Genomic DNA, 57,347 nt, shown 5'->3' on the forward strand with positions numbered 1-57,347 from the left:
AGCCACATATCGTTCATATCGATACCCGATTGCGCGCACAGATATTGCACTGCGCTGATACCGGGAATAATGCGCACCCGCTCAATGCCAAAATGGGCCACCATGCGCGTCCCGATGCCGTAAAACAGCGGATCGCCGGACGCCAGCACCACGATGCGTTTGTCCTGCTGCCCGGCAATCCAGTTGAGCAATTCCGCAATATTGGCGCCCAGAACAAACTGTTCGCCGGTGAACGCAGGAAACTGCAATAAATGGCGCTTTCCCCCCACCAGCACATCGGCATCCGCCACGGCCTCGCGTGCCGCTGGCGTCATCAAATGCAGCCCTGCTGGCCCCATGCCCACTACCGTTAGCATTGCATCTCCTCCACAATCTCTTCGATCGGGCGATTGCTACCGAGGATCTGGTTATCAAAAGAGAACATGATGGCGTCGCAGGTAGGTGGCGTTTTCGTGAAGCGCAGCATCTGCATCACACGCATACAGATGCGTTGCGCAAGATGGTTGTAAATATGTTGAAAACCGTATGCTTCAATGTGCTCCATTGCCGCTTCGGTGGTATCGCAGTCGCTGACCCGGGTCAGTAACTCAAGCGGCGCGCCAAGCAGCGCCAGATGCGCCACCAGGGTTTCCATGCGGGCATCTGCGATGTGGCTGTGAGTGTGGAAAATCCCTGCGGCTATTTTAATCAACTTACCGGGATGGCCGATCAACACGATATGGCGGTATCCCAGACGTACCGCTTCTTCAATCATGTAACCGACAAAATTGCTCATGGTAACGACAACCTGCGTGTCGATACCCATCTGTTCGCGCACAAAACGCTCGCCGTGGTTTCCCGGCACCAGCACAACGCGTTCCAGACCGGCGGCGCGTTTGATTTCCAGCTCCAGCGACAGTGAGCGTTTCCAGCTCTCCTCCGACATCGGAGTGACAATGCCGGTGGTTCCAATGATCGAAATACCGCCCAGAATACCGAGGCGCGCGTTATAAGTTTTCTGCGCCCGTTCTTCCCCCTCCGGGGCAAAAATTTCAATATCCGCTCCCCGCGCCGGGCCTATCGCTTCGCGTACTACAGACTCAATGGTATGGCGCGGAGTACGATTAATCGCCGCGCTGCCCACCGGCAGTCCAATTCCCTTGCGCGTCACGGTTCCCACGCCTTCTCCGCCCTGCAACGTAATCTCGCCGCTATCGTTCAGCGTTACGCGGGCAAAAATCAGCATTCCGTGCGTGGCATCGACATCATCGCCGCCGTCCTTACGGATCGCGGCAATCGCCTGCCGCCCTTCGATGTGTGGCGACTCGACGTTCAGGCACAATGTCACCCCGGACGGCGTAACGATGGAGACCTGATGAATCAGATGCTGGCGTAACACCATCAACGCAGCGACCTTTGCCGCAGCGGTCGCGCACGATCCGGTGGTATACCCTTTTCGCAACGCTTTGCCGTTGTGCCAGACAGGCGCGTCGAAGGATTGATCGCTCATCGCGCCCCCTGCAAGTAATAGAGCATGGCGTTTACGATCGCGGCGGCGACGTTGCTTCCTCCTTTGCGCCCCAGCGCTGCGATAGCTGGCAACGCGCTTTTCGTCAGCGCATCTTTAGACTCCGCCGCCCCGACAAACCCGACCGGTACGCCTACCACGCCGCTCACGGCAACGTCATGCTCAAGCAACCGGAACAGCGCCGTCGGCGCATTGCCGAACACAAACACCTTTTCACTCTCTTCCGTCACGGCGATATCCACCGCCGCCATTGATCGGGTAATTCCCTGCGCTTTTGCTTCCGCCACGACTCGCGGATCGCTGATATAGCAACGGCATTCACCGCCAAACGTCGCCAGCAATGTTTTATTGATGCCGGAAAGCGCCATTGTGGTATCGGTATAGATAATGGATGGGCGACTCAGCGCCGCGCAGAGTCGCTCCAGCGCGTCATCGGAAAACCAGAGAATATCCAGCCAGTCAAAGTCGGCGGTGGTGTGAATCACCCGCTTGATGATCGCTTCGTGAAGCGGGCTGGCAAACTGATACTCCGGGCGTGTCTCGCGAATGATCTCGCCAATGATGTCGAAACTTTTGGCCTCAATCGCCTGGGGCTGCTGAATATATTGCATCGTCTGTTATCCTCAGGCTGCGCCAACCAGCAGGCACCGTACGGCGATAAACAGCGCCAGTGCCAGGGTCGAGGCTACCCACATCAATCGAATCGTTCGGGAAATGTCATCTACTGAAATGCCGCGCTGCGCGTCGCCTATCCAGGGTTTTTCAACACGCTCGCCAAAGTAGTCATTCGGGCCGCCAAGACGAATACCCAGCGCACCGGCAACAGAGGCTTCTGACCACGCGCAGTTAGGACTGCTGTGGTTGTAGCGATCCCGCCAGCCGATATGCAGGGCGCGATAGCCGTCGTAACGACACAACGTCGCGGCAATGCTCAGCAGCAGCCAGCTCAGACGCGCCGGGATAACGTTCGCAATATCATCCAGACGGGCGCTGACCATACCAATGGCGCGATATTTTTCGTGTTTATAGCCAACCATTGAATCGAGGGTATTTACGGCTTTGTACGCCATTGCCAGCGGCGCGCCGCCCAAAAAGAGGAAAAAAAGCGGGGCGATGATGCCGTCTACGGTGTTCTCGGCGACCGTTTCCACCACGGCACGATTAACCTGTTCAGGCTGTAACTGTGAGGTATCCCGTCCGACAATCCATGACAGCTTCTCGCGGCTTTCAGCTAAATCGCCCGCCCGCAGCGGGCGTTCAACATCGCGGGCAGCATTCGCAAGACAGCGGCCAGCCAGCACGGTAAAAATCATCCAGATCTCTACCAGCCAGCCAAACCAGGGATGGATCGCGCTCGCCAGCGCCAGCACGCCCCAGGAAACCGCCCACGTCACGCCGACCACCACCAGCCACATCACCGCTCCGCCAATGCGCAGCGATCTGTCGCTATGGCAGTAACGCCGCACAACACGTTGAGTTGCTGAAATTAAATTGCCAATCCAGCGTACCGGATGCGGCCAGTTCTGCGGATCGCCAATAACGAAATCAAGAAGCCAGGCGATACACCACGCAAGCACGGTCATAGCGCCTCCCTTCCTGCCGCCAGCCAGTGGTTCAGCATTGCAGGACGTTGTGCGAAATGAACGTGAAGGTAGCTTGCAAAGGTATTTCCCATCTGCCAGCCGCCAGACCATTCCTGCAATGTCTTACCATCGCGGACTTTACGGCACGCCATCACCGCCGGGTTTTCCGGGAGAAAATCAGAATAGTGGAACTCATGTCCACGCAGCACTTCGCCTGCCGCCGCCAGCAGCGTTTGCTCTCTGGCCTGCGCTTCGCAGTAGCCAAAGCGGGTCAACCGTTTCCCCATTTTGCTGTGCCCCGGAATCACATCCACCATCCGATGAATCTCTCCACTGGCGTCCTCCAGGGTACTGCCGAGGTACATCAGCCCGCCGCACTCTGCGTAAATCGCCACGCCGCGCTGATGGGCGGCGCGCATTTGCGCCAGCATTGGGGTGTTCGCCGCCAACGCGGCAGCGTGTAGCTCGGGGTATCCGCCTCCCAGCCAGATCATCTGGCATTCCGGCAGCGTGCTGTCATGCAGTGGACTGAAACGCGTCATCGTTACGCCAGTACGTTCCAGCAGTTTGATGTTATCGGGATAGTAAAAGTTAAACGCTTCGTCATCCGCGATGGCAACGGTAAGTCCTTTCCCCGCCTGCGGGTCGGGTAACGCTGGCCACTCGCCAGCAGGCAGCGCGGTTAGCTGACTCAGGGAAAGAAGCGCATCAATGTCCAGCGTTCGTTCAAGCGTATCGGCAAAATCCTGCCACGGCTGTTGATTAACGACGGACTCACGCGCGGTAATCAGCCCCAGATGACGCTCCGGCAACGCCACGCCTTCCACTCCGGGAACATAGCCAAGCACCGGTAGCGAACAATAGCGTTCAATCGCCGTTTTCAGGAGTTGGTAGTGAGTTTCGCTATTAACGCGATTAACAATCACGCCAGCGATATTGAGGTCAGGATCAAAGTGCTGAAATCCCATTACCGTTGCGGCAATGGAGGTAGAAACGGCTTTACCGTCCACCAGTAAAATCACGGGGCAGCCCAGCTGTTTCGCCATCGCCGCCGTACTACAGTAGTTCGGATCGGTGCCATAGCCGTCATAGAGTCCCATCACGCCTTCGATCACCGCGACATCCGCCTGCTGCATGTGTTCACAAAACAGCGCGTTAAGCACGGGCTCCGGGAGCATAAAGCTGTCGAGGTTACGGGACGCACTGCCGCATACTGCCGTATGCCAGCCGGTATCGAGATAATCAGGGCCGACTTTGCATGGCTGAACACGCATTCCACGTCTTTTCAGCAGACTCAGCAGACCAAGCGTGACGGTGGTTTTACCACAGCCGCTTCCGGTCCCTGCGAGAATAAATGCGTGAAGCTTTGCCGCCATACCCTGATCCTGTTCAGGGTGGTAGAGGTATTGTTTAGCTGCGTATTACCCCAGTCTTTCGACTGTACGCTACTGAGCAACCCACTTCCCACCGAAGTTGTTGGTAAATACCGACAGGCAGGTCTTCTGGCTTAGCGTCCTCCTCACCCGTCCTTCCCAATCTTGCGATCAGTGGTCTTACGGGGTCGTCAGCATCACAGCAGCGGGGGCTGCGGGGGATTCTCACCCCCTTCCCTGACACAAATGTGCCAAACCTGTCGGCTGATGTTATGAGCATCACTTTCTCGCTCATAACGACAATTAAATTTTAATTACCTGTTACGCGCCATTATGCCAACGCAATGGTGTAATGACGCCTGTTTTGAATGAAACACTGCGCAAAAGAATAATGAAACCTATTCATAATGACACTGTATCTCATCACAAAAATAAAAACTGGCTCAGTTTATCCTTCAGATAACATTATTTTGTTGCGCTATGACAATTTATTGCTCTGCTATAGTTTTTTTCATTTTATAATGACTGACATACAATACGATATCAAAAATCGGCAATAGCAAAATATTGCTATTTATGCAGACTCGGCGGACGAATTATCATTTATTTGCTGACGGAAAGCCTGCGGCGTGATCTGATAGGTCTGACGGAACACTTTGCAAAAATAACTGGTTTGAGAAAAGCCTAAATTACGTGCAATGCTGGCGATACTCCAGTCACTGTGACAAAGCAGCTCTCTGGCGCTGGCCATGCGCTGTTGGTTTACCCAGGCATTAAAACCGATTCCCTGATATTTCTTGAATAACTTACTAAAGTAGTACGGGCTGAGGTAGACGTGAGAAGCGACATCCTCAAGGCGAAGATCGTCCGATAAATGCGCATCAATGTAGCGTAACGCTTTCTTCATTTTGCTGTCGTGGGGATTGGGCCCACGTTGCGAACGAGCAGGCTCCGCTTGCGGCGGATTGTCTTTGATAACAACAAAATTAAGTTGTTTTTTAAGGCAATTTTCCACAATCAGCTTCAGCAGATCCGCAGAGGCTATCACCCGCGCGTAGTCCATTTCGGGGACGTTTCGGAACTCATTCAACAGTTCAGGATCGGCCTGCCAGCGATCATCGACATTAAGAATATCAACCAGTCCGACATCATCGCTTAAACGTACCTGACCGCATAACACAAACCCCACCAGATGACCGGCAATCACCAAAGGAATGGAGAAATCGGTTAGCCCGGCATGGCAACGATAAATACAGGGCTGATCTGATTTTGACGCTTCCAGTCCCCCGCAGCGATCGCTCATACGGCAACGAATACTGTGTTGAGGATGTTGACGCATTAGCTGACAAAAAGGCGTGAAATTGAATAACTCAGAAATTTCATCACCGTGAATATTGACAACCACGACCGCCAGACTGGTGGCTTGTGCAAAATCCTGTGCGATTTTATTAATGAGTTCTGAGTTCAGGGCACTCGCAGAAATCATGATAAAACCCCTCAGTTAATTTATTGTTGCAAATAGAACATTTATTTCACATTTACCTTTCATCATCACCATACTGTATTAGTGATAAAAAAGTATAAGGGACAATAACAAAAGTCTCCCATCCGTGGGAGACGTTTTGACCAGTTCGTGAAACCAGATCACGAAATGATTTTACGTGTTTCAAAAATACATACGTCCCGTCGTGTTAACGTCCATTTTCCTCCAGCTTACAGGCATTGCACGGTAAATTTTTACCAATCAGGTAGCGATAAACCGCAGCTCCGGCGCAAGCTCCGACAATCGGCGCAATAATCGGCACAATAAAATAAGGAATATCGCGCCCCCCGGTCATGGCAATGTCTCCCCAACCGGCAAACCACGCGAATAATTTTGGACCAAAATCACGCGCCGGATTCATCGCAAACCCCGTAAGCGGCCCGGTAGATGCCCCGATAACGGCAACCAAAATACCGATAAGCAAAGGCGCCAGCGGCCCTTTAGGAACCCCATTGCCATCATCGGTCAGCGCCATGATCATCCCCATCAGAATCGAGGTAATGACCACTTCGACCAGCGCCGCCTGCCATACGCTCAGCGCGGCTGCCGGGTAGGTACTGAAAATACTGGCAAGTTGCAGACTCTCCACGCTGCCGCGCACCATATGGTTCGCCGCTTCAAACTCGGTAAATAAGCTACCATAGAGCAGATAGGCCAACAGCGCGCCGCCGAACGCTCCGGCAACCTGAGCGATGGAATAAGGCAAGACCTTTCGCCCAGGGAAACAAGCAAACAACCACAGCGCAATGGTAATCGCCGGGTTCAGGTGCGCGCCCGATATCCCGGCCGTGAGATAAACGGCAAGCGAGATCCCAAGCCCCCAAATGATGCAGATCTCCCATAATCCCAGACTCGCACCGGCAACTTTTAATGCACTCAGGCAACCGATACCAAAGAACAAAAACAGCCCGGTGCCCAAAAACTCGGCAATACATTGTGCTTTTAGTGAATCGTTCATTGTGACACCTTCTAAGCAGAGTTCGTGTCTTTACCAGCACAACGCCGTACTGGCAGTAGAGTACAACGAGCATCACTATAAAAAGCGGCACCTGTAAATTGTTGGCAATCTGCCGTTAACCTGCCCCGAAAAATCGTGTTGCTATAGCAAAATATTGCTCTCTGTTTATTCTACAGGGCAATAATGGAGCGTACTCTAACGAATAAAATGCCAGATTAGGAATAATAAAAAATTGCGATCACCAGATATTCGTTTTCAAACAAATATCACAATTCCATTTTTCGCGTAGCAAAAGTTATTTATTTTGTCACCCTGTAAAATGTAAAAATGGAATAGCGAAAACGAAATAATCATATCAAAAACAACACGTCAAACCTTTAAATTCAACGAGTTATAAAAAATCACAGCAATTTAGTGCTATTGACCACCCATTATTTTTTCATTCTCTTTTTCAAGTCAGCCATTCTTTTTCCTCGCTTCTTTTTATAGTCATCAACATCGGGACAACCCAGGCGAGGTCTTTATGCAACAAGAAGCATTAGGAATGGTAGAAACCAAAGGCTTAACCGCAGCCATAGAGGCCGCAGACGCAATGGTGAAGTCAGCCAATGTGATGTTAGTCGGCTACGAAAAAATTGGCTCCGGGCTGGTAACGGTCATCGTTCGCGGTGACGTTGGCGCAGTAAAAGCGGCAACCGATGCGGGCGCCGCTGCCGCACGCAACGTGGGAGAAGTGAAAGCCGTACACGTTATTCCACGCCCTCATACCGATGTAGAAAAAATCTTACCGAAGGGAATTAGCCAATGAGCAGCAATGAACTGGTGGAACAGATCATGGCGCAGGTGATTGCCCGTGTGGCAACGCCAGAACAAACGGCCATTCCTGAAGAAACCCACCCAATACGAGAGACGGCTATGGCAGAGAAAAGTTGCAGTTTAACGGAATTTGTCGGCACCGCGATTGGCGACACCGTCGGTCTGGTGATCGCAAATGTGGACAGTGCCTTACTGGAAGCGATGAAGCTGGAAAAGCGCTACCGCTCCATCGGAATCCTTGGCGCGCGAACTGGCGCAGGCCCACACATTATGGCCGCCGATGAAGCAGTAAAAGCGACCAATACCGAAGTGGTCAGCATTGAGCTTCCCCGCGATACCAAAGGCGGCGCAGGCCACGGTTCACTGATTATTTTAGGCGGCAATGATGTTTCGGACGTGAAGCGCGGCATTGAAGTTGCGCTGAAAGAACTCGACCGGACGTTCGGCGACGTATACGCCAATGAAGCCGGACATATCGAGCTGCAATACACCGCCCGCGCCAGCTATGCGCTTGAAAAAGCCTTTGGCGCGCCAATTGGCCGCGCCTGCGGCGTGATTGTCGGCGCCCCCGCCTCTGTTGGCGTGCTGATGGCGGATACCGCGCTGAAATCCGCCAATGTTGAGGTCGTGGCTTACAGCTCTCCGGCACACGGCACCAGCTTCAGTAACGAAGCCATTCTGGTGATTTCCGGGGATTCCGGTGCGGTACGTCAGGCGGTTATTTCAGCCCGTGAAATCGGCAAAACCGTTCTGTCGACCCTCGGCGCGACGCCGAAAAACGATCGTCCGTCCTACATCTGATATCCGTGAGGCTGATTCATGAGATCGAAAAGATTTGAAGCACTGGCGAAACGCCCTGTGAATCAGGACGGCTTCGTTAAGGAGTGGATCGAAGAAGGCTTCATTGCGATGGAAAGCCCGAACGACCCCAAACCGTCGATTAAAATCGTTAACGGCGCTGTCACCGAGCTGGACGGCAAAGCCGCCAGCGAATTTGACCTGATCGACCACTTTATCGCCCGTTACGGTATTAACCTGGCGCGCGCGGAAGAAGTGATGGCGATGGACTCGGTCAAACTCGCTAATATGCTGTGCGATCCAAACGTCAAACGCAGCGACATCGTTCCGCTCACCACGGCGATGACGCCAGCAAAAATCGTTGAAGTCGTCTCACACATGAACGTGGTAGAGATGATGATGGCGATGCAAAAAATGCGCGCCCGCCGTACGCCTTCTCAGCAGGCGCATGTCACCAACGTGAAAGACAACCCGGTTCAGATTGCCGCCGATGCCGCAGAAGGCGCGTGGCGTGGGTTTGATGAGCAAGAGACAACGGTTGCGGTTGCGCGCTACGCCCCGTTCAATGCTATCGCTCTGCTGGTGGGTTCCCAGGTCGGTCGCCCAGGCGTATTAACGCAGTGTTCACTGGAAGAAGCCACCGAACTGAAGCTCGGTATGCTGGGCCACACCTGCTACGCCGAAACCATTTCCGTCTATGGTACTGAACCGGTCTTTACCGATGGCGACGATACCCCCTGGTCAAAAGGCTTCCTCGCCTCTTCCTATGCCTCTCGCGGCCTGAAAATGCGCTTTACCTCGGGGTCGGGTTCCGAGGTACAGATGGGCTATGCTGAAGGCAAATCAATGCTCTATCTGGAAGCCCGCTGTATCTATATCACCAAAGCCGCAGGCGTTCAGGGTCTACAGAACGGTTCTGTCAGCTGCATCGGCGTTCCTTCCGCCGTACCGTCAGGCATTCGCGCCGTACTGGCGGAAAACCTGATCTGCTCCGCGCTGGATCTGGAATGCGCCTCCAGTAACGACCAGACCTTCACCCACTCCGATATGCGTCGTACCGCGCGTCTGCTGATGCAGTTCCTGCCGGGTACTGACTTCATCTCCTCGGGTTATTCCGCCGTACCGAACTACGACAACATGTTTGCCGGTTCAAACGAAGATGCGGAGGACTTCGACGACTACAACGTTATCCAGCGTGACCTGAAAGTGGACGGTGGTCTGCGTCCGGTTCGCGAAGAAGACGTTATCGCCATCCGTAATAAAGCCGCGCGCGCGCTGCAAGCCGTGTTTGCCGGAATGGGGCTGCCGCCGATTACCGATGAAGAGGTTGAAGCCGCAACCTACGCTCACGGCTCGAAAGATATGCCTGAACGTAACATCGTCGAAGACATCAAGTTCGCGCAAGAGATCATCAACAAAAACCGTAACGGTCTGGAAGTGGTGAAAGCCCTTGCAAAAGGCGGTTTCACCGACGTCGCGCAAGACATGCTCAACATCCAGAAAGCCAAGTTAACCGGAGACTATCTGCATACTTCCGCCATTATCGTCGGCGACGGGCAGGTGCTCTCTGCGGTGAATGACGTCAACGATTATGCCGGTCCGGCAACAGGTTATCGCCTGCAAGGCGAACGCTGGGAAGAGATTAAAAACATCCCTGGCGCACTCGATCCCAACGAACTTGGCTAAGGGGTGAAAAATGGAAATTAATGAAAAGCTGCTGCGCCAGATAATCGAAGACGTGCTGTCCGACATGCAAACCAGCGATAAGCCCGTCTCCTTTCGCGCACCGACAGCATCAACTTCGTCGCAAACCGCAGCACCGCAAGGCGACGGTTTTCTGACGGAAATTGGCGAGGCCAGACAAGGTACGCAGCAGGATGAAGTGATCATTGCCGTGGGCCCGGCATTTGGCCTGTCGCAGACCGTGAATATCGTCGGCTTGCCGCACAAAAATATCCTGCGTGAAGTGATCGCCGGTATTGAAGAAGAAGGCATTAAAGCCCGCGTGATCCGCTGCTTTAAATCCTCTGACGTGGCGTTCGTCGCTGTTGAAGGCAACCGCCTCAGCGGCTCCGGCATTTCAATCGGCATTCAGTCAAAAGGCACTACCGTTATTCATCAGCAAGGGCTGCCGCCGCTCTCCAATCTGGAGTTATTCCCTCAGGCGCCGCTGCTGACGCTGGAAACGTATCGTCAGATTGGCAAGAACGCCGCGCGCTATGCGAAGCGTGAGTCACCACAACCGGTTCCGACCTTAAATGACCAAATGGCGCGCCCGAAGTACCAGGCGAAATCCGCCATTCTGCACATTAAAGAGACGAAGTATGTCGTGACGGGCAAAAACCCGCAGGAACTGCGCGTGGCGCTTTAACAAAGGATACCTCCATGAATACCGACGCAATTGAATCGATGGTTCGGGACGTGTTGAGCCGCATGAACAGCTTGCAGGGCAACGCACCTGCTCCGGCCGCAGCAAGCGCATCAACGCATACCGCAAAAGTGACGGATTATCCGCTGGCGAATAAACATCCAGAATGGGTAAAAACCGCCACCAATAAAACGCTGGATGAATTCACGCTGGAAAACGTCCTCAGCGACAAAGTGACCGCACAGGATATGCGCATCACGCCGGATACGCTGCGCATTCAGGCGGCTATCGCCAGAGATGCCGGACGTGACCGCCTGGCGATGAACTTTGAGCGCGCAGCGGAACTGACCGCCGTACCAGACGATCGAATCCTTGAGATCTACAACGCTCTGCGTCCATACCGTTCGACGAAAGAAGAGCTGATGGCTATCGCAGACGATCTGGAAAATCGCTATCAGGCGAAGATTTGCGCAGCTTTCGTGCGTGAAGCGGCAACGTTATACGTCGAGCGTAAAAAACTCAAAGGTGACGATTAATTTTAGGGAAATACGATGCGATACATAGCTGGCATTGATATTGGCAACTCATCAACAGAAGTCGCGCTGGCGCGACTGGATGAGGCTGGCGCGCTGACCATTACCGACAGCGCGCTGGCGGAAACTACCGGAATTAAAGGCACATTACGAAATGTGTTTGGTATTCAGGAAGCGCTTACGCTTGCGGCAAAAAACGCAGGCATCAATGTCAGCGATATTTCGCTTATCCGCATCAACGAAGCCACACCGGTCATTGGCGATGTCGCGATGGAAACCATCACGGAAACCATCATTACCGAGTCCACAATGATCGGCCATAACCCTAAAACCCCAGGCGGGGTCGGTCTGGGTGTGGGAGTGACCATTACGCCACAAGAGTTATTAACCCGCCCGGCGGATATGCCTTATATCCTGGTCGTGTCATCGGCGTTCGATTTCGCCGATGTCGCCACCATGATTAACGCCTCCGTACGCGCCGGATATCAACTCACCGGCGTCATTTTGCAGCAAGATGACGGCGTCCTGGTCAGCAACCGCCTGGAACAGCCTTTACCGATCGTCGATGAAGTGCTCTATATCGACCGGATTCCGCTGGGCATGCTGGCCGCAATTGAGGTTGCCGTACCAGGGAAAGTGATTGAAACGCTCTCTAACCCTTACGGTATTGCCACGGTTTTCGGCCTTAATGCCGAAGAAACCAAAAATATCGTCCCTATGGCGCGCGCGCTGATTGGCAATCGCTCCGCCGTCGTCGTGAAAACGCCATCAGGGGATGTCAAAGCACGCGCCATTCCCGCCGGGAATCTGGAACTGCTTTCTCAGGGACGCACGCTCCGTGTAGATGTTGCCGCCGGTGCTGAAGCCATCATGAAAGCGGTGGGCGAATGCCGCAAGCTGGACAACGTGACCGGCGAAGCAGGCACCAATATTGGCGGCATGCTGGAACATGTACGCCAGACCATGGCGGAACTGACCAATAAGCCCAGCAACGAGATCTTCATTCAGGATTTGCTGGCTGTCGATACTTCCGTTCCAGTGAGCGTTACCGGCGGGCTGGCAGGCGAATTTTCTCTGGAGCAGGCCGTAGGCATCGCCTCAATGGTGAAATCCGACCGTCTGCAAATGGCGATGATCGCCCGCGAAATCAAACAGAAGCTGAGTGTTGACGTTCAGGTTGGCGGTGCTGAGGCTGAAGCGGCGATTTTAGGCGCGTTGACGACTCCCGGCACCACGCGTCCGCTGGCGATTCTCGATTTGGGTGCAGGTTCGACAGATGCCTCCATCATCAATCCCAAAGGGGAGATCATTGCCACCCACCTCGCAGGGGCTGGCGATATGGTCACGATGATTATTGCCCGTGAACTGGGTCTGGATGACCGCTATCTGGCAGAAGAGATTAAAAAGTATCCGCTCGCGAAGGTGGAAAGCCTTTTTCATCTGCGTCACGAAGATGGCAGCGTCCAGTTTTTCCCCACCCCGCTGCCGCCAGCCGTATTTGCCCGCGTATGTGTGGTGAAGCCTGATGAACTGGTTCCATTACCCGGCGATTTAGCGCTGGAAAAAGTACGCGCTATTCGCCGCAGCGCCAAAGAGCGGGTTTTTGTCACTAACGCCCTGCGCGCGCTGCGCCAGGTCAGCCCGACCGGCAACATTCGTGACATTCCTTTTGTCGTGCTGGTTGGCGGATCGTCTCTGGATTTCGAGATCCCGCAACTCGTCACCGATGCGCTGGCGCACTATCGCCTGGTGGCCGGTCGCGGCAACATTCGCGGCACAGAAGGCCCGAGAAATGCGGTCGCGACCGGGCTGATTCTCTCCTGGCATAAGGAGTTCGCGCATGGACAGTAACGCCAGTACCCCGGCTATCGTTATTTCGACCATCGATGACGGTATCGCGGTCTGGAAAGAGGTGCTTCTCGGTATTGAAGAAGAAGGTATCCCCTTTGTTATCCAGACGCAGACTGACGGTGACGTGACCCATTGCGCCTGGCAGGCGGCGCGTCGGTCTCCGCTACTCGTCGGCATAGCCTGCGACAAAGAAAAGCTGGTTGTGCATTACAAGAATTTACCCGCATCAGCGCCGCTTTTTACGCTGATGTATCACCAGGACAGCCATGCCCGGCGAAGTGCTGGTAACAACGCGGCAAGGTTAGTCAAAGGGATCCCCTTTCGGGATCTGAATACCTAAGCAACAGGAGAATCGCAGTATGAACAACGCACTGGGACTGGTTGAAACAAAAGGGTTAGTCGGCGCTATCGAAGCCGCTGACGCCATGGTGAAGTCCGCCAACGTGCAACTGGTGGGCTATGAAAAAATCGGCTCCGGCCTGGTCACCGTTATGGTTCGCGGTGATGTTGGCGCGGTTAAAGCGGCAGTCGATGCGGGAAGCGCCGCAGCAAGCGCCGTGGGCGAGGTGAAATCTTGCCACGTTATTCCACGTCCGCACAGCGACGTTGAGGCCATTTTACCCAAGTCAGCCTAAACGGCCGCAACCAAGGAGCACAGCGTGAAGCAATCACTGGGATTACTTGAAGTTAGTGGTCTGGCATTAGCCATCAGTTGCGCGGATGTCATGGCGAAAGCCGCTTCCATCACGCTGGTGGGGCTTGAGAGAACCAACGGTTCTGGCTGGACGGTGATCAAAATCACCGGTGATGTGGCCTCCGTGCAGTCCGCCATCATCACCGGTGCCAGTTTTGCCGATCAACAGCAAGGGCTGATCGCCCATAAAGTTATCGCCAGGCCTGGGGAGGGGATTCTTTCCCGCGCGACGGTTATTCCGCCCGCGCCCATGCCAGCCCCTGAACCTGAAACAGAACCTGAATCTGAACCTGACGTCGTGGTTGTAGAAGAGTCAGTACCGGAAGCAGAACCCGAAGCCGGAATGGTCAGTTGCAATCTCTGTCTTGACCCTGCCTGTAAGCGGCAAAAAGGCGAGCCCCGGTCACTCTGTCTGCATTCAGGTAAGTGAGGTAAAGCGTAATGGATAAACAGCTTCTGGAAACAACCGTCAGCAAAGTGCTGGATGAAATGCGTGAGCGCCCTATTCCTCTGGGTGTTTCCAACCGTCATATCCATCTTAGCGCTGAAGACTATGCCCGGCTTTTCCCTGGTCAGCCAATCAGCGAGAAAAAAGCGCTGCTCCAGCCTGGGCAATATGCGGCCGACCAGACCGTCACGCTTATTGGCCCTAAAGGTCAGCTAAAGAATGTGCGTCTGCTCGGCCCCCTTCGCCGTACCAGCCAGGTTGAGATTTCCCGCACCGATGCCAGAACATTGGGCATCGCTGCGCCGCTGCGCATGTCGGGAGACCTTAAAGGAACGCCAGGCATTCGTCTTGTCAGCCCCTTCGCCGAGCTGGATCTCGCATCCGGCGTGATTGTCGCCCAACGCCACATTCATATGTCACCGCTTGATGCGTTGATATTTCGCGTTGCGCATGGCGACAAAGTCTCTGTCGCTATTGAAGGCAATGCGCGCAGGCTAATTTTCGACAACGTCGCGATTCGCGTCTCTGCGGATATGCGTCTTGAAATGCATATCGACACCGACGAAGCCAATGCCGCAGGCGCCGACAGCCCGGACGCGTTTGCCACTCTGGTTACACCGCGATGAACGGCGAGATGTTGCAGCGCATTATTGAGGAGGTCATCTCCCGCTTGCAGCGTCGGGCGGAAAGCACGGCCACGCTCAGTATTTCGCAACTGCGGGAGGCCGATTCCCGCGCGCTGTTTTGTCAGTATGCGGCGCTGCATATTGTGCAGGCGGACCTGCCTTCGCTGACGTATATCGCAGAGCAGGATGCTGACGACCCTGTAGCGAAGAAAGTCCATGACGCACTGGCATCAGGTATTCGTCTACAGATATCCCTGCACCATCGCCTGTTGCCGTCGCTGCCGGTGAAAAAGCTGGCGCGTCTGCCCATCAGGCTGGTCGATGAACGAGGGCAAACAATCTGCCTGCATCCGACCACTCTTTTGAGTTACGCCGACGTCGCCCTACTCGCGGGGCAATTACTGGTGCTGCGTCGTCGCTGTGTCGTCACCGCTCTGGCCCGTGAAGCCGCCAGCGCGCGGAATATTCAACTTATTAAGCAGGAGTGAACCATGCATCTGGCACGAGTCACAGGCGCGGTGGTATCCACGCAAAAATCGCCCTCTCTGGTTGGGAAAAAACTTTTGCTGGTACGTCGGGTAAGTGCCGATGGAGAGCTTCCCGACTCGCCTATTACCGGAGATGAGGTTGCCGTCGATTCCGTCGGTGCTGGCGTGGGTGAACTGGTTTTACTCAGCAGCGGCTCCAGCGCCAGACATGTTTTTTCCAGCCCGAACGAGGCCATCGATCTGGCCATTGTCGGCATCGTAGACACGCTTTCTCATTAAGGAGCGGATGATGGCGATTTATACCCGAACAGGAGATTCCGGCACTACGGCCTTATTTACCGGCCAACGGGTCAGTAAAACACATCCACGCGTCGAAACCTACGGCACGCTGGATGAACTCAATGCAGCGCTAAGTTTATGCGTTTGCGCCACAACCAGCGCGCAACACCGCACGTTGCTCGAATCTATTCAGATGCAGATATTCTGGTTTAGCGCCGAACTCGCCAGCGAAAGCGAGCAGCCGTCGCCGGAGCAGCGCTATATCAGCGCGGAAGATATTGCCGCGCTTGAAGCGGCTATTGATACCGCGATGGGACGCGTTACGCCTTTACACAGTTTTATTTTACCTGGCCGTTGCGAAGCCGCGAGTCGCCTGCACTTTGCCCGCACGCTTGCCCGCCGGGCTGAAAGACGTCTGGTCGAGCTGTCGGCAACCGCCAGCGTCAGGCACGTCCTGATGCGCTACATCAACCGCTTATCTGATTGCCTGTATGCGCTGGCGCGCGCCGAAGATCATGACGCTCATCAGAACAACATCATTCGGGAGGTCACTGAGCGCTACCTGGCCTCAACCCCGGCCTCTGTCGTCAAGGAGTCCTCTATGGCCCTCTCTTTTCACGAGCTTCATCAGTTAACTCGTTCAGCGGTGGCGCGGGCGGAGGCGCTTCAGGTCCCTGTGGTCGTCAGCATTGTGGATGCCAACGGCACCGAAACCGTGACCTGGCGTATGCCGGACGCTCTGCTGGTGAGCAGTGAACTGGCGCCGAAAAAAGCCTGGACCGCCGTCGCCATGAAAACAGCCACCCACGAACTGGCCTGCGCCGTTCAGCCGGGCGCTTCGCTCTACGGTCTGGAAAGCCATATGCAGGGGAAAGTCGTCACTTTTGGCGGCGGATTCGCGTTATGGCGTGATGGTCTGCTCATTGGGGGTCTTGGCATCAGCGGCGGGAGCGTTGAACAGGACATGGATATTGCACAAGCCGCCATAGCGGCAATTAACGTGAGAACACATCAATGAATACTTCTGAACTGGAAACCCTCATCCGTAATATTTTAAGCGAACAGTTGGCGCCTGCGCAGGCCGAAACGCAAGGACACGGTATTTTTCAGTCCGTCGGCGAAGCGATAGACGCGGCGCATCAGGCTTTCTTACGTTATCAGCAGTGTCCGCTCAAAACGCGCAGCGCCATTATCAGCGCCCTGCGCCAGGAGCTTACGCCGCATCTTGCCACGCTGGCGGCGGAGAGCGCAGCGGAAACGGGGATGGGAAACAAAGAAGATAAATTCCTTAAAAACAAAGCCGCGCTGGATAACACGCCAGGCATTGAGGATTTGACAACCACGGCCCTCACCGGCGATGGCGGCATGGTGCTGTTTGAATATTCACCGTTCGGCGTCATTGGTTCCGTCGCGCCCAGCACCAACCCTACCGAAACCATTATTAACAACAGCATCAGTATGCTGGCTGCGGGCAACAGCGTTTATTTCAGCCCGCATCCTGGCGCGAAGAACGTCTCACTCAAATTGATCGGCATGATCGAAGATATCGCTTTCCGCTGCTGCGGCATCCGTAATCTGGTCGTCACCGTCGCAGAACCGACTTTTGAGGCAACCCAGCAAATGATGGCGCATCCCAATATTGCGGTGCTGGCTATTACTGGCGGCCCCGGCATTGTTGCGATGGGAATGAAAAGCGGTAAAAAGGTCATTGGCGCCGGGGCGGGCAATCCGCCCTGTATCGTTGATGAGACCGCCGATATCGTCAAAGCGGCCGAAGATATCATCAACGGCGCAGCGTTCGATTACAACCTGCCCTGTATCGCAGAAAAAAGTCTGATTGTCGTAGAGAGTGTCGCTGAGCGCCTGGTTCAGCAAATGCAGGCTTTCGGCGCATTGCTGTTAAACGCTGCGGATATCGATAAATTACGCGCCGTCTGCCTCCCGGAAGGTCACGCGAATAAAAAACTGGTCGGGAAAAGCCCGGCCGCCATGCTGGAAGCCGCCGGTATTGCCGTTCCCGCAAAACCGCCGCGTTTGCTTATCGGTATCGTCAGTGCCGACGATCCGTGGGTAACCAACGAACAGTTGATGCCAATGCTACCCGTCGTGAAGGTCGATAATTTCGACAGCGCGCTGGCACTGGCGCTGAAAGTTGAAGAAGGCCTGCACCATACCGCCATTATGCACTCGCAGAATGTCTCTCGCCTGAATCTGGCGGCGCGCACCTTACAGACCTCTATTTTTGTGAAAAACGGCCCTTCCTATGCCGGTATCGGCGTTGGCGGCGAAGGGTTTACCACCTTTACCATCGCCACCCCGACCGGCGAAGGGACAACCTCGGCACGCACATTTGCCCGTTCCCGTCGCTGCGTACTGACCAACGGCTTTTCAATTCGCTAATGAGGTCGTTATGAATACGTTTTCACTACCAACCCGATTGTACAGTGGCAGAGGAAGTCTGGATGTGCTGACGCGTTTTACAAACCGGCATATCTGGATTATCTGTGATGGATTTCTGGCGCAATCACCGCTGATCAATACGCTGCGCGACGCCCTTCCAACGGATAATCGCATCAGCATATTCAGCGACATCACCCCGGACCCTACCATCGGTACGGTAGTGCAAGGTATTGCGCAAATGCATGCCCTGCGACCGGATGTGGTCATCGGCTTTGGCGGGGGATCGGCGCTCGACGCGGCAAAAGCCATCGTCTGGTTCAGCCGTCAGTTCGGCATCGAAATTGAAACCTGTGTTGCAATTCCCACCACCAGTGGCACCGGTTCCGAAGTCACCAGCGCATGCGTCATTAGCGATCCAGAAAAGGGCATTAAATATCCGTTATTTAATAAAGCGTTGTATCCAGATATGGCTATTCTCGACCCGACGCTGGTTGTCACCGTTCCGGCAAATATTACCGCCAACACGGGGATGGACGTCCTGACGCATGCGCTTGAAGCATATGTGTCTCCGCACGCCAGCGACTTCACTGACGCGCTGGCGGAAAAAGCCGCGCAAATCGTCTTTCAGTATCTGCCCGTTGCGGTCAGGAAAGGGGATTGTCTGGCTACCCGTGGGAAGATGCACAACGCCTCAACGCTGGCGGGAATGGCGTTTAGCCAAGCTGGACTGGGGCTGAACCATGCTATTGCCCATCAGTTAGGCGGCCAGTTTCATCTGCCGCACGGGCTTGCCAATGCGCTGCTGCTGACATCGGTCATCCGCTTTAACGCCCACGATCCTCGGGCGGCAAAACGATACGCAAGACTCGCGAAAGCCTGTCAACTCTGCCCCGCCAGCGCAAACGAGACGTCATGCCTCAATGCGCTGATTCATCAGATTGAGCAGCTCAAAACACAGTGTGCAATCCCTTCATTCGCCCAGGCGCTTAAAGAGGGACGACAGGCGTATTCACAACGAATCCCGATCATGGTTCAGGCGGCGCTGGCTGATGTGACGTTAAGAACCAACCCGCGTACCGCCGATGCCAGCGCGATCCGGGAACTTCTTGAGGCGTTGTCATGAATACCGTCAGCGCCATTGAACAGGATAGCTATGATGCGCAAACCATACGCGATCGAGTACGTGCTGCGGGCGTGGTTGGCGCCGGGGGGGCGGGTTTTCCCGCCCACGTCAAACTACAGGCGCAGGTTGAGATCTTTTTGGTTAATGCTGCTGAATGTGAACCGATGCTCAAGGTTGATCAGCAATTAATGGCGCAGCAGCCCGCGCGCCTGATTCGCGGCGTGCAGTACGCCATGAAGGCAACCGGCGCACGCGAGGGAATTATTGCGTTAAAAGAAAAATACCGCGATGCGATTGAGGCATTAACCCCCCTGCTACCTTCCAGTATCAGGCTGCATATTTTACCGGATGTCTACCCGGCCGGGGACGAAGTGCTGACCATCTGGATGGCGACAGGCCGACGCGTTCCGCCTGCGGCGTTACCGGTGAGCGTCGGCGTGGTGGTCAATAATGTTCAGACCGTACTGAATATCGCCCGTGCGGTAGAACAACAGTATCCCGTAACGCGCCGCACTCTTACCGTTAACGGCGCGGTTGCAAGGCCGCTGACCGTCACCGTCCCTGTCGGTATGTCTTTACGCGACGTTTTAGCGCTTGCAGGCGGCGCCACCGTTGATGACCCCGGATTGATTAACGGCGGCCCCATGATGGGAAGCCTGGTGACATCGCTGGATTCACCGGTGACAAAGACCACCGGCGGCCTGTTGGTGTTACCAAAAACCCATCCCTTGATTCAGCGGCGAATGCAGGATGAACGCACCGTTTTGTCTGTCGCAAGAACCGTTTGCGAGCAATGCCGGTTATGTACTGATTTATGCCCCAGGCATTTGATCGGCCATGAGTTATCTCCCCATTTACTGGTACGCGCGGTGAACTATCAACAGGCTGCGACACCGCAACTCCTGCTTAGCGCGCTGACGTGTTCAGAATGCAATGTTTGCGAAAGCGTGGCATGCCCGGTGGGGATCTCCCCCATGCGCATTAACCGTATGCTGAAACGTGAGCTACGGGCGCAAAACCTCCGTTACGAAGGCCCGCTGAATCCCGCCGATGAAATGGCGAAATATCGGCTGGTGCCGATTAAGCGATTGATTACCAAACTGGGGCTCAGCGACTGGTATCACGACGCGCCGTTAACGGACGTCGCCCCTTCAGCAGACAAAACGACGCTGCTCTTGCGTCAGCATATTGGCGCCAGCGCCGTGCCCTGCGTGCAAAAAGGTGAACGCGTTGTCCGTGGACAGTGTGTCGCCGATATGCCATCTGGCGCGTTAGGCGCTCCCGTTCACGCCAGTATTGACGGCATTGTCAGCGACATTACTGAACACGCCATCACGGTTGTAAGAGGTTAACCATGTCTCAGGCTATAGGTATTTTAGAACTCACCAGCATCGCTAAAGGAATGGAAGCAGGCGATGCCATGCTGAAAAGCGCCAGCGTCAATTTACTGGTCAGTAAAACAATCTGTCCGGGTAAATTTTTACTGATGCTGGGCGGCGATGTCGGTGCGGTACAGCAGGCCATCGAAACGGGCACATCGCTGGCCGCAGACATGCTCGTGGATAGTCTGGTGCTGCCGAATATTCATGCCAGCGTACTGCCTGCGGTCAGCGGATTGAACAGCGTTGATCAACGTCAGGCCGTAGGGATCGTGGAAACCTGGAGCGTAGCAGCCTGTATCAGTGCCGCCGATCGCGCCGTTAAAGCCTCCAACGTGACGCTGGTGCGTGTCCATATGGCGTTCGGTATTGGCGGAAAATGTTACATGGTGGTGGCAGGCGATGTCTCCGATGTCAACAACGCCGTTACGGTAGCCAGTGAAAGCGCAGGCGAAAAAGGACTGCTGGTTTACCGCGCCGTGATCCCCCGTCCGCATGAAGCCATGTGGCGACAGATCGTGGAGGGATGATGGAAAAGCAACCGACAACGGAACGCATGATTCAGGAGTATGTTCCCGGGAAACAGGTGACGCTGGCGCATCTGATTGCTAACCCAGGCAAAGATCTCTTTAAAAAACTGGGTCTGCCGGATGCGGTGTCCGCTATTGGGATCCTGACCATTACGCCCAGTGAAGCCTCGATTATTGCCTGCGATATCGCCACCAAATCCGGCGCGGTCGAGATTGGTTTTCTTGACCGTTTCACCGGGGCCGTCGTGCTGACCGGCGATGTCTCAGCCGTCGAGTATGCGTTAAATCAGGTGACCAGAACATTGGGAGAAATGATGCGTTTTACCGCCTGCCCAATTACCCGGACATAACGCCATGAAACGCATTATGTTAATCGGCCCCAGCCAGTGCGGGAAAACCTCTCTTACACAGAGTCTGAACGGCGAAGCGCTTCATTACCAGAAAACACAGGCTATTGTCTGGTCGCCCGGCACAATCGATACGCCGGGCGAATATCTGGAGAACCGCTGTCTGTATAGCGCGCTGCTGGCAAGCGCCTGTGAAGCCGACATTATCGCGCTGGTTCTTAATGCCGATGCGCCGTGGTCGCCCTTCTCCCCCGGTTTTACCGGCCCAATGAACAGACCCGTTATCGGGATCGTCACCAAATCTGATTTGGCGGATTCGTCACGTATCTCATGCGTGGAGAACTGGCTGATTCAAGCCGGTGCGCAGAAAATTTTTGTCACCAGCGCGCTGATGAAATCCGGGATTGATGAAATGTTTGTTTTTCTGAGTGCTAAGGAACCCTTATGTCTCACAAAATAATGGCGATTAACGCCGGTAGCTCGTCGCTAAAATTCCAGTTGCTGGCAATGCCGCAGGGCGAAATGATCTGCCAGGGATTAATCGAACGTATCGGAATGGCGAACGCCAGAGTCACAATGAAAACATCCGCGCAAAAATGGCAGGAAACGACCCCCATCGCCGATCACCGCGAAGCCGTTACCCTGCTGCTGGATAAGCTCCTCAGTCATCACATCATTAATACCTTACAGGATATTGACGGCGTGGGTCATCGCGTGGCGCACGGCGGAGAGTTCTTTAAGGATTCGGCGCGTGTGACCGATGAAACGCTCGCTCAAATTGAGCGTCTTGCCGAACTGGCCCCGTTGCATAACCCGGTTAACGTGCTCGGTATTCATATTTTTCGCCAGTTGTTACCCTCAACGCCTTCTGTGGCCGTATTCGATACCGCCTTTCATCAGACGCTGGACGAGTCGGCCTATATTTACCCTCTGCCCTGGCGTTATTACGCCGAGCTGGGTATTCGCCGCTATGGTTTTCACGGTACCAGCCATAAATATGTCAGCACGGCATTAGCTGAAAGACTGGGCGTCCCGCTCAGCGCCTTACGCGTTATTTGCTGCCATCTGGGTAATGGCAGCAGCATTTGCGCTATCAAAGGGGGGCAATCCGTCAATACATCAATGGGATTTACGCCGCAATCGGGCGTGATGATGGGAACCCGTAGCGGAGACATCGATCCCTCCATTCTGCCCTGGATTGCAGAACGTGAAGGGAAGACGCCCCAGCAGCTTAATTATTTATTAAACAATGAGTCGGGGCTGCTGGGCATTTCCGGCGTTTCGCATGATTACCGCGACGTTGAGCAGGCCGCCGATGGCGGAAATCGCCGGGCGGCGCTTGCGCTTACGCTATTCGCTGAGCGCATTCGCGCGACAATCGGCAGTTATATCATGCAAATGGGCGGTCTGGATGCGCTCATTTTTACCGGTGGAATCGGCGAAAACTCCGCCCGTGCCAGAGCGGCAGTCTGCCATAATCTGCATTTCCTGGGGCTGAGTATTGATGAGGAAAAAAACCTGCGCAACGCTACGTTTATTCAGGCAGAAAACGCAGTGGTGAAAGTGGCGGTCATTAATACCAATGAAGAGCTTATGATCGCACAAGATGTGATGCGGATTGCGTTAAGTGACAAGGTCACATTTGACGTTTCCGCCTGATTTTGCCCGACTGCAACTTGCGGAAAATCATGGTAATAGCGCAATCGCCGTGACACTATGCGCCGAGGATTGCTGACCAGAAAGGTGAAAACGTGGCTGTTGCGCAATGCCCCGCGTCATGCGGAGAACTTATCCAGGGCTGGATTCTGGGCAGTGAGAAACTGGTCTCCTGCCCTGTCGAATGGTACAGCACCGTGGAAGTAAGCTCGGGCGCTCCCCTTGCGAATGAGCGCCCCCTTTCACGCGCAATGGTCAATCGGCTACTGGAATACTGGCGCTACCCTGCGCAGTGGAGCCAGGAAATTCGGATCGCAGTGCATTCCACCATTCCCGTCGCCAAAGGGATGGCCAGCAGTACCGCAGATATCGCGGCAACGGCGGTCGCAACCGCACACCATCTGGGGCATACGCTGGATGAACCCACGCTTGCACATCTGTGTGTTTCGCTTGAACCCACCGACAGCACCATTTTCCGTCAACTGACGCTTTTCGATCACAATGATGCTTCTACGCAAATGGCTTGTGAAGCGCAGCCACAGCTTGATCTTTTAGTCCTCGAAAGCCCAATAACGTTGCGCACGGCGGATTATCACCGCATCCCCCGACTGGAACGTCTGCATGCGGGGGCGGCGATGTTGCAGCAGGCATGGGAGAGAGTGCAGGAAGCCTGCATAACGCAAAACCCTCGTCGGATGGGGGAAGCCGCCACGCTCAGCGCTATCGCCAGCCAACAACTGTTACCAAAGCCAGGCTTTGATGCCCTGCTGGCGCTGGTGGAAACATGTGATTTATACGGTCTGAATGTGGCGCACAGCGGGAGCGTTGTCGGGCTGATGCTGGACAGGCAGCGCCATGACGTTGACCATATTAAGTGGGAACTCGCACAACGAAAACTGACGGAACACTGGCCCGATCAGCATTTGCTGAAGATGGTCACTGGCGGGGTTGAATTGCAGTGAGGAACACGCGGCGTTCCCCACTGCCACAGGCTGTTACTCTGCTTTTGCGTCGCCGTTTTTCATTTCGCCCATCGCTTTCAGCTTTTTAGAAATGTCGCGGCGTTCTTTAGAAATTTCTGCGTTTTTGATGATGTAATCATCAACGCGGTCCTCATAGTCGCTCTTCATGCTGGCGATGATGCCCTGGATCGCTTCAACGCTCATACCTGGCTTGATGTAATCGCTCAGGTTGTCCAGCAGCAGAACACGCTTCTGGTTGTCACGGATCTTTTTCTCAACGTCCTGGATTTCACGTTGCAGTTTGTTCTTACGACGGAACAGACGAACAAATTCCAGTACGTCCTGGAAAGAAGGCTTGTTGGTTTCCATTTTTACACCCCTGATAATGTGAGATTCGGATTCGTTTAAGCAACCGCTATACGTTAGGGTAAACATTACTTTTAGCCGTTGCAGATGACAATGGTTTTATCCTTTTTCAGTATCATACCCTTAATCGGTGCTGAATCGAAGCAGCAGCCGAATCACGAGCGTCATCTGCTTTTTATTTGCGCAATGCCCGGCAGATCAAATGGGAGAGCAGCTCCAGTTGCCGCGCCGTCTCCATACTTAGCCAAACATAGCCATGAATAGGCGTTTCAGCCACGGTATTGCCATGATGCTCGTTTATCAACTGGCGCAGCTCCGCGACAATCTCATTGAGTTTTTCCGTGTTTGCCAGTACCGGTTGTGGGTTGCCTTCGAACAGCGCATGGGCGATGGTGAGCAACGTTTGCTGCGTCATTTGCTGCGTTTCGCGCAGCGTATGCGCATTCAGCATCACAAAATGGCTGGCACGAGATGCCCAGTGCGCATTAATTTGCAGCTCAAGCATACAGACCAGATTGCGGTTCACGGTTTGAATCGCTTCGAATATCGACTTTTGAATGCGGGTTTCTTTACTGGCTGGCGTAATCAGCCCACGCATTTTGACGACGTCGCTCAGCAGTTTCTGTAAATGTTTCTCCAGCCGGGGACGCTCTAACAAATTGGGCGACAACGCGGCCTGATAGACCCGATTGTACGCCGTCACACAATGCGCCATCTGAATGCGCCAGTGTAAAAACGCGCGTTGCGGCCAGATGCCGGTAAACAGCATCGCCAGCAGCGAACCTAAAATAACATCCCCGCCGCGCCACAATGCCGTGTTCATGTCGCCTGCCGGCGCACCTACCACCACGGCGAGCGTGATGCCGATCAACAGAGCCTGATACGGCTTTTTCCCTAACGCCAGCCAACCGCACAAGAACATTGCCGCAGCGCACCAGATCAACATCAGCGGGAGGGAAAAAAGCTCCAGACGTAACGCTACAAGACCTAATACCGACCCCAGAATCGTGCCGCCAATGCGCTCAAACGCACGGGGAACCACGTTCCCCCAAAAGGAGATCGGCCCCATAATGACGACCAGTGTGATCAGCGGCCAGGTGCCTTCCGGGATGTTGAACAGTCGAACCAGCAGGAAAGTGAGAATAAACGCCAGCGCAATGCGAATGCCGTGTACAACACGATAATGGCGATATAAACGAATTTCAAAGGGACTCAGCGATTTATCAGCCCGCACTCACGCACTCCGTCTGGAAATGACCAAAAAACGAATTGTACCCGCTTTTGCAGCGAAAATATCACTAGAGCGGACAGGACTCGCACGTAAACTGCCCCGTCACGACGCCTATCCGCCGGGTACTGCGTACAATTTACACAGGGCTATTTCGACTGTACGGGTACATACATTTCAATGTCCCAGTACCCGTCTTCCGTTCCATTGTTAAGATAGACCTCAAAACACGGTTTAGCCGCTATCTGGTAGTGATTGTCCTGTAACAGGCTATTGAAAAACTGATACCAGGGCGTCGCGAAATCATGATTCTCAACGCGCGCCACCGCTGTCGCATACTGCCCGCCGGCGATCTCCGTCAGGATGACGCCTTCGCTATTTTTCGGAATGGTGAAATTATCCGGGACAGACACCACCGTATCGCAGCGGAGTTTTTCCGCCGGAACCTCATCTGGATTATCGTAGTAAACCGCGATCCATTCGAGCGGAACAACCTGATTCCCGTCAACCCACATCATAAGTTGTTCAAAACCTTGCTTCACCGTTTTTTCCCACGGGCCGACCATGTGAAAACCGGCGATATTACGCTTCTCTGCCTGCCTGATTTCGTAGTCCATACTGCCTCCGATAGTTTCACTGAGACTGATAGCACACCGTCGACCCGATGGCGCTGCGCGTATCAGGTCGACGGTGTTCCATAATGCATTGAAGTCAGCGCCGGATAAGGAAGCGATGTCCCCTCCGGCAAATCTTATACTGTATATAAACACAGCATAAGATTTTGCATATAAAGGTCACAAGGAAATCATGATGAGTATGTGAGCAGACTCGCACTCTTACCAGTCTGCCGTGTCAGAAAAGGGGGTTACGCCTTATGGTGGAAGTAATCGCTCAGTCGGGAAAAAACGCCGCCTTTGCCAACAGACTCCAGCGTCACCAGAGGCCAGTGCGCCACCAGCTTATCCCGATCGTATAGCTCAATTTCACCGACCCGCTGATGTGCGGCAATAGGGGCTTCAAGTTCTTTTTTATCAAGGGCATACCGGGCCTTAATATGCGGAATTTCAGTTTTCGGCAGCGCCATCCAGAAATCCTGCTCGGTGCCCAGAGCAATATTTTCTTTATCGCCGTACCAGATACGTTCCGTGCCAACCTGTTTGCCACTGCGTAAAATTTGTACCGTATCGAAATTTTGCTGCCCCCATTGCAACAACTTACGTGCCTGATCTTCGCGCCCTTTCGCGCTTTCCGCGCCCATCACAACGGCGATAAGACGACGCTGCCCGTCCACGGCGGAGGCAATCAGGTTAAAACCCGCGCCGGAGGTATGGCCGGTTTTCAGCCCGTCGATATTCATGGTTTTATCCCACAGCAGTCCGTTACGGTTCTGCTGGGTAATACCGTTCCATGTCAGGCTCTTTTCACTGTACATATGATAAAACTCAGGCTCACCGTGAATAATGGCGCGGGACAATATCGCCAGATCATAGGCTGAGCTGTGCTGGCCTGGCGCATCCAGTCCGTGTACCGTTTCAAAATGGGTATCCTGCAATTTCAGGGTTTCAACGTAGTGATTCATCATGGCGACGAACTGCGGTTGCCCTCCGGCAATGTAATCCGCCAGCGCAACGCAGGCATCGTTTCCAGAGTCAACAATCAGCCCCCGGCTGAGATCCCGAACCGAAACGCGCTCCCCTTGTTTCAGAAACATTAATGAAGATCCCACAAACACCGGGTTGTCTTTGGCCCAGGCATCACGTCCAACGGTTACGATATCGTCCGGGCTAATACGATGGCTGTCGATAGCGCGATCGACAACATAGCCGGTCATCAGCTTGGTCAGGCTGGCCGGGTTACGCCGCTGATGTTCATTACCTGCGGTCAGAATTTGACCCGTGGTGTAATCCATAAGTACCCATGACCCTGCCTGAATGGCCGGAGGCTGGGGAGAAAAATCTGGCACATCGGCAGCCAGAGCGGAAGAAAGATTCATCGCGAGAAGTGAAGCGGCAATAAACAAACGGCGTTTCAACACTATTTCCTCAGGAAAGTCATAATTTGCCGTTCTTTTTACGGAAGTTCTGATAAACAAACAGGGATAAATTGCAAGAAAATGTGACATAACGCACGTTTTTCTATGCCGTGCCGGGCAGCGTAACCTTAACGCTCCCAATAACGACTCAGAAGCTGATAACACCGCCAGGATTTGATACCCTGCTGCGCAGAACCGCGCAAACACACAGTAACGGATAGAACTGAACAATGAATGACGGCAAGCAGCACCCTACCTTCCTGTTCCATGACTACGAAACCTTCGGGACTCACCCGGCGCTGGACAGACCCGCACAGTTTGCCGCCATCCGCACGGATAGCGACTTTAATATTATTGGCGAACCTGAAGTCTTTTACTGCAAGCCCGCCGATGATTACCTGCCTCAGCCAGGCGCTGTGCTCATCACCGGGATTACGCCGCAGGAAGCGCGCGACAAAGGAGAGAACGAAGCCGACTTTGCCAGACGTATTCATTCGCTGTTCACCGTGCCAAAAACCTGTGTCGTCGGCTACAACAATGTCCGTTTTGATGATGAAGTCACGCGTAACATTTTGTATCGCAACTTCTACGATCCCTATGCCTGGAGCTGGCAGCACGACAACTCGCGCTGGGATTTGCTGGATGTGATGCGCGCCTGCTATGCCCTGCGCCCGGAAGGCATAAACTGGCCGGAAAATGACGACGGATTGCCCAGCTTCCGCCTTGAGCACTTGACCAAAGCCAACGGGATCGAACATGCCAACGCGCACGATGCAATGGCAGACGTGTACGCCACCATCGCTATGGCGCAACTGGTGAAGTCGCGCCAGCCGCGTCTATTTGACTACCTTTACACGCATCGCAACAAACATAAACTGGCGGCGTTGATCGATGTGCCGCAAATGAAACCGCTAGTACATATCTCCGGTATGTTTGGCGCCTGGCGCGGCAACACCAGCTGGGTTGCGCCGCTGGCCTGGCATCCAGAAAACCGCAATGCGGTCATTATGGTGGATCTGGCGGGCGATATGTCGCCATTAATGGAGCTGGACAGCGATACCCTGCGCGAGCGGTTATATACCGCTAAAGCCGATCTCGGCGATAACACCTCAGTTCCGGTAAAACTGGTACACATCAATAAATGCCCGGTGCTGGCTCAGGCTAATACACTCCGCCCGGAGGATGCCGATCGCCTGGGGATTAACCGTCAGCACTGTCTCGATAACCTGAAAGTGCTGCGCGATAATCCGCAGGTACGCGATAAGGTTGTGGCAATCTTCGCTGAGGCCGAGCCGTTTACGCCGTCTGAAAACGTCGATGCGCAGCTATACAATGGCTTTTTCAGCGACGCCGATCGTGCCGCCATGAAAATCGTGCTGGAAACCGAACCGCGCAATTTGCCCGCGCTGGATATTACGTTTGTCGATAAGCGGATTGAAAAACTGCTGTTCAACTATCGCGCCCGTAACTTCCCTGGGACGCTGGATGAAACCGAACAGCAACGCTGGCTGGAGCATCGTCGTCAGGTGTTTACGCCAGAGTTTTTGCAACGGTATGCGGAAGAGTTACAGATGCTGTATCAGCAATATGCTGACGATAAAGAGAAACTGGCATTGCTGAAATCACTCTGGCAGTACGCAGAAGAGATTGTCTGAGGAGCCACGCGTCGCTTTTGCCGGATGGCGGCGTAAACGCCTTATCCGGCCTACAAAAATAGGCAGCCGTAGGCCTGATAAGCGAAGCGCCATCAGGCGTTGGCGTTGTGCCGAAGGACGGCCGATGACCTTATCCGGCCTACAGATTTTTGCATAAAAAAACCGGAGAACATGTCTCCGGTTTTTTACCTGTGAAAGGTCATTTCATTACTGTGCGATATCTTCGTACTGCGGTACCGGATTGCGGAAGCTTTTGGTCACGCAAGCCAGATACACCAGGCCAATACCCGCCCAGATCAGACCCAGAGTCATTGAGCTTTCTTCCAGGTTGATCCACAGTGCGCCAACAGTCAGCGCGCCGCACACCGGCAGAACCAGATAGTTGAAGTGGTCTTTCAGCGTTTTGTTGCGCTTCTCACGAATCCAGAACTGGGAAATCACGGAGAGGTTCACGAAGGTAAACGCCACCAGCGCACCGAAGTTGATCAGCGCCGTCGCCGTAACCAGATCGAAGTTAATCGCCAGCAGTGCGATCGCGCCAACCAGCAGCACGTTCCACGCCGGAGTACGCCATTTCGGATGAACGTAGCCGAAGAAACGCGTCGGGAATACGCCGTCACGACCCATGACGTACATCAGACGGGAAACGCCCGCATGTGCCGCCATACCGGATGCCAGTACGGTCACGCTGGAGAAAATCAGCACGCCCCACTGGAAGGTTTTACCCGCAACGTACAGCATGATTTCAGGCTGTGATGCATCCGGGTCCTTAAAGCGCGAAATATCCGGGAAGTACAGTTGCAGGAAGTAAGACGCCGCGATAAAGATCAGGCCGCCAATCAGCGCCGTCAGGAAAATCGCGCGCGGAATAACGCGCTCCGCGTCTTTAGTCTCTTCAGACAGAGAAGAGATACCGTCAAAGCCGAGGAACGAGAAGCACAGGATTGTCGCACCGGTAATCATCGGCACAACGTGCGCGCCTTCAGACCAGAATGGACGGGAACTTACCAGCGTACCCGCACCTTCGCCGTGAGACACGCCGTAGATAATCAGGCCGACGATCACCGCTACAATCCCCATTTGCAGAATAACAATCAGGGTGTTGAAGTTAGCGACGGTCTTGATGCTGCGCAGGTTAGAGATGGTCATAAAGGCCACCAGCGCCACCACAAAGATCCACGACGGCACTGTCGGCACCAGCGCTTCAAAATAAATTTTCGCCAGCAGAATGTTGATCATCGGCATGAACAGGTAGTCCAGCAGCGATGACCAGCCCACCATAAAGCCTACGGTCGGGCTGATGGATTTCTGGGCGTAAGTGTACGCGGAGCCAGCGGACGGGAAACGACGCACCAGTTTACCGTAGCTCAACGCAGTAAAAAGAATCGCGATCAGCGCAAAGGCATACGCCGTCGCAACGTGACCGTCAGTGAGGCCTGAGACGATACCAAATGTATCGAACAGCGTCATCGGCTGCATATAGGCAAGACCCATCATTACAACCGGAATCAACGTAAGCGTCTTACGCAATTCCACGCGAGAGGTGTTTGGAGTAACGTTATGCGACATGGTCATTCCCCTTTACGGCGAATGCCGTCGCGTAAGCAAAAAATTGCCCCATTTTCTGGATTCCTCAGCGACAACAACTGTCGGTTTTTAGTAAGTATCTATCCGGTACGAAGCCCGGCCTCTTTTATTGAATGATTGGTTTGATGCAAAAAAATAACCGACGCGTATTAAAACGTCGGTTAATGTCATTTTTTGCAAGCGGCGCATTGTGCACTAAATTAAGGCGAAATGACAAGAGAATGAGAGCCCCGTCAAAAAATATTTTTTATTAACTGTTTGATTTCCCAGCATCCCCCATTGTATAGACGCCAGCAATAGCACTATTTGCTAAAATTTTATCTCGCCACCACGCGCTGGCCAGTCCGGCCGTCTGTTCGTTCCAGCCCATCCACACCGGCTCCGACACGATCTGCGCCGCCACGTTCTTCTCAATAAGCGCACCGCTGTCCAGAAAGCGTTGCGCCAGATAGCGCGGTAAATACCCACATCCCAGGCCGCTGATTTGCAGTTCCAGTTTGGTTTTAAAATCAAAAACCGTTATGGCTTCCTGATCATCAAGCAATTGCGCGCTTGCCGAACATGCCGGATGCGTCTCATCGCCGACCACAATCGCGCGGAACCGTTTTATTGTGCGCCGACTCAACGGCTCTTCTTCCTGCACCAGTGGATGATGCGGGGCAATCGCAAAAACCTGCTCAAGCTCTCCCAGACGCGCAAAACCGAAACCACTGGCGTAGGGCGGATCGTGCATTGCGCCAACGATGATATCCGCCCGCCCCTGCGTCAGCGCCTCCCAGGAACCGCCCAGCACGCCGTTTATGAATTTCAGGCGCGTTACGCTGTGATGTTGGTAGAAGGATTCAATGAGGGGAGTAAGGAGAGAAAAAGGAAACGTATCGTCCACACCGATGACCAGTTCGTTCTCCCAGCCTTCGTGAAGTTTGATGGCCTGCTTTTCCAGTTCGCGCACGGTATGCAGAACTTCCCGGCCTTTTTCCAGCAGCATCTGACCGGTGCGGGTAAACTTAGCCCGATGCCCGCTGCGATCCAACAGTTGGATATTCAGATCGCTTTCCAGCTTATGGACGGTATAGCTGAGCGCTGACGGCGTCTTAAACAATTTTGCCGACGCCGCCGCAAAGCTCCCCTCTTTCTCTAACGCATCGAGAATCATCAGAACGTCCAGCAGTGGTTTCATACTCGCCCCCTTGCGGTGTCTGGCGGTAGTCTGCTGGCGCGTCACTCCATCGGCATCACCAGCGGGTCGGGATACTGGTATTCAAACCCGAGTTCATTACAAATCCGGCTGCCATCAATAATCTTGCCTTTATCGTTACTCTGGCTTTCCAGAAAATGCGGCGGCTCCATACCCAGCAAACGCGCCATCTGCGGATAAAACACATTACGCGCCGGATGCGAAGGCGCACATATATTATAGATGTGTCCCCCTTTAGGTGCCTGTAACAGCAGAGTAATAGCGGCAATCACATCTTCCAGGTGGACCAGATTCACACCTTGCTGACCGTCAGGCGCGGTTTTACCGGCAAAGAAACGCCCCGGATGTCGTCCTGGCCCTACCAGCCCGGACAGACGCAGAATATCGACGGAGGTGCCGGGCAGATTGTGCAGCCAGTCTTCGAGTTCCTTCAGGATGCGCCCACTCGCCGTGACGGGATTACGCGGCGTAGTCTCTTTCACAATGCCGTGCACATCGCCGTACACTGACGTGGAACTGGTAAAAATGATACGCGGAACGTGATACGCCAGCGCGCTGTCGACCACCTCCTGTATTGCCTGGCGGTAAAAATCTTCCCCCGGCCCGCTACGGCGAGCGGGCAGCGTAATGACCAGAGCATCCACATCCATCAGCGCATCAAGATCGTCCGTTTCGCAAACCAGCTCAGGTTCCAGGCGCAGCGGATAGCTCTCAATGCCGCTCATGCGGGCCGCTTCCACGCCATCCTGCGTGGTTTTCGTGCCAGTAACCTGCCAGCCTCTTGCCGTCAGCGACATCGCCAGCGGCATTCCTAACCATCCTAAACCGACAATTGCGACCTTTTTCATGCGTTCTCTCCTGACTTTAACGCCATCTTATCTAAGGCTACGCCAGCCCGCCGGGACTGACAATTCATACCTTCAATATGAAATGAATTAATGATGAAAAAAAGCCCTTGCTTTCCAGCGCTAAAGTGGTTTAGGTTAAAAGGCATCAAATGAATAAGCATTCATCGAGAATTTTATGACACGCGTTCAATTTAAACACCACCATCATCACCATCATCCTGACTAGTCTTTCAGGCGATGTGTGCTGGAAGACATTCAGATCTTCCAGTGGTGCATGAACGCATGAGAAAGCCCCCGGAAGATCATTCTTCCGGGGGCTTTTTTTTGGTGCGCGATTCAGACCGGTTCAGACAGGATAAAGAGGAAAAAAGAATGTTAGATAACACCCGTTTACGCATAGCTATTCAGAAATCAGGCCGTTTAAGCGATGATTCACGCGAATTACTGGCCCGCTGCGGTATTAAAATCAACCTGCACACCCAGCGTCTGATTGCGATGGCGGAGAATATGCCGATTGATATTCTGCGCGTGCGTGATGACGATATTCCCGGCCTGGTCATGGATGGCGTGGTCGATCTGGGGATCATCGGGGAAAACGTTCTGGAAGAAGAGCTGTTGAGCCGCCGCGCGCAGGGCGAAGACCCGCGCTACTACACCCTGCGCCGTCTCGACTTCGGCGGCTGCCGCCTCTCGCTGGCCACCGCCGTCGATGAAGCCTGGGACGGCCCGGCTTCCCTTGACGGTAAACGCATCGCCACCTCTTACCCGCACCTGCTTAAGCGTTATCTGGATCAGAAAGGCGTGTCGTTTAAATCCTGTCTGTTAAACGGTTCTGTTGAAGTCGCTCCGCGTGCGGGTCTGGCCGATGCCATCTGCGATCTGGTGTCTACCGGAGCGACGCTGGAAGCCAACGGTCTGCGTGAAGTCGAGGTGATTTACCGTTCTAAAGCCTGCCTGATCCAGCGTGACGGTGAAATGGCCGAAGCTAAACAACAGCTTATCGACAAACTGCTGACCCGTATTCAGGGCGTTATTCAGGCGCGTGAATCCAAATACATCATGATGCATGCGCCAAGCGAGCGTCTGGAAGAAGTCATCGCGTTACTGCCGGGCGCAGAGCGTCCAACCATTCTGCCGCTGGCGGGCGATCAGCAGCGCGTCGCCATGCACATGGTCAGCAGCGAAACCCTGTTCTGGGAAACGATGGAAAAACTGAAAGCGCTCGGCGCCAGCTCTATTCTGGTGCTGCCAATTGAAAAGATGATGGAGTGACGGCCATGAGCTTTAATACAATCATCGACTGGAATAGCTGCAATACTGAACAGCAGCGTGCATTGCTGATGCGTCCGGCTATTTCCGCCTCCGACAGCATTACCCGTACCGTCGCAGAGATCCTGGATAATGTGAAATCACGCGGTGATGACGCCCTGCGTGAATACAGCGCGAAGTTTGATAAAACGAACGTCGCAGCGCTGAAAGTGTCCGCCGAAGAGATTGCCGCGGCCAGCGCGCGTCTGAGCGACGATCTCAAACAGGCGATGGCGGTAGCGGTAAAAAATATCGAAACCTTCCACAATGCGCAAAAACTACCGGCGGTAGATGTTGAAACGCAGCCCGGCGTTCGCTGTCAGCAGGTGACGCGCCCCGTCGCATCTGTCGGTCTGTATATCCCGGGCGGCTCTGCCCCGCTCTTCTCCACCGTATTAATGCTCGCTACGCCCGCGCGTATTGCCGGATGCAAAAAAGTGGTGCTGTGCTCGCCACCGCCTATCGCGGATGAAATCCTTTACGCTGCGCAGCTGTGCGGCGTGCAGGAAATCTTCAACGTCGGCGGCGCCCAGGCCATTGCCGCTCTGGCGTTCGGCAGCGAGTCCGTGCCAAAGGTGGACAAAATTTTTGGCCCCGGCAACGCGTTTGTCACCGAGGCGAAACGCCAGGTCAGCCAGCGTCTCGACGGCGCGGCAATTGATATGCCTGCCGGCCCTTCTGAAGTGCTGGTAATCGCCGACAGCGGCGCCACGCCGGATTTCGTGGCGTCTGACCTGCTCTCTCAGGCGGAACACGGCCCGGATTCTCAGGTCATCCTGCTGACCCCGGATGCCGGTATTGCGCAGAACGTCGCGGAGGCCGTCGAACGCCAGTTAGCGGAGTTACCGCGTGCGGAAACAGCGCGTCAGGCATTAAGCGCCAGCCGTCTGATCGTGACGAAAGACTTAGCCCAGTGCGTCGCCATCTCGAACCAGTATGGGCCGGAACACCTGATCATTCAGACCCGCAAGGCGCGCGATCTGGTGGAGGATATTACCAGCGCGGGTTCCGTTTTTCTCGGTGACTGGTCACCGGAATCCGCAGGCGACTACGCTTCCGGCACTAATCATGTGCTGCCGACCTATGGTTATACCGCCACCTGCTCCAGCCTCGGTCTGGCGGATTTCCAGAAACGCATGACCGTTCAGGAATTGTCGCAGGCGGGTTTCTCCGCACTGGCATCCACCATTGAAACGCTGGCTGCGGCAGAACGGCTGACCGCCCACAAAAATGCTGTCACCCTACGCGTTAACGCCCTTAAGGAGCAAGCATGAGCACTGAAAATACCCGCAGCGTCACCGACTTAGCCCGGGAAAACGTTCGCAACCTGACGCCGTACCAGTCCGCTCGCCGTCTGGGCGGTAATGGCGATGTGTGGCTGAATGCCAATGAGTTCCCGACGGCGGTGGAGTTTCAGCTGACTCAGCAAACGCTCAACCGCTACCCGGAATGCCAGCCAAAAGCGGTTATTGAAAATTATGCGCAGTACGCCGGAGTGAACCCCGGGCAGGTGCTGGTCAGCCGTGGCGCAGACGAAGGTATTGAACTGCTGATTCGCGCATTCTGCGAACCGGGGAAAGATGCGATTCTCTATTGTCCGCCAACGTACGGCATGTACAGCGTCAGCGCGGAAACTATTGGCGTTGAATGCCGGACGGTTCCGACGCTGGAAAACTGGCAGCTGGATCTGCGGGGCATCGCCGATAAACTCGACGGCGTTAAAGTGGTGTTTGTATGCAGCCCCAACAACCCGACCGGGCAGCTTATCAATCCACAGGATTTACGTACTCTGCTGGAAATGACGCGCGGCAACGCCATTGTGGTGGCGGATGAAGCCTATATTGAATTCTGCCCACAGGCAACGCTGGCTGGCTGGCTCTCTGAATACCCGCATCTGGTAGTGCTGCGCACGCTCTCCAAAGCCTTTGCGCTCGCCGGTCTGCGCTGCGGATTTACGCTGGCGAATGAAGAGGTCATCAACCTGCTGCTGAAAGTCATCGCCCCCTACCCGCTCTCTACACCGGTCGCCGATATTGCCGCTCAGGCGTTGACGCCGCAAGGCGTCAACGCGATGCGCGAACGTGTGGCGCAGATTCTGCTGGAACGTCAGTATCTGGTTAATGCGCTGAAAGAGATTGCCTGCGTAGAACAGGTGTTCGATTCAGAAACCAACTACATTCTGGCACGTTTTACCGCGTCAAGTAGCGTGTTTAAATCTCTGTGGGATCAGGGCATTATCTTACGTGATCAGAATAAACAACCTTCTTTAAGCGGCTGTCTGCGTATCACTGTTGGAACCCGCGAAGAAAGCCAGCGCGTCATTGACGCCTTACGTGCGGAGCAAGTATGAGCCAGAAGTATCTTTTTATTGACCGTGATGGAACCCTGATTGCCGAACCGCCGAGTGATTTTCAGGTGGATCGTTTTGACAAACTCGCCTTTGAACCGGACGTGGTGCCGGTTCTGCTGAAGCTGCAAAAAGCCGGCTTTAAGCTGGTGATGATAACCAACCAGGACGGGCTGGGAACGCAGAGCTTCCCGCAGGCAGACTTCGACGGCCCGCACGACCTGATGATGCAGGTTTTCACCTCCCAGGGTGTACTGTTTGATGAAGTGCTGATCTGCCCGCACCTGCCAGTGGATGAGTGCGACTGCCGTAAGCCGAAGGTAAAGCTGGTTGAACGTTATCTGGCTGAACAGGCGATGGATAGCGCCAACAGCTACGTGATTGGCGATCGCGCTACCGACATCCAGTTGGCCGAAAACATGGGCATTAACGGGTTACGTTATAACCGTGAAACCCTGAACTGGACGATGATTGGCGAACAGCTGACAAAACGCGACCGCTATGCCCACGTTGAGCGCGATACCAAAGAAACGCAGATTGACGTCAAGGTGTGGCTGGATCGCGAAGGCGGCAGCAAGATCAATACCGGCGTGGGCTTCTTTGACCATATGCTCGATCAGATCGCCACGCATGGCGGTTTCCGTATGGAGATCGCGGTCAAGGGCGACCTCTATATTGACGATCACCATACGGTAGAAGATACCGGTCTGGCGCTGGGCGAAGCGCTAAAACTGGCGTTGGGCGATAAGCGCGGTATCAACCGCTTTGGTTTTGTGCTGCCGATGGACGAATGCCTGGCGCGTTGCGCACTGGATATCTCCGGGCGCCCGCACCTGGAATATAAAGCCGAGTTTACCTATCAGCGCGTGGGCGATCTGAGCACCGAGATGGTTGAACACTTCTTCCGCTCGCTCTCCTACACCATGGGCGTGACGCTGCACCTGAAGACCAAAGGTAAAAACGATCACCACCGTGTAGAAAGCCTGTTTAAAGCGTTTGGCCGCACGTTGCGCCAGGCCATTCGGGTAGAAGGCGACACGCTGCCTTCTTCTAAAGGAGTGCTGTGATGAACGTCGTCATCCTTGATACCGGCTGCGCCAACCTGAACTCGGTGAAATCCGCCGTGGCGCGCCACGGTTATGATCCGCTGGTCAGCCGCGACCCGGAGGTCGTCTTAAAAGCTGACAAACTCTTCCTGCCCGGCGTGGGAACCGCCCAGGCGGCGATGGATCAGTTGCGCGAGCGTGAGCTTGTCGAATTGATTAAGGCTTGTACTCAGCCCGTTCTGGGAATTTGTTTAGGCATGCAGATTCTCGGGCGCCACAGTGAAGAGACAAACGGCGTCGACCTTCTGGGCATTATTGACCAAGACGTCCCGAAGATGACCGATTTTGGCCTGCCGCTCCCGCATATGGGCTGGAACCGCGTTTACCCGCAGGCGGGTAATCGTCTTTTCCAGGGCATTGAAGATGGCGCCTGGTTCTACTTTGTTCACAGCTACGCTATGCCCGTAAATCCGTGGACCATTGCTCAATGCAACTACGGCGAACCCTTCACTGCGGCAGTGCAAAAAGACAATTTCTTCGGCGTGCAGTTCCACCCGGAACGCTCCGGCGCCGCTGGCGCGCAGTTGCTGAAAAACTTCCTGGAGATGTGATGATTATTCCGGCATTAGATTTGATCGATGGCACCGTAGTGCGTCTCCATCAGGGCGACTACGCCCGGCAGCGTGATTACGGTAACGATCCCCTTCCCCGCCTGCGGGATTATGCCGCCCAGGGCGCCGAAGTACTGCATCTGGTCGATTTGACCGGGGCGAAAGATCCGGCCAGACGGCAGATCCCGCTGATTAAAACGCTGGTCGCAGGCGTGAATGTGCCCGTGCAGGTTGGCGGCGGCGTGCGTACTGAAGACGATGTTGCGGCGCTGCTGGACGCAGGCGTTGCCCGCGTGGTGGTCGGCTCCACGGCGGTCAAATCTCCCGAGGTGGTCAAAGGCTGGTTTGAGCGCTTTGGCGCTGACGCGCTGGTGCTGGCGCTGGATGTGCGTATTGATGATCGGGGCAACAAACAGGTTGCCGTCAGCGGCTGGCAGGAGAACTCCGGCGTTTCGCTGGAAGAGCTGGTCGAGACTTATCTGTCAGTTGGCCTGAAGCATGTACTGTGCACCGATATCTCCCGTGACGGCACGCTGGCGGGTTCCAACGTCTCATTATATGACGAAGTGTGCGCGAAATATCCGCAGGTCGCCTTTCAGTCTTCCGGCGGAATTGGCGGGATTGAAGACGTGGCCGCTCTGCGCGGCACGGGCGTTCGCGGCGTGATTGTCGGCCGCGCCCTACTGGAAGGTAAATTCACCGTTAAGGAGGCCATCCAATGCTGGCAAAACGTATAATCCCTTGCCTGGACGTACGCGATGGTCAGGTAGTAAAAGGCGTACAATTCCGCAATCATGAAATCATCGGCGATATCGTCCCGCTGGCAAAACGCTATGCCGATGAAGGCGCAGACGAGCTGGTGTTCTATGATATTACCGCTTCCAGTGACGGGCGCGTGGTTGATAAGAGTTGGGTGTCGCGCGTCGCGGAAGTGATCGACATTCCATTCTGTGTCGCGGGTGGCATCAGGTCTATTGATGACGCCGCTAAAATCCTCTCTTTCGGCGCCGATAAAATTTCCATCAACTCCCCTGCGCTGGCCGACCCAACGCTGATCACCCGTCTTGCTGACCGTTTTGGCGTACAGTGCATTGTCGTGGGCATTGATACCTGGTTTGATGCCGAAACCGGCAAGTATCACGTCAACCAGTATACCGGCGATGAAAGCCGTACCCGCGTGACGCAGTGGGAAACTCTCGACTGGGTGCAGGAAGTGCAAAAACGCGGGGCCGGTGAAATCGTGCTTAACATGATGAATCAGGACGGCGTGCGTAACGGTTACGATCTGGAGCAACTGAAAAAAGTCCGTGACGTCTGTCATGTACCGCTGATTGCCTCCGGCGGCGCGGGCACGATGGAGCACTTCCTTGAAGCCTTCCGCGATACCGATGTCGACGGGGCGCTTGCTGCCTCCGTCTTCCACAAACAGATTATTAATATTGGTGAATTAAAAGCGTACCTGGAAGCACAGGGCGTGGAGATCAGGATATGTTAACAGAGCAACAGCGCCGCGAACTCGACTGGGAAAAAACCGACGGATTAATGCCGGTTGTCGTGCAACATGCGGTATCCGGTGAAGTGTTGATGCTGGGTTACATGACCCCTGAAGCGCTGGATAAAACAATCGAAAGCGGCAACGTCACTTTCTTCTCACGAACCAAACAGCGTTTGTGGACCAAAGGCGAAACATCCGGCCACTTCCTGAAGATAGTCCGCATCGCGCCGGATTGTGATAACGACACACTGCTGGTGCTGGCCAATCCAATTGGACCAACCTGCCACAAAGGCACCAGCAGCTGCTTTGGGGATGCCAGCCATCAGTGGTTATTCCTGTATCAACTTGAGCAACTGTTAGCCGAGCGTAAAACTGCCGATCCGGCAAGCTCTTACACGGCGAAACTTTACGCCAGCGGCACCAAGCGTATCGCGCAGAAAGTGGGTGAAGAAGGTGTCGAGACCGCGCTGGCCGCAACGGTACATGACCGTTTTGAGCTGACCAATGAAGCCTCCGACCTGATGTACCACCTGCTGGTGCTGCTACAGGACCAGGACCTTGATTTAACGACCGTCATTGAGAATTTACGTAAGCGTCATCAATAGCTTCTGATGCGAAAAAACCGGGCAATGCCCGGTTTTTTGTAGGTCGGATAAGCGTAGTGCCATCCAGGATAACAATAAATTACTGCGTTTTCTCTCTGTAGTCGCGCAGAGCATTACGCCCCAGCACCACACCTGCACCAATCATCCCGCCCAGTAGCACCGCCAGGACCAGCACAATTGCCTTTTTCGGACTGTCACGACGAACCGGCAGCGTCGGCTTCATGACGTAACGGTAGGCGTGAATGGATGCGGTTTCGATTTTCAGATTTCCGATATCCAGCAGGTTCTGTTTCGTTTGATAATAATTTGACGAAAAAACCAGCGGACGCGTGGATTCATGTTCAATCATTGATTTCAGCGCATCGCTGCCCAGGAGAACCATCGTGTCCTGGGTGACATCCTGAGTTTGCTGAACCTGTGGTTTAGTCACATCAGCCTGCTCAGCATAGCGCAATGCTTCCTGAATTTGCTTGATACGCAAATCTTTTTGCTCCTGCGCGACCACTTCCTGCGTTTTTAACGAGTCCTCAAGCGTAGTTGTCTGCAACTTGATGTTATCTTTCAGATCCGCTTCCAGTTCTTTCGCAACGCTCTCATCTACCTGCTGGATATACTCTGCCAGCTGGCGCTGCGCCCCTTCCGCAGACTCTCCAACGTAAGAAACAGCCAACGGCAATGATTGACCCTTAACAGAAGGAGTAATAGTTAATTCTTCAGGTTCTTCCTGATTATCCAGAGCTGCTGACAATGCGGAAAAGGCGGAGCTAAAGCGACCGATAAAGCCAGTCTGAATATCCGCAACTTTCGGAGCGTTATCGCCATACAAAACGCTCATCGCATTATTATAAGTGGCAATCTGCCCCACATCCGGCTGGGTGATAATGGCGGTAGAGGTCCATTTCTCTTTCGCTACCAGGATGTAACCAACAGCCAATAGAATTGCGACAATGACACACACAAAGATTGTCATTTTTCCGCGCCACAATTGCATCACTAAATCAATCAAATCAATCTGTTCCGGGTCATTACTGCGCCCGGTAGCATTGTTATTGTTCACTGTCATCAGTACCCTAACTAAGAAAATGCTTAAGCTGGAGACAGTGTAGTCATAAACATCGTTAATGCTATAGGATTATTGATAAAATTTACGGATTATTTCAAATACTTTGATAGCCAATCAGGGGCTATTGTAGCCCCAATAACAGAAGGTTAATCACTGCCAAAGAGATCGCGTGTATAAACTTTGTCCTGAACATCCAGCAGTTCAGACGCCATGCGATTGGAGATAATCACGTCGGACTGCTGTTTAAACGTATTCAAATCACGTTCAAGGCGGGAATTAAAGAACGACGTTTCCTTCATAACCGGTTCGTAAATAATAACTTCCACACCTTTAGCTTTGATACGCTTCATAATCCCCTGAATTGAAGACGCGCGGAAATTATCAGAACCACTCTTCATAATCAGACGATAGATGCCCACCACTTTGGGTTTTCTGGACAGGATGGCATCTGCAATAAAATCTTTACGCGTCCGGTTCGCATCCACGATCGCGGAGATAATATTGTTTGGCACTGACTGATAATTCGCCAGAAGTTGCTTCGTATCTTTCGGCAGACAATAACCGCCATAACCAAATGAAGGATTGTTGTAATGATTGCCAATACGAGGATCCAGACACACACCTTCAATAATTTGTCGGGTATTCAGTCCTAAACTTTCCGCATAGCTATCAAGTTCATTAAAGTAAGCAACACGCATCGCAAGGTAAGTATTAGCAAAAAGCTTAATCGCCTCTGCTTCCGTCGAATCGGTAAACAGGGTTGGAATATCCTGTTTTATGGCGCCTTCCTGTAGCAAAGCAGCGAATCGCTCCGCACGCTCAGAGCGTTCACCAATCACAATCCGCGAAGGATGCAAATTATCATAAAGCGCTTTACCTTCACGCAGGAACTCGGGGGAGAAAATGATATTTTGCGTATTAAATTTTTTACTCATCGCTGCGGTGAAACCAACCGGCACCGTTGACTTGATCACCATCACTGCCGATGGGTTAATCTCTGTCACATCCTGAATAACTGATTCTACACTTGATGTGTTGAAATAATTTGTTTTTGGATCATAGTCGGTTGGTGTTGCAATAATGACATAATCAGCATTTTGGTAGGCGGATACCTTGTCTAAGGTTGCTTCAAAATTAATATTCCCGGACGCTAAAAATTGCTGTATTTCTTTATCAACAATCGGAGATATCCGATCATTTAGCATTCCTACACGTTCGGGAATAATGTCTAACGCGGTAACCTGGTGATGCTGTGCGATAAGCAAACCGTTTGACAGACCAACGTACCCGGTTCCAGAAATGGTGATTTTCATTTCACGCTCTCAGAATTAACTTAATTATGCATCATGATGTTTATACATCCTGATAAGATATAAAAGTTTTAACGCCTGAATGAATATTGTGTCAATGAAGGCTAAAACAATTCAGATTTTCTTTATCAGGTTAAACATTAATTATTAAGTTAATATTAAGCAGTAAAAATAAATCAATCAGATTAGGGACAAAAAAAAAGCCCGGTGAATCACCGGGCTTTTGATGCGAATCAGGAATTACTCCAGCCATTCAGTATGGAAAACGCCTTCTTTATCAGTACGCTTATACGTATGCGCCCCAAAGTAGTCACGCTGCGCCTGGATCAGGTTCGCAGGAAGAACGGCTGCGCGATAGCTGTCATAGTAGGCAACAGCGGCAGAGAACGTCGGAACCGGGATACCATTCTGCACGGCATACGCAACCACATCACGCAGCGCTTGCTGATAATCGTCCGCGATTTTCTTGAAGTACGGTGCCAGCAGCAGGTTAGCAATACCCGCATTTTCTGCATATGCGTCGGTGATTTTCTGCAAGAACTGTGCACGAATAATGCAGCCGGCACGGAAGATCTTCGCAATTTCGCCGTAGTTCAGATCCCAGTTGTATTCGTCAGAAGCGGCACGCAGCTGGGAAAACCCTTGTGCGTAAGAGACGATCTTGCCAAGGTAGAGCGCGCGACGGACTTTCTCGATAAATTCCGCTTTGTCACCCGCAAGCTGCGCTTTAGGTCCCGACAACACTTTAGACGCTGCGACACGCTGCTCTTTCAGAGAAGAGATATAACGTGCAAAAACGGATTCCGTGATCAGCGACAGCGGCTCGCCCAGATCCAGAGAACTCTGGCTGGTCCATTTACCGGTGCCTTTGTTCGCCGCTTCATCCAGAATCACATCAACCAGATATTTACCCTCTTCATCCTTTTTGGTGAAGATGTCTTTGGTGATGTCGATCAGGTAGCTGTTCAGCTCGCCTTTGTTCCACTCAGTGAAAGTATCTGCCAGCTCTTCGTTAGACAGATTCAGGCCACCTTTCAGCAAAGAATAGGCTTCTGCGATCAGCTGCATGTCGCCGTATTCGATACCGTTGTGAACCATTTTCACATAGTGACCGGCACCATCGGCACCAATATAGGTCACGCAAGGTTCGCCATCTTCTGCAACTGCGGCAATTTTAGTCAGAATCGGCGCAACCAGTTCGTAGGCCTCTTTCTGACCGCCAGGCATGATAGATGGGCCTTTCAGCGCCCCTTCTTCACCACCGGAAACGCCGGTACCAATGAAGTTAAAGCCTTCAGCAGAAAGTTCGCGATTACGACGGATAGTGTCCTGGAAGAACGTGTTACCACCATCAATGATGATGTCGCCTTTATCCAGATACGGCTTCAGGGAATCGATAGCAGCATCAGTGCCCGCCCCTGCTTTCACCATTAACAGGATACGACGAGGCGTTTCAAGGGATTCAACAAACTCTTTTACCGTGTAGTAAGGCACCAGTTTTTTGCCTGGGTTTTCGGCAATCACTTCTTCGGTCTTTTCACGGGAGCGGTTGAAAACGGAGACGGTATAACCACGGCTCTCGATGTTGAGCGCCAGGTTGCGCCCCATCACTGCCATACCGACGACGCCGATCTGTTGCTTGGACATTACATACTCCTGTCAGGTGTGGATACCCCGCCGTAAAATGGCGGCGAGTAAAGTGAAGAACATGTTAACTCAGGTTAGAGGCCAGAAGGTAGCAATAGATGTCCTCTTCAGAATGAACTTAATGCACATAAAATGCAGTTTCTGCTACATCAATATGCACCATCTCTATGGAGGACTACCTTCACTGTTTTGAAAAGAATAGCGATGTCATTCCACAGCGACCAGTTCTTGACATACCAGGAGTCAAAGTAGACTCGGGTATCGTAATCCACATCGTTACGTCCACTTACCTGCCACAACCCTGTCATTCCCGGTTTCGCCATTAGATAGTAATCAACATTCTCATCATAGCGTGGTAACTCTTCAGAGATAATCGGACGCGGGCCAACCAGACTCATTTGACCTTTCAGCACATTAAATAACTGAGGCAATTCATCAAGACTGGTTTTACGAATAAATCGACCGACAGGAGTGATTCGCGGATCGTTTTTCAACTTAAAGTCACGCTCCCATTCTTCCCGTGCGGCAGGATCGGAATCAAGGAGCTTTTGTAAAACCTCCTGCGAATTCATCACCATTGAGCGAAACTTATAGCAAGGGAAAAGCTTACCGTGACGTCCTACTCGCATATGACCGTAGATTGCCGGACCACCATCACGGGTAACTTTGTACCAAAGATAAATGAGCAGTGGCGAAGAAATTAAGATAATCAGTGATGAACAGACAATATCGAAAGTCCGTTTAAGGAAACGAGATGTCCGTTTTGCCAGATTATTATGAATACGCAGCAACATGACTTCATGACTAAAGATGAAAGACATATCGGTATTATAAAGTGGTAACCCGCGCAGGGACGGAATAACCGTGACAGAACGGCAGTCCTTCTTCGATAGTTCGCGCAACCAGTTAATGGTCTTATCGCTGTTTTCCATTTCAAAAGCTACAATGAAATGAATATCGCCTGTTTTCTTCATTTCCCAAAGAATATTGGGGTCCTGAAGAACCGGCAGTCCCTGTAGCGTTGCCTCTGTACACTCTTCGTCATAAAATGCGACAACATCAAAGCCAAGCATTTCCTCACTTTGCAGTGCATAATAAGCTTCCACTGCATTACTTCCGCTACCCATAATGACAGTCTTTTTCTTCCAAATCCCAAGACGATTAAGAAGTTGTTTGGTCATTGCTCGGAAAAGCGGCAGCAGAATTAATGCAAACGTCCAACAAAAGACCCATACATACCGAGAAAATTGCCATTTAGAAAAAGCGACCAGCGCCAGATCAAAAACAGCAAAGATCACAATAGTGCGGATAATCTCCTTCAATTCAAACCAAAAGGGTTTGCGATAGGAATAATGTCGCAACCGAACCCAGAACCATCCCACACATATCAAACTCAGGATGACATGAGAAATTATACGCATCTCCAGTTGAGCATCGGGGATAAAACGATAAAGATCGTTAAAAATCCAGTATACACAACCAATAGAGAGGGCCAGTGATAAGTTAAAAAATATAAAATCCGATGCTGCGAGAAAAACCTTGCATAGCAATGGATTATATTTATTCAAAAAATTATCCGTATCCATGACAACACCTGACGTTAGCGAGGATTTATATTAAATACAGGCATTGGCTCCTGACTCTTTTGACATTCAAGGAATTTATTTGCAACATCAATAGCTTCACGAATAGTGACATCCATATCCAGATAGCGGTAGGTACCAAGACGCCCGACAAAAGTGGTATTGCTTAATTCCATCGCTTTATCCAGGTAGCGATTGAGCAGTTCTTTTTCCTTAACCATACGGATCGGATAATACGGAATATCATCTTCGGTGCAGAAGCGACTAAATTCACGATAACATGTTGTTTTTTCGTGTGACTCCCAGGGTGAGAAATGCTTATGCTCAGTGATTCGGGTATAAGGTACATTTTCTTCGCAGTAGTTGATAACAGCCGTTCCCTGGTAGTCACCTTCTGCTGAGAATTTTTCGAAATCCAGCGTGCGATAACCCAGACGCCCCTCACTAAAGTTAAAGTAACCATCCAGCGCGCCTGACCAAAATACATGCTGGTAGGCCCCACTCTCGGTAGCTGAAAACTCAGTATCTGTTCTTATTTCAATCAGTTCGTGATCAAGAATTTTTCCAACCATATCGGTATAGCCATCTCTGGGCATCCCCTGATACTGGTGGTTAAAATAATTGTCATTATAGTTAAAACGAAGCGGCAAGCGTTTCAAAATACTGGCTGGTAACTCCGTCGGCTCACAACCCCATTGTTTACGCGTATAGCCTTTAAAGAATGCTTCATACAGTTCCCGACCAATCATGCTGATGGCCTGTTCTTCAAAGTTTTTCGGTTCGACAATAGATTTGTCAGCTTTAGATTCGATGAAAGCACGGGCTTCATCCGGACGCATTGTTTTATTGAAAAACTGATTAATCGTATGCAGGTTTACTGGTAGTAAGTAAACATTGCCTTTGTAAATGGCCTTCACACGGTTGGTGTAAGGCATAAACTCTGAATACTGATTAACGAAATCCCAAACTTCTTTATCATCTGTATGAAAAATATGGGGACCATAAACGTGCAACATGACGTTGGTCTGCGGATCACGTTCTGAATGACAGTTACCAGCAATATGAGAACGTTTGTCGAAAACAACAGACTCAATCCCTTCCTCTGCTAATAATCTTGCAATAACCGCACCAGAAATACCCGCACCGACAATAGCAACAGATTTCATCAATGACCTCAATTATTTTGCTTCTTTATAAGTTACAAACATTTTCCCATTCACCAGGGAATTAAGAGCTGGCCAGCATGCAATTATTTTCACAAGAATAGCGAGCAATACGATCTGGATAATAAAACTTAATATGACATAGTATTCCATATGTACAAAAGTTAATATATTTTTCGCTATGGCGTTAATATAATAATTAAACCCCAATATAACCAAAGTATTTTTACCCAACCAAGAGATAAATTCCGAATTAATATAACCCGCAATATAATAGAGCAGATAACTTCCTGCTAAAGCAGAAGCAAGATTTATAAAAGCCCATACTCCATTCCCCACCTGTAATGCAGACATATCAACCTCAGTGGGAGTTAAATACGAAAATCCCAAAAGCAGTACGACAGAAATCATCGCATAATTAATATGTCTGGTTATGACAATACTTTGCAATATATATCCAATTAAAAAATATGGCATAGAGATAAAAGCTATATTCACATTAAAAAAATGAAAAATATTTACATTTTTCGCAATTAAATAAAAGGAAATTACAATCAAGGCAATAATATATTTATTTGAAGAGATTTTCATTATTAAATAAAACATAGCCTCAACTATAAACAGGCAATATAAAAACCAAATGGGAGTAACAAAGAAATTATTTGCTACTTTTGTTGCACCTGTTAATGTTCCATATAATTTCATAAGGAAATCACTACCAGATATATTACTCATCAATAACATAGCAACAAACGGCAAGCCACAAATTACTCCAATCGTCCATGCAGGAATAATCAATCTATAAAATCGCTGGATGATAAATATCCAAGGTTTCAACTCCAGATTTTTAACATTTACCAGATAACCAGAAAGAATGAAAAAAGCAGGCATATGAAAACTATAAATAATCTTATGCCAAGATGGACTGAGGAAGGATACATGTCCTAACACAACCAACAATATCCCCAGTCCACGATATATATCTATATCCGTACGTCGAGTCATTGAATACTCTCGCTGCTTATATTTTATTTTAGGAAATGCCTAACCAAGAGTGCACTTCCTTTTTTTATTAAATTTTCACCTTCAATATTTACAACCTTTCTGTATCCAACTTTAATATTTCTTTTATTATGTTCAATCCATACATTAAATAATCTTTCTGCCATGAATCCTAAAATTCTTTTTTGATAAGAATCATAACCAGAGAAATCAATCTGTTTATTCACTTCGTCTAATAGAGGGAAAAGCCACTGGCAATACTGATTGACCACATCAGCCTTACCTACGAACATATTATACAGACTTATTTTCCGACCATGCATAACCGTATCGAAGGCTTGATTATAATCAGGATACATAGCCTCCACGATAGAGCGTAATATATTCAAATCACCTTCTGAATGAGCTCGGCAGTAATGATTTTTTATATTCGTAACATAGTAATTACGTTTACGAGCGACAATTAAATCATATTTATTTAGGTCAAAATCATTACTAGAAGCAATGCCCTTACCATGGAGCGGTATAATATTATGAACGCCAGCGAAATAACGACGATAATGAACTAAACCAACAATATCTTCATCTGAATTTTTCCAGATCCAATATAATGCAGTCAATTCACAATATGATGGATTTAATTCTGATATATTATCTCCTTCATTATCACCGATAACACTTATACCTAAATCTGATGTACTATTCTTCTTACCTACATGGATAGGTTGATAACCTTCATCTACAGGAAAATCATATTGCTTATGTGTTGCGATATATATTCTAATCATGATATTACCAATTTTACTTCAAATAAAAATAATCAAGGATATTGATATCCAGTTTTCTTTTCACAAAATAGACAGCAATAACATTCTGTATAATCACAGAAAGAGCAACAGCGCAGGCAATTCCTTTTATGCCGAATCCCCCCCCCATGAAGTTAAGGTTGATAATCATCATAAATGCATTAAAGAAAATAATATTTCTAAATATTTTCTCATTACCTGTCATTGTTAATAAGAAAGCGACCGATCCTGTCAGGACATTAATTAACTGACCAATGCAAACTATTCTAAGTATGATAGATGCTTGAGTATATTCACGCCCAAAAATTGAAAGCACAAACTCAGGGAATAGTAAGAGAAACGCTACTCCTGGCAATGACAAAATAACGACAAGACGGGTGCTACTTCTTACCATTAATTTAAGCTCATCAAATTTCCCTTCAGTATACAGCTTGGAAAAATTTGGTGCAAAAACAACATTTAATGAAATAAGGAAGAAACTGATAACTAAACCAATCCGCAAGCAAACAGAGACAAGAGCAACGTCTTCACTTGAAATATAGTAGTTAGAGATGATAGGTGTAATCCATTGTATAATGGTATTACATATTAATATTAGCAAGAAAGATAGTAATGTTGTAATTATATATTTATATTTAAGCTTCTTCAAATAAACAACAGCATTTATATTAGTAAATATATATTTTTTCCACAAAACAGCACAAAAGATAAAACTAAGTATAATTGATAAAAATAAAAACTTTACTAAATTTAATGCATTAGCTTCCATATGCAGAACGGCACATACTAAAACAATAAACGAAAATATCAGCGGATAGGATATATTAATTATAATAACAGATAATAATGATCTCCCATTAGTCTGAAATATATATCCCGTATATTGGATCATGGAAAGAAGAGGGATGCTCGCACAAATATATAAAGCACCATAGACCTTTAATGACTCTCCGTAAGTCAGAAAAAGATATATAGCTCCTGATAACAGACATGATATAACTATAATTATTAATGCTCCAAACAATGCCAATGAACTTGCCTGGATATAATTTCTTGTGGCTATAAGTTGCGGTCGCATTCTAAGAATGGCATCACAAAACCCTGATGTACCGATAAGTCCCCACAACATAATAATAGAGAAGGAGGTGAAGAATATTCCGGCTTCATTTACATTGACCCAGCGAGTAACAAGTATATTCATCAAAAAACTAATGGATACACCAATTACTCTCGCTGCGATAACAGCAAACAATGCCTTAGTTTTTTTTCTAGTCATTAGATAAATCGAGTCACTAATTCAGATAACCAGTTATGTGATATAACCCCATAAAGCATAAAAATAATAACTATTAGTAATAATATTACCCTTCGTTGAGTTTTAACAAAAACGTGTTCTATACTCATAATATAAAAAGGGATTAAAAAAACATTTACTACAAACAAATATCTGATCGATGATTCTTTGGTAAAAAATAAGATGGCAGAGAAAACATATGCTAACAGAGCATATTCTAAAATAAGAGATGCGCTTTTATTTTTTATTGTTTTATCCAATAAGAATAAAGGAATAAATACAAATATTGAAGAATATAAAAACTTATATATATATATGGCGTGTTCATTATTTCGATCTGAATACTCAAATGCTCGAATTATTTTATTAGCAAACACACTTCCCGGGGGTAATGCTTTGAGCACAAAACCAACAATATATTCTGATGCCAAAGCAAAAATAAGTGATAGCAAAATAATTATATATTTTTTATGAAAATCAAGTCGTCTCCATATAGGCATAACCAAAAATATTAAAGCAGAGAAATGTAGACTGATAGCTATAATAATAGTGATAAAAGATTTAATCGATGCATTTCTTGATTGGTATGCTATTGATAAAAGAATAAAACTAAAACTGATAGCTTGTCGCATTCCTCCCATATAGAGATACATGAAACTTATCATACTTGTCAGACAAAAAGCAATTATAGTTGTCTGTACATATTCATTTGTTAGCTTCAGTATTGCTATAAAAGATAACCATGTTGTAATTAATATTGTTATTACAGGAAATAACTCAGATGGTATACCTATTGTTCGCAATATATAGACTAATAAAGTAAATCCTGGCTCAAACTTTCTGGAGGTATCACCCTCATAAAAAGGTATATAATAGTGAATAGAATCATATCCCCAACGATTAGCTATACCAAGATATAATCCAATAAGTGTTATGTTAATAGCCAATAAAAAAAAGGAAAACTTGCTTCTTTTTAAGAAAGATATTATAGAAACAAAAAAAATCTGTAAAACAGAGAATGCTGCAAAACCAATTGGTGAAAATATTACCTGCAGCATATTTTTTCTACCGCATTGTTGAGATCATAATAATTGCTATTTTTATAATTATCTTTAACCATATAGTTTTTAAATAAATAAGCTATATAAAGTTTCACTTCTTCCTGGGTAGCTTTATTATCGATGGCTTTAACTATTTCAGTTTTTAACGATTCTCGAGATGTTAGATTATTTACTATTTGAGGATAATATATATCACCAAGTGTTAATACAGCAGCACCTCTTACAGCAGCCTCAAGTCCTACAGTTGAGTTTATTACAATTACTAACGAAGAGTTATCGATTAAATGATCAATTGGAGTATTATTATCAATATGTACATTCACATTTTCATTAATTAACTTATACAGTGATTTATTATATCTCCCTTTATTCATTGGATGTTCACGAACAATAAGATCATATCCCTCAGGTAATGATTTAATAACTGAAGTTAACATATCATCAATTGATGAAAATAATTTACAATTTGAGATAATCTGGACATCATTTGGCACTTGTAACGCAACAAAAATATATTTCCCTTGTTTTTCTATATCAATCTTATTTGCTTTACTATTCTTTTTAAATGGCAGACGTCCTAATAAATAAGGAATAGACTCCCAAAAACCCTCCCCTGTATATAGTTCGACAGCACATACTTTCCTAAAAATAGATGGAGGGACACTTTGAAGGACATCTTTTATCTTTCGGAAATAAGAACCAATATTCTTTTCATAAAATTTCTTTTCACTGACAGATGTAATGCATTTATTATATAAATATTCTATTTCATCTTCATTTACATTATTCCGCATCATATCGAGACTAGCAGTAGTGATGCTCATATTACAATTGACGCCTTTCGGATCAAAAATCATCGTCCCATATGGGCCAGGTTCAAAATAGAATACTTGAACCTCTTTTAATTTTGCAAAATAGCCACCAATAGAAGAATATAAACGTTTATCTCCAATAAATACCACACTGTGGAAATCTTCCCATGGGAAATAATTCTCATAAAAATCCCAATATTTTCTAGAGATATCTAAAAAATATTTTTCTAATTCAGGGAAAAGAGAGACATGAAACTCATAAAAATGACGAGGTATTGTAATATTTTTTTCTGACTTATATTTACGAACATTTCCAGGTAAATCAATATATTCTAATGAGTTTTTGATGCAATAGTTAGTCGAAGAAGCATACATACACAACTGGACAGTATCTCTACCAGTCACCTCTTTTATCTGTTTTGATAGTTGATGTATATATCTTGAATTACTCTCATAAAAGGACATTATTGCTATTTTTTTCATTTCTACAAAAATCTTTTTTGATGACAAAATTAAAAATCGCGTCGAATTTTTGATATGCTGTCCACGCTACCGCCCTTGGCTCTACAGCTACCAATACACTGAGAAACAAGGATTCAAAAATCCATGTAATTAATACCCCAGTCAACCTCTTCTGAAATCAATCTCAACTTCCGTTTCCGTGTGAGACACAACCTCACGACAGTTGTTTGTGATTGCCCTAAGAAAGAGTTTGGCAGGGGTTGTTTGTTGATCATTTTACACTAAAGTGCAAAACAAAACGGCAATAAGCATCAACTTTCCACAGTCGAGCTTATTGTCGAGTGATAACTGTCTATGGTTCTAATGACAGTATCCTGGCTTAGCTTACTCGTTAAGCAACGCCTCAATCCCCTTCCGAAACTTCGCCCCTTCCTTCAGGTTGCGCAGCCCGTACTTAACGAACGCTTGCATATAGCCCATTTTCTTACCGCAGTCGTAGCTATCGCCTGTCATCAGCATGGCGTCAACAGACTGTTTTTTCGCCAGTTCTGCAATTGCATCCGTCAACTGGATGCGGCCCCAGGCGCCGGGTTCTGTTCTTTCCAGTTCTGCCCAGATATCTGCCGACAACACATAGCGACCTACCGCCATCAGATCTGAGTCCAGCGTCTGCGGTTGATCCGGCTTTTCAATAAACTCAACAATACGGCTGACTTTCCCCTCATTATCCAGAGGTTCTTTAGTCTGGATAACGGAATACTCTGAAAGGTCGCCTTTCATGCGTTTTGCCAGCACCTGGCTGCGCCCCGTTTCGTTGAAACGCGCTACCATTGCCGCAAGATTATAGCGAAGCGGATCGGCCGTCGCGTCATCAATGATGATATCAGGCAGCACCACCACAAACGGGTTGTCGCCAATCACAGGACGTGCGCATAAAATGGAATGCCCAAGACCCAGCGGTTGAGCCTGGCGAACGTTCATAATCGTCACGCCTGGTGGGCAAATGGACTGCACTTCCGCCAGCAACTGACGTTTCACGCGTTGCTCCAGAAGTGACTCTAATTCGTAGGAGGTGTCGAAGTGGTTCTCTACCGCATTTTTGGAAGCGTGAGTAACCAGAACGATTTCTTTGATCCCAGCAGCAACAATTTCGTCAACAATGTACTGTACCATCGGTTTGTCAACAATCGGCAGCATCTCTTTGGGGATTGCCTTGGTGGCAGGCAACATGTGCATACCCAGACCAGCTACCGGAATAACTGCTTTCAAATTAATCATTATTTCATCCACCTATAAAATGGTTGCTGAATTATAGCTCTTTAGCATGTTTTAGCCAGCATGAATTACATTATGGCGTTGGATGTGATGGTACGCCGCTTATCCGCAGATTGCAGTAGCCATAATCTTAAGTATGAGTAACTTTCGCCAGGAATGGTCGCAAAACTACCTCCCCCGCTCCGGCAACCTGAAATTGACCGCTTCCACATTCACCACCTTGTGGTTAATCCTGTCGATATCGACCGAGCTCTGCCCCTTCTCATTGACTGCATGAACGTTCGCCAGCGACAGCAAAGTGTCCTGTTTCGCCATAAACTTGCCGCGTATATCTTTACGCAGATCAAAGTGCATCTTCAGCGCGGGCCCTGTCGCAGACTCCTGCATTACCTTGATATTACGCAGGAAAAGATGCTGCGGCTGGTTGTGTAGTTCAAGCGTAGCGCGCTTCATCTCCAGATTGGTGATCGCCACAAAGGAGGTCGCATTCCCTGAAGAGATCTGAATGCCGCGCAGTTTATAGTCCAGGCGAGTGTTATCAAGATGAATATCATTTAATTTGAAGTTTTGCGGAATGGATAAATATTTGCCTTTGACGACGCCATAACCAATAAGCATCCCCGCACAATTCACCATATCGATATTATCAATCACGAAATTATCACATCCATAAATTGCTACCGTCGCATTATCAATACCCGCTTTCTTACTGAAATCAGGCGTGATATTCCGCGCTTTTACATTACGAATGATAAAGTGTTTTCCGTTCTCCACATGAACCAGTTGTCGGCAATCCGATCCGGTAATATTGGCCACGACAAAGTTCTTTACGGTTTGTTCTTCCGGGTAGGCATTATCGTAGGTGCTGCCCGCCAGTCCGATGCCAATCCCCCAATTGATTTTCCCGTTGGTGCAGTCGATGCGTTCTATAACATGGTCAGAGATCAGAATGTTACGATCGTTAATCGCCACGTTCCATTCGATGGCATCTCCTTGCAGATCGCTGAATCGGCCGTTGGTGATGCGCGCGCCGTCCACCTGGTTGTGGAATCCCTGCCGCAGAATGGCGTAATTTGCATGGCTGACCGTAATATCATCAATGGTGAGATTACGCATCACTCGCGGCTTTTTGCCGCCAATGTAGATCTGGGTAACGGGGCCGAACCCGCTCATGGCAATCCCCCTGATGGTGCAATCTGAACCGCGCACATCCAGGGTGATGTTGTGCAGGCTGCCGCCCTGCTCTCCTGTTACCTGGCAGCCATCCTGCAACACAAACCGACCGCGACCATTGCCGCTTAAGCGCCCACGCACATGCAGCGTTTTTCCTGCCGGGATAAAGATGCCGGTATTGACGTTCTCGCAGACCAGCCCCGCAGGAACAACAACCGTCTGCGCTTCGCTAAACGCCTGTTTAAACGAGGCTATCCAGTCTCGGGGGTTATAATCCTGAATATTGACGGTTTGCCGGGGTTCAAGCGCGCGGGCAAAGGGGGAATGGAGGACAGGAAGTGCGGCAAGCGCAGAGCCTGCCGTCAGGAAGGTGCGACGGGAGAGTTTATTCTCTGGCATACAACCTCGGTTTACATCGTTTGCAGCAGGCTGGCTAACTGTTGATTAATCACCTGCTGATTAAAATCAGCCTCAACTTTTTCACGGGCGCGTTGTACCACAGGCCGCAACGACTCGGTGTCAATGCGACTGAATGCCGCCAGTTGCTCCGCCAACGCCTCAGCATCATTTTCAGGCACCAGCCAGCCCGACTTGCCGGCATCCACCAGTTCAGGAATTCCGCTGTGAACGGTTGAAACCACCGGCAGCCCGACTGCCATCGCTTCCATCAGCGCCACCGGAATACCTTCCATATCGCCATCCGTACCGGTGATGGACGGCAGCAGAAACACATCCGCGTCATCCAGCATTTTTTTCACTTCATGGCTGGGCTTAAAGCCGGGCATCTCAATCACATCATCAAGCTGGTACTGCTCAATCAATGTGCGCAGGCGTCTCTCCCACGGCCCCATGCCCAGGATGCGATAACGGAACGCCACCCCCTGCGCTTTGAGCTGTCGGCAGGCCTCAATCGCTACGTGCAGTCCTTTCTTCTCGGTTAATCGCGCCACGGAGATAATCTCCAGCGGCGTACCCGGCGCTTTTACCGGACGGTGAGTAAAGCGCGTCATATCGACGCCCATCCGCGAGACCGCAATTTTCTCGGGCGGGCACCCCATCGTTTTAAGGCGTCCCGCCCATAATTCACTGATAGGCAGCATGAGATCGCCACGCTGGAACAGGCGTTGATATTCAGGCGTGTAGTGATTGAGCACATCGCGGTGCGATACATCAATACCGTGAAAAACGGTGGAGATTTTGCCTTTGATCACGCCAAGTTCCCGCAACTTCGCCGCCGTTACGCCCGCCGGGCCAAAATGGGCGATAAAAACATCCGCCTGGAACATTTTTGGCGTCAGCCCGCAGATTGCGGATAGAATCAGGTTGCGCGCTTCATCACCGTAACGTGAAACATTCAGCGCCTTCCAGGTTGATGCGCGCGTACCGCCACGCAAAGACGCAATGGCGCGATAGCGCAGCTTCGCCAGCTTGCCTTCCGGTTCATCCAGCAGCCAGTGCGTTTTTTCACCCAGGCGGTAGGTGTCATACGCCGCATGCGTGTTCTCAAGGTCGCCTTTATGCAACGCGACAATTTCCACCTCAAACCCCATATCGATAAACGCAGTGATCTGGTTCAGCACGAAGGTCTCTGACGACAGTGGGAACTTCAGTAAAAAGAAGCTGACCTTCATTTCCCCTCCCCGATACGGGTTAACACTGACTGCACCATGCGAAAGCCCTGTTCACGCTCGCGGTTTACGGCGTCCGCCAGTCGCGCGTTGAGCGCGGGCAACTGCCCCAGCGTATCGGCCACCATCGCTTCCAGGCTGCCGTCCAGCAAATGACGAATGTCGATCGCCATTTCAGGCAATCCCAGCTGTTGCATAATTCCGGCAGATTTGTGCTCATAATTAATGGCAATCGCAGGGGTCGCGAAATTCATGGAAATAATGGCGGAATGCAGGCGCGTGCCCACGGTCAGTTCACAGGCGCCGAGGATTTTCCCCATTTCAAGATCGTTGAGTTCGTCCATTACCACATGGTAACGATCCGGGTCGCTGACGTGCTGGCGCAGGTTTAACGCCACCATGCGATCGTCTTTGTTATAGCTGTCGATACCGGTACAGGTTGACAGCGCAATCACCTGATAGCCTTCCTCAAGGATACGG

General features: G+C 50.8%; 59 protein-coding genes, 2 pseudogenes, 1 riboswitch and 1 other annotated feature (2 of these 63 running past the window's edge). Of the genes and pseudogenes, 31 read left to right on the top strand and 30 right to left on the bottom strand.

The features are described from left to right. From OGX75_RS07115 to pduF, 7 genes are all read right to left on the bottom strand, one after another. A protein-coding gene (locus OGX75_RS07115; protein WP_047462737.1) for a cobalt-precorrin-7 (C(5))-methyltransferase crosses the window boundary here: on the bottom strand, window positions 1–356 show its 5' portion. It extends 250 nt beyond the left edge of the window; 356 of the gene's 606 nt are visible here — the first part of the coding sequence; the start codon lies at window positions 354–356; the stop codon falls past the left edge of the window. Next, window positions 350–1,489 carry a cobalt-precorrin-5B (C(1))-methyltransferase CbiD gene (cbiD, locus tag OGX75_RS07120; RefSeq protein WP_012131779.1) on the bottom strand — a complete coding sequence of 380 codons (1,140 nt, stop codon included), beginning with the start codon at window positions 1,487–1,489 and terminating at the stop codon, window positions 350–352. The genes OGX75_RS07115 and cbiD overlap by 7 nt, the downstream gene beginning before the upstream one ends. Beyond that, complete coding sequence (locus tag OGX75_RS07125; protein WP_012131778.1) at window positions 1,486–2,118, bottom strand: cobalt-precorrin-8 methylmutase; 633 nt, start codon at window positions 2,116–2,118, stop codon at window positions 1,486–1,488. The genes cbiD and OGX75_RS07125 overlap by 4 nt, the downstream gene beginning before the upstream one ends. 12 nt (window positions 2,119–2,130) lie before the next feature. Next, window positions 2,131–3,090 (bottom strand): adenosylcobinamide-phosphate synthase CbiB, encoded by a 960-nt coding sequence (gene cbiB / locus OGX75_RS07130; RefSeq protein WP_047462732.1) that lies wholly within the window; start codon window positions 3,088–3,090, stop codon window positions 2,131–2,133. After that, entirely contained in the window at window positions 3,087–4,466 is a 1,380-nt protein-coding gene (locus OGX75_RS07135) for a cobyrinic acid a,c-diamide synthase CobB (protein ID WP_115181447.1), read from the bottom strand. The genes cbiB and OGX75_RS07135 overlap by 4 nt, the downstream gene beginning before the upstream one ends. A 99-nt stretch (window positions 4,467–4,565) precedes the next feature. Further along, a riboswitch (cobalamin riboswitch) is annotated at window positions 4,566–4,739 on the bottom strand. A gap of 298 nt (window positions 4,740–5,037) precedes the next feature. Further along, a complete protein-coding gene (pocR, locus tag OGX75_RS07140) occupies window positions 5,038–5,949 on the bottom strand; it encodes a transcriptional regulator PocR (protein WP_012131773.1) in 912 nt (303 codons plus the stop codon). A gap of 205 nt (window positions 5,950–6,154) precedes the next feature. Then, window positions 6,155–6,964 (bottom strand): propanediol diffusion facilitator PduF, encoded by an 810-nt coding sequence (pduF, locus tag OGX75_RS07145; protein ID WP_047462725.1) that lies wholly within the window; start codon window positions 6,962–6,964, stop codon window positions 6,155–6,157. Window positions 6,965–7,487: 523 nt separating this feature from the next. On the opposite strand from pduF, the gene pduA reads away from it, so the two are divergent. The 21 genes from pduA (at window position 7,488) to OGX75_RS07250 (ending at window position 24,262) form a co-directional block, all read left to right on the top strand. Then, window positions 7,488–7,772 carry a propanediol utilization microcompartment protein PduA gene (pduA, locus tag OGX75_RS07150; protein WP_001183618.1) on the top strand — a complete coding sequence of 95 codons (285 nt, stop codon included), beginning with the start codon at window positions 7,488–7,490 and terminating at the stop codon, window positions 7,770–7,772. Continuing rightward, window positions 7,769–8,581 carry a propanediol utilization microcompartment protein PduB gene (gene pduB / locus OGX75_RS07155; RefSeq protein WP_012131771.1) on the top strand — a complete coding sequence of 271 codons (813 nt, stop codon included), beginning with the start codon at window positions 7,769–7,771 and terminating at the stop codon, window positions 8,579–8,581. The genes pduA and pduB overlap by 4 nt, the downstream gene beginning before the upstream one ends. Before the next feature lie 18 nt (window positions 8,582–8,599). Then, complete coding sequence (gene pduC / locus OGX75_RS07160) at window positions 8,600–10,264, top strand: propanediol dehydratase large subunit PduC (RefSeq protein WP_047462720.1); 1,665 nt, start codon at window positions 8,600–8,602, stop codon at window positions 10,262–10,264. Window positions 10,265–10,274: 10 nt separating this feature from the next. Further along, the gene (pduD, locus tag OGX75_RS07165; RefSeq protein ID WP_130029161.1) at window positions 10,275–10,949 is read left to right on the top strand and encodes a propanediol dehydratase medium subunit PduD; all 675 of its coding nucleotides are present in this window, start codon (window positions 10,275–10,277) and stop codon (window positions 10,947–10,949) included. A gap of 14 nt (window positions 10,950–10,963) precedes the next feature. Further along, on the top strand, window positions 10,964–11,482 hold the full coding sequence (gene pduE, locus OGX75_RS07170) for a propanediol dehydratase small subunit PduE (protein ID WP_012131768.1): 519 nt from the start codon (window positions 10,964–10,966) through the stop codon (window positions 11,480–11,482). Between the two features lie 15 nt (window positions 11,483–11,497). Then, the gene (locus OGX75_RS07175; RefSeq protein WP_286451232.1) at window positions 11,498–13,330 is read left to right on the top strand and encodes a diol dehydratase reactivase subunit alpha; all 1,833 of its coding nucleotides are present in this window, start codon (window positions 11,498–11,500) and stop codon (window positions 13,328–13,330) included. Continuing rightward, window positions 13,320–13,670, top strand: a complete 351-nt coding sequence (locus tag OGX75_RS07180) for a glycerol dehydratase reactivase beta/small subunit family protein (protein ID WP_112001949.1) — start codon at window positions 13,320–13,322, stop codon at window positions 13,668–13,670. The genes OGX75_RS07175 and OGX75_RS07180 overlap by 11 nt, the downstream gene beginning before the upstream one ends. 19 nt (window positions 13,671–13,689) lie before the next feature. After that, window positions 13,690–13,965: a propanediol utilization microcompartment protein PduJ gene (gene pduJ / locus OGX75_RS07185; RefSeq protein ID WP_004853788.1), complete on the top strand. Its 276-nt coding sequence runs from the start codon at window positions 13,690–13,692 to the stop codon at window positions 13,963–13,965. 24 nt (window positions 13,966–13,989) lie between these two features. Beyond that, a complete protein-coding gene (locus tag OGX75_RS07190; protein WP_047462701.1) occupies window positions 13,990–14,454 on the top strand; it encodes a BMC domain-containing protein in 465 nt (154 codons plus the stop codon). Between the two features lie 11 nt (window positions 14,455–14,465). After that, window positions 14,466–15,098, top strand: a complete 633-nt coding sequence (locus OGX75_RS07195) for a phosphate propanoyltransferase (protein ID WP_012131764.1) — start codon at window positions 14,466–14,468, stop codon at window positions 15,096–15,098. Further along, complete coding sequence (gene pduM / locus OGX75_RS07200) at window positions 15,095–15,586, top strand: microcompartment protein PduM (protein WP_047462698.1); 492 nt, start codon at window positions 15,095–15,097, stop codon at window positions 15,584–15,586. The genes OGX75_RS07195 and pduM overlap by 4 nt, the downstream gene beginning before the upstream one ends. Before the next feature lie 3 nt (window positions 15,587–15,589). Further along, window positions 15,590–15,865: a EutN/CcmL family microcompartment protein gene (locus tag OGX75_RS07205; RefSeq protein WP_012131762.1), complete on the top strand. Its 276-nt coding sequence runs from the start codon at window positions 15,590–15,592 to the stop codon at window positions 15,863–15,865. Between the two features lie 10 nt (window positions 15,866–15,875). Then, window positions 15,876–16,883, top strand: coding sequence for a two-domain cob(I)yrinic acid a,c-diamide adenosyltransferase PduO (gene pduO / locus OGX75_RS07210; RefSeq protein ID WP_286451231.1), 1,008 nt, complete (start codon window positions 15,876–15,878; stop codon window positions 16,881–16,883). Continuing rightward, window positions 16,880–18,265 carry a CoA-acylating propionaldehyde dehydrogenase PduP gene (pduP, locus tag OGX75_RS07215; protein ID WP_286451230.1) on the top strand — a complete coding sequence of 462 codons (1,386 nt, stop codon included), beginning with the start codon at window positions 16,880–16,882 and terminating at the stop codon, window positions 18,263–18,265. The genes pduO and pduP overlap by 4 nt, the downstream gene beginning before the upstream one ends. 10 nt (window positions 18,266–18,275) lie before the next feature. Then, window positions 18,276–19,388 (top strand): 1-propanol dehydrogenase PduQ, encoded by a 1,113-nt coding sequence (locus OGX75_RS07220; RefSeq protein WP_047462690.1) that lies wholly within the window; start codon window positions 18,276–18,278, stop codon window positions 19,386–19,388. Next, window positions 19,385–20,740, top strand: coding sequence for a 4Fe-4S dicluster domain-containing protein (locus OGX75_RS07225; protein ID WP_112001945.1), 1,356 nt, complete (start codon window positions 19,385–19,387; stop codon window positions 20,738–20,740). Before OGX75_RS07220 ends, OGX75_RS07225 begins: the two co-directional genes overlap by 4 nt. A gap of 2 nt (window positions 20,741–20,742) precedes the next feature. After that, on the top strand, window positions 20,743–21,297 hold the full coding sequence (gene pduT / locus OGX75_RS07230) for a propanediol utilization microcompartment protein PduT (protein WP_012131757.1): 555 nt from the start codon (window positions 20,743–20,745) through the stop codon (window positions 21,295–21,297). Beyond that, the gene (gene pduU, locus OGX75_RS07235; RefSeq protein ID WP_047462685.1) at window positions 21,297–21,647 is read left to right on the top strand and encodes a propanediol utilization microcompartment protein PduU; all 351 of its coding nucleotides are present in this window, start codon (window positions 21,297–21,299) and stop codon (window positions 21,645–21,647) included. The genes pduT and pduU overlap by 1 nt, the downstream gene beginning before the upstream one ends. A gap of 4 nt (window positions 21,648–21,651) precedes the next feature. Further along, on the top strand, window positions 21,652–22,104 hold the full coding sequence (gene pduV / locus OGX75_RS07240; protein WP_012131755.1) for a EutP/PduV family microcompartment system protein: 453 nt from the start codon (window positions 21,652–21,654) through the stop codon (window positions 22,102–22,104). Continuing rightward, window positions 22,089–23,303 (top strand): acetate/propionate family kinase, encoded by a 1,215-nt coding sequence (locus tag OGX75_RS07245; protein WP_286451229.1) that lies wholly within the window; start codon window positions 22,089–22,091, stop codon window positions 23,301–23,303. The genes pduV and OGX75_RS07245 overlap by 16 nt, the downstream gene beginning before the upstream one ends. A 92-nt stretch (window positions 23,304–23,395) precedes the next feature. After that, window positions 23,396–24,262: an L-threonine kinase gene (locus tag OGX75_RS07250; RefSeq protein WP_286451228.1), complete on the top strand. Its 867-nt coding sequence runs from the start codon at window positions 23,396–23,398 to the stop codon at window positions 24,260–24,262. A gap of 33 nt (window positions 24,263–24,295) precedes the next feature. On the opposite strand, the gene OGX75_RS07255 is transcribed toward OGX75_RS07250, so the two are convergent. The 4 genes from OGX75_RS07255 to dacD all read right to left on the bottom strand — a co-directional run bounded on the left by OGX75_RS07255 (window position 24,296) and on the right by dacD (window position 27,894). After that, window positions 24,296–24,631 (bottom strand): DUF496 family protein, encoded by a 336-nt coding sequence (locus OGX75_RS07255; RefSeq protein WP_024130204.1) that lies wholly within the window; start codon window positions 24,629–24,631, stop codon window positions 24,296–24,298. 172 nt (window positions 24,632–24,803) lie between these two features. Next, window positions 24,804–25,862, bottom strand: a complete 1,059-nt coding sequence (locus tag OGX75_RS07260) for an FUSC family protein (protein WP_012131751.1) — start codon at window positions 25,860–25,862, stop codon at window positions 24,804–24,806. A gap of 143 nt (window positions 25,863–26,005) precedes the next feature. Further along, entirely contained in the window at window positions 26,006–26,473 is a 468-nt protein-coding gene (gene sbmC, locus OGX75_RS07265) for a DNA gyrase inhibitor SbmC (protein WP_012131750.1), read from the bottom strand. Window positions 26,474–26,721: 248 nt separating this feature from the next. Further along, window positions 26,722–27,894, bottom strand: coding sequence for a serine-type D-Ala-D-Ala carboxypeptidase DacD (gene dacD / locus OGX75_RS07270; protein ID WP_286451343.1), 1,173 nt, complete (start codon window positions 27,892–27,894; stop codon window positions 26,722–26,724). Between the two features lie 224 nt (window positions 27,895–28,118). Between dacD and sbcB the strand changes: the two genes are divergently transcribed. Next, window positions 28,119–29,543, top strand: a complete 1,425-nt coding sequence (gene sbcB / locus OGX75_RS07275) for an exodeoxyribonuclease I (protein ID WP_286451227.1) — start codon at window positions 28,119–28,121, stop codon at window positions 29,541–29,543. 13 nt (window positions 29,544–29,556) lie between these two features. Here sbcB and OGX75_RS21275 read toward each other — a convergent pair. The 5 genes and pseudogenes from OGX75_RS21275 to OGX75_RS07295 all read right to left on the bottom strand — a co-directional run. Continuing rightward, window positions 29,557–29,640, bottom strand: a pseudogene (locus OGX75_RS21275) (hypothetical protein); the annotation flags it as partial. Between the two features lie 110 nt (window positions 29,641–29,750). Further along, window positions 29,751–31,112, bottom strand: a complete 1,362-nt coding sequence (locus tag OGX75_RS07280) for an APC family permease (RefSeq protein ID WP_024130202.1) — start codon at window positions 31,110–31,112, stop codon at window positions 29,751–29,753. After that, window positions 31,102–31,164 (bottom strand): membrane protein YoeI, encoded by a 63-nt coding sequence (gene yoeI / locus OGX75_RS07285; RefSeq protein ID WP_099433339.1) that lies wholly within the window; start codon window positions 31,162–31,164, stop codon window positions 31,102–31,104. Before yoeI ends, OGX75_RS07280 begins: the two co-directional genes overlap by 11 nt. Before the next feature lie 161 nt (window positions 31,165–31,325). Beyond that, window positions 31,326–32,310, bottom strand: a pseudogene (locus OGX75_RS07290) (LysR family transcriptional regulator). 41 nt (window positions 32,311–32,351) lie between these two features. After that, window positions 32,352–33,176: an SDR family oxidoreductase gene (locus OGX75_RS07295; protein ID WP_049009132.1), complete on the bottom strand. Its 825-nt coding sequence runs from the start codon at window positions 33,174–33,176 to the stop codon at window positions 32,352–32,354. Window positions 33,177–33,351: 175 nt separating this feature from the next. On the opposite strand from OGX75_RS07295, the gene hisL reads away from it, so the two are divergent. From hisL to hisIE, 9 genes are all read left to right on the top strand, one after another. Further along, a complete protein-coding gene (hisL, locus tag OGX75_RS07300) occupies window positions 33,352–33,402 on the top strand; it encodes a his operon leader peptide (RefSeq protein ID WP_001364200.1) in 51 nt (16 codons plus the stop codon). After that, window positions 33,378–33,502: a sequence feature (His leader region), on the top strand. It overlaps the preceding gene by 25 nt. 46 nt (window positions 33,503–33,548) lie before the next feature. Next, window positions 33,549–34,448, top strand: coding sequence for an ATP phosphoribosyltransferase (gene hisG, locus OGX75_RS07305; protein ID WP_024130200.1), 900 nt, complete (start codon window positions 33,549–33,551; stop codon window positions 34,446–34,448). Between the two features lie 5 nt (window positions 34,449–34,453). Further along, entirely contained in the window at window positions 34,454–35,758 is a 1,305-nt protein-coding gene (gene hisD / locus OGX75_RS07310) for a histidinol dehydrogenase (protein WP_049009130.1), read from the top strand. Beyond that, on the top strand, window positions 35,755–36,834 hold the full coding sequence (gene hisC, locus OGX75_RS07315; RefSeq protein WP_058669369.1) for a histidinol-phosphate transaminase: 1,080 nt from the start codon (window positions 35,755–35,757) through the stop codon (window positions 36,832–36,834). Before hisD ends, hisC begins: the two co-directional genes overlap by 4 nt. Continuing rightward, on the top strand, window positions 36,831–37,898 hold the full coding sequence (hisB, locus tag OGX75_RS07320) for a bifunctional histidinol-phosphatase/imidazoleglycerol-phosphate dehydratase HisB (RefSeq protein ID WP_115614725.1): 1,068 nt from the start codon (window positions 36,831–36,833) through the stop codon (window positions 37,896–37,898). Before hisC ends, hisB begins: the two co-directional genes overlap by 4 nt. After that, complete coding sequence (hisH, locus tag OGX75_RS07325; RefSeq protein ID WP_199976108.1) at window positions 37,898–38,488, top strand: imidazole glycerol phosphate synthase subunit HisH; 591 nt, start codon at window positions 37,898–37,900, stop codon at window positions 38,486–38,488. The genes hisB and hisH overlap by 1 nt, the downstream gene beginning before the upstream one ends. After that, window positions 38,488–39,225, top strand: a complete 738-nt coding sequence (gene hisA, locus OGX75_RS07330) for a 1-(5-phosphoribosyl)-5-[(5-phosphoribosylamino)methylideneamino]imidazole-4-carboxamide isomerase (protein ID WP_115614723.1) — start codon at window positions 38,488–38,490, stop codon at window positions 39,223–39,225. The genes hisH and hisA overlap by 1 nt, the downstream gene beginning before the upstream one ends. Next, window positions 39,207–39,983, top strand: a complete 777-nt coding sequence (gene hisF, locus OGX75_RS07335; protein ID WP_012131735.1) for an imidazole glycerol phosphate synthase subunit HisF — start codon at window positions 39,207–39,209, stop codon at window positions 39,981–39,983. Before hisA ends, hisF begins: the two co-directional genes overlap by 19 nt. Continuing rightward, window positions 39,977–40,588, top strand: coding sequence for a bifunctional phosphoribosyl-AMP cyclohydrolase/phosphoribosyl-ATP diphosphatase HisIE (gene hisIE, locus OGX75_RS07340; RefSeq protein WP_199971596.1), 612 nt, complete (start codon window positions 39,977–39,979; stop codon window positions 40,586–40,588). Before hisF ends, hisIE begins: the two co-directional genes overlap by 7 nt. A gap of 79 nt (window positions 40,589–40,667) precedes the next feature. Here the strand turns inward: hisIE and wzzB are convergent, their stop codons facing one another. The 14 genes from wzzB to wcaK form a co-directional block, all read right to left on the bottom strand. After that, the gene (wzzB, locus tag OGX75_RS07345) at window positions 40,668–41,651 is read right to left on the bottom strand and encodes an LPS O-antigen chain length determinant protein WzzB (protein ID WP_012131733.1); all 984 of its coding nucleotides are present in this window, start codon (window positions 41,649–41,651) and stop codon (window positions 40,668–40,670) included. 146 nt (window positions 41,652–41,797) lie between these two features. Further along, complete coding sequence (ugd, locus tag OGX75_RS07350) at window positions 41,798–42,964, bottom strand: UDP-glucose 6-dehydrogenase (RefSeq protein ID WP_199971597.1); 1,167 nt, start codon at window positions 42,962–42,964, stop codon at window positions 41,798–41,800. A gap of 237 nt (window positions 42,965–43,201) precedes the next feature. After that, window positions 43,202–44,608, bottom strand: coding sequence for an NADP-dependent phosphogluconate dehydrogenase (gene gnd, locus OGX75_RS07355; RefSeq protein ID WP_047462640.1), 1,407 nt, complete (start codon window positions 44,606–44,608; stop codon window positions 43,202–43,204). Between the two features lie 149 nt (window positions 44,609–44,757). Further along, on the bottom strand, window positions 44,758–46,194 hold the full coding sequence (locus tag OGX75_RS07360; RefSeq protein WP_012131730.1) for an undecaprenyl-phosphate galactose phosphotransferase: 1,437 nt from the start codon (window positions 46,192–46,194) through the stop codon (window positions 44,758–44,760). A gap of 14 nt (window positions 46,195–46,208) precedes the next feature. Continuing rightward, entirely contained in the window at window positions 46,209–47,357 is a 1,149-nt protein-coding gene (glf, locus tag OGX75_RS07365; protein WP_047462637.1) for a UDP-galactopyranose mutase, read from the bottom strand. A gap of 12 nt (window positions 47,358–47,369) precedes the next feature. Next, a complete protein-coding gene (locus OGX75_RS07370; protein ID WP_286451226.1) occupies window positions 47,370–48,359 on the bottom strand; it encodes an acyltransferase family protein in 990 nt (329 codons plus the stop codon). Between the two features lie 23 nt (window positions 48,360–48,382). After that, on the bottom strand, window positions 48,383–49,144 hold the full coding sequence (locus tag OGX75_RS07375; RefSeq protein WP_012131727.1) for a DUF4422 domain-containing protein: 762 nt from the start codon (window positions 49,142–49,144) through the stop codon (window positions 48,383–48,385). 13 nt (window positions 49,145–49,157) lie between these two features. Continuing rightward, window positions 49,158–50,438 (bottom strand): MATE family efflux transporter, encoded by a 1,281-nt coding sequence (locus tag OGX75_RS07380; RefSeq protein WP_199971600.1) that lies wholly within the window; start codon window positions 50,436–50,438, stop codon window positions 49,158–49,160. Then, window positions 50,438–51,514: an EpsG family protein gene (locus OGX75_RS07385; protein WP_111925849.1), complete on the bottom strand. Its 1,077-nt coding sequence runs from the start codon at window positions 51,512–51,514 to the stop codon at window positions 50,438–50,440. Before OGX75_RS07385 ends, OGX75_RS07380 begins: the two co-directional genes overlap by 1 nt. After that, window positions 51,502–52,812: a capsular polysaccharide export protein, LipB/KpsS family gene (locus OGX75_RS07390; RefSeq protein WP_012131722.1), complete on the bottom strand. Its 1,311-nt coding sequence runs from the start codon at window positions 52,810–52,812 to the stop codon at window positions 51,502–51,504. Before OGX75_RS07390 ends, OGX75_RS07385 begins: the two co-directional genes overlap by 13 nt. 363 nt (window positions 52,813–53,175) lie before the next feature. Then, on the bottom strand, window positions 53,176–54,069 hold the full coding sequence (gene galF, locus OGX75_RS07395; protein WP_012131721.1) for a UTP--glucose-1-phosphate uridylyltransferase GalF: 894 nt from the start codon (window positions 54,067–54,069) through the stop codon (window positions 53,176–53,178). 165 nt (window positions 54,070–54,234) lie between these two features. Then, on the bottom strand, window positions 54,235–55,638 hold the full coding sequence (gene wcaM / locus OGX75_RS07400; RefSeq protein ID WP_286451225.1) for a colanic acid biosynthesis protein WcaM: 1,404 nt from the start codon (window positions 55,636–55,638) through the stop codon (window positions 54,235–54,237). Window positions 55,639–55,649: 11 nt separating this feature from the next. After that, the gene (gene wcaL / locus OGX75_RS07405; protein WP_047462621.1) at window positions 55,650–56,870 is read right to left on the bottom strand and encodes a colanic acid biosynthesis glycosyltransferase WcaL; all 1,221 of its coding nucleotides are present in this window, start codon (window positions 56,868–56,870) and stop codon (window positions 55,650–55,652) included. Further along, window positions 56,867–57,347, bottom strand: partial view of a colanic acid biosynthesis pyruvyl transferase WcaK gene (wcaK, locus tag OGX75_RS07410; protein ID WP_012131717.1) — the 3' portion only. 800 nt of this gene lie beyond the right edge of the window; 481 of the gene's 1,281 nt are visible here — the last part of the coding sequence; the start codon falls outside the window, past its right edge; its stop codon occupies window positions 56,867–56,869. Before wcaK ends, wcaL begins: the two co-directional genes overlap by 4 nt.

Origin of the sequence: Citrobacter sp. CK199, assembly GCF_030333285.1 — a bacterium.
In the GTDB taxonomy this organism is placed as follows: Bacteria; Pseudomonadota; Gammaproteobacteria; order Enterobacterales; family Enterobacteriaceae; genus Citrobacter_B; species Citrobacter_B koseri.

What these genes read in the sequence shown, in the direction of transcription:
- OGX75_RS07370 (WP_286451226.1), bottom strand. Translation starts at nt 48,359, where the DNA reads ATGACTCGACGTACGGATATAGATATATATCGTGGACTGGGGATATTG.
- pduF (WP_047462725.1), bottom strand. Translation starts at nt 6,964, where the DNA reads ATGAACGATTCACTAAAAGCACAATGTATTGCCGAGTTTTTGGGCACC.
- OGX75_RS07390 (WP_012131722.1), bottom strand. Translation starts at nt 52,812, where the DNA reads ATGAAAAAAATAGCAATAATGTCCTTTTATGAGAGTAATTCAAGATAT.
- pduB (WP_012131771.1), top strand. Translation starts at nt 7,769, where the DNA reads ATGAGCAGCAATGAACTGGTGGAACAGATCATGGCGCAGGTGATTGCC.
- OGX75_RS07360 (WP_012131730.1), bottom strand. Translation starts at nt 46,194, where the DNA reads ATGGATACGGATAATTTTTTGAATAAATATAATCCATTGCTATGCAAG.
- OGX75_RS07135 (WP_115181447.1), bottom strand. Translation starts at nt 4,466, where the DNA reads ATGGCGGCAAAGCTTCACGCATTTATTCTCGCAGGGACCGGAAGCGGC.
- OGX75_RS07375 (WP_012131727.1), bottom strand. Translation starts at nt 49,144, where the DNA reads ATGATTAGAATATATATCGCAACACATAAGCAATATGATTTTCCTGTA.
- OGX75_RS07205 (WP_012131762.1), top strand. Translation starts at nt 15,590, where the DNA reads ATGCATCTGGCACGAGTCACAGGCGCGGTGGTATCCACGCAAAAATCG.
- OGX75_RS07125 (WP_012131778.1), bottom strand. Translation starts at nt 2,118, where the DNA reads ATGCAATATATTCAGCAGCCCCAGGCGATTGAGGCCAAAAGTTTCGAC.
- hisD (WP_049009130.1), top strand. Translation starts at nt 34,454, where the DNA reads ATGAGCTTTAATACAATCATCGACTGGAATAGCTGCAATACTGAACAG.
- OGX75_RS07195 (WP_012131764.1), top strand. Translation starts at nt 14,466, where the DNA reads ATGGATAAACAGCTTCTGGAAACAACCGTCAGCAAAGTGCTGGATGAA.
- cbiB (WP_047462732.1), bottom strand. Translation starts at nt 3,090, where the DNA reads ATGACCGTGCTTGCGTGGTGTATCGCCTGGCTTCTTGATTTCGTTATT.
- glf (WP_047462637.1), bottom strand. Translation starts at nt 47,357, where the DNA reads ATGAAATCTGTTGCTATTGTCGGTGCGGGTATTTCTGGTGCGGTTATT.
- sbmC (WP_012131750.1), bottom strand. Translation starts at nt 26,473, where the DNA reads ATGGACTACGAAATCAGGCAGGCAGAGAAGCGTAATATCGCCGGTTTT.
- ugd (WP_199971597.1), bottom strand. Translation starts at nt 42,964, where the DNA reads ATGAAAATCACCATTTCTGGAACCGGGTACGTTGGTCTGTCAAACGGT.
- pduC (WP_047462720.1), top strand. Translation starts at nt 8,600, where the DNA reads ATGAGATCGAAAAGATTTGAAGCACTGGCGAAACGCCCTGTGAATCAG.
- pocR (WP_012131773.1), bottom strand. Translation starts at nt 5,949, where the DNA reads ATGATTTCTGCGAGTGCCCTGAACTCAGAACTCATTAATAAAATCGCA.
- hisIE (WP_199971596.1), top strand. Translation starts at nt 39,977, where the DNA reads ATGTTAACAGAGCAACAGCGCCGCGAACTCGACTGGGAAAAAACCGAC.
- hisG (WP_024130200.1), top strand. Translation starts at nt 33,549, where the DNA reads ATGTTAGATAACACCCGTTTACGCATAGCTATTCAGAAATCAGGCCGT.
- pduM (WP_047462698.1), top strand. Translation starts at nt 15,095, where the DNA reads ATGAACGGCGAGATGTTGCAGCGCATTATTGAGGAGGTCATCTCCCGC.
- pduJ (WP_004853788.1), top strand. Translation starts at nt 13,690, where the DNA reads ATGAACAACGCACTGGGACTGGTTGAAACAAAAGGGTTAGTCGGCGCT.
- OGX75_RS07380 (WP_199971600.1), bottom strand. Translation starts at nt 50,438, where the DNA reads ATGACTAGAAAAAAAACTAAGGCATTGTTTGCTGTTATCGCAGCGAGA.
- hisB (WP_115614725.1), top strand. Translation starts at nt 36,831, where the DNA reads ATGAGCCAGAAGTATCTTTTTATTGACCGTGATGGAACCCTGATTGCC.
- OGX75_RS07175 (WP_286451232.1), top strand. Translation starts at nt 11,498, where the DNA reads ATGCGATACATAGCTGGCATTGATATTGGCAACTCATCAACAGAAGTC.
- pduO (WP_286451231.1), top strand. Translation starts at nt 15,876, where the DNA reads ATGGCGATTTATACCCGAACAGGAGATTCCGGCACTACGGCCTTATTT.
- hisF (WP_012131735.1), top strand. Translation starts at nt 39,207, where the DNA reads ATGCTGGCAAAACGTATAATCCCTTGCCTGGACGTACGCGATGGTCAG.
- pduT (WP_012131757.1), top strand. Translation starts at nt 20,743, where the DNA reads ATGTCTCAGGCTATAGGTATTTTAGAACTCACCAGCATCGCTAAAGGA.
- wcaM (WP_286451225.1), bottom strand. Translation starts at nt 55,638, where the DNA reads ATGCCAGAGAATAAACTCTCCCGTCGCACCTTCCTGACGGCAGGCTCT.
- OGX75_RS07280 (WP_024130202.1), bottom strand. Translation starts at nt 31,112, where the DNA reads ATGTCGCATAACGTTACTCCAAACACCTCTCGCGTGGAATTGCGTAAG.
- gnd (WP_047462640.1), bottom strand. Translation starts at nt 44,608, where the DNA reads ATGTCCAAGCAACAGATCGGCGTCGTCGGTATGGCAGTGATGGGGCGC.
- hisA (WP_115614723.1), top strand. Translation starts at nt 38,488, where the DNA reads ATGATTATTCCGGCATTAGATTTGATCGATGGCACCGTAGTGCGTCTC.
- OGX75_RS07255 (WP_024130204.1), bottom strand. Translation starts at nt 24,631, where the DNA reads ATGGAAACCAACAAGCCTTCTTTCCAGGACGTACTGGAATTTGTTCGT.
- pduU (WP_047462685.1), top strand. Translation starts at nt 21,297, where the DNA reads ATGGAAAAGCAACCGACAACGGAACGCATGATTCAGGAGTATGTTCCC.
- OGX75_RS07385 (WP_111925849.1), bottom strand. Translation starts at nt 51,514, where the DNA reads ATGCTGCAGGTAATATTTTCACCAATTGGTTTTGCAGCATTCTCTGTT.
- OGX75_RS07180 (WP_112001949.1), top strand. Translation starts at nt 13,320, where the DNA reads ATGGACAGTAACGCCAGTACCCCGGCTATCGTTATTTCGACCATCGAT.
- hisH (WP_199976108.1), top strand. Translation starts at nt 37,898, where the DNA reads ATGAACGTCGTCATCCTTGATACCGGCTGCGCCAACCTGAACTCGGTG.
- pduD (WP_130029161.1), top strand. Translation starts at nt 10,275, where the DNA reads ATGGAAATTAATGAAAAGCTGCTGCGCCAGATAATCGAAGACGTGCTG.
- galF (WP_012131721.1), bottom strand. Translation starts at nt 54,069, where the DNA reads ATGATTAATTTGAAAGCAGTTATTCCGGTAGCTGGTCTGGGTATGCAC.
- pduE (WP_012131768.1), top strand. Translation starts at nt 10,964, where the DNA reads ATGAATACCGACGCAATTGAATCGATGGTTCGGGACGTGTTGAGCCGC.
- hisC (WP_058669369.1), top strand. Translation starts at nt 35,755, where the DNA reads ATGAGCACTGAAAATACCCGCAGCGTCACCGACTTAGCCCGGGAAAAC.
- pduA (WP_001183618.1), top strand. Translation starts at nt 7,488, where the DNA reads ATGCAACAAGAAGCATTAGGAATGGTAGAAACCAAAGGCTTAACCGCA.
- cbiD (WP_012131779.1), bottom strand. Translation starts at nt 1,489, where the DNA reads ATGAGCGATCAATCCTTCGACGCGCCTGTCTGGCACAACGGCAAAGCG.
- OGX75_RS07295 (WP_049009132.1), bottom strand. Translation starts at nt 33,176, where the DNA reads ATGAAAAAGGTCGCAATTGTCGGTTTAGGATGGTTAGGAATGCCGCTG.
- OGX75_RS07220 (WP_047462690.1), top strand. Translation starts at nt 18,276, where the DNA reads ATGAATACGTTTTCACTACCAACCCGATTGTACAGTGGCAGAGGAAGT.
- wcaL (WP_047462621.1), bottom strand. Translation starts at nt 56,870, where the DNA reads ATGAAGGTCAGCTTCTTTTTACTGAAGTTCCCACTGTCGTCAGAGACC.
- pduP (WP_286451230.1), top strand. Translation starts at nt 16,880, where the DNA reads ATGAATACTTCTGAACTGGAAACCCTCATCCGTAATATTTTAAGCGAA.
- wzzB (WP_012131733.1), bottom strand. Translation starts at nt 41,651, where the DNA reads ATGACAGTGAACAATAACAATGCTACCGGGCGCAGTAATGACCCGGAA.
- sbcB (WP_286451227.1), top strand. Translation starts at nt 28,119, where the DNA reads ATGAATGACGGCAAGCAGCACCCTACCTTCCTGTTCCATGACTACGAA.
- OGX75_RS07245 (WP_286451229.1), top strand. Translation starts at nt 22,089, where the DNA reads ATGTCTCACAAAATAATGGCGATTAACGCCGGTAGCTCGTCGCTAAAA.
- pduV (WP_012131755.1), top strand. Translation starts at nt 21,652, where the DNA reads ATGAAACGCATTATGTTAATCGGCCCCAGCCAGTGCGGGAAAACCTCT.
- OGX75_RS07225 (WP_112001945.1), top strand. Translation starts at nt 19,385, where the DNA reads ATGAATACCGTCAGCGCCATTGAACAGGATAGCTATGATGCGCAAACC.